The sequence below is a fragment of the Lentibacillus kimchii genome, from assembly GCF_042666895.1.
In the GTDB taxonomy this organism is placed as follows: Bacteria; Bacillota; Bacilli; order Bacillales; family Amphibacillaceae; genus Lentibacillus; species Lentibacillus kimchii.
In genome coordinates, this window is record NZ_JBHTGR010000010.1 from 115,344 (window position 1) to 167,204 (window position 51,861).

Here is a 51,861-nt window from a genome sequence, read left to right on the forward strand (position 1 = left end):
TATTACCGCGACCAGCGGCTTATGAGACAATTACAGCTGGGAATTGAGCAGGGCACCATGACAGGCAAACGGCGTGAGCGCATGGAAAAACTGCTCGAAAATCTGCATAAGTGGGTGCCGGACGATGTGGCGCCCGCTTATCTGCACGGAGATCTGTGGGGCGGTAACTGGCTCGCCGGTCCCGATGGCGAGCCGTATGTGATTGATCCGTCGTTTTTGTATGGTGATCGGCATTTTGAACTGGCTTTTACGGAAGTATTCGGCGGTTTTGGCCGTGATTTTTATCAGGCTTATCAGGAACGCTTCCCGCTGTCAGCTGATTATGACGCTATTAAACCAGTGTACCAGCTGTATTATTTGCTCGTTCATTTGAATATGTTTGGGGAAGTGTACGGGCGGTCTGTTGACAGGATTTTGCAGCGCTATATCGGTTGATGAGTGCCATGGCGCCAAGGAAATGTCCGAATGTGTCCTGCCTGAGAAGGCCTTTCCCTAAGTCAAGTCGTGTATGATAGACATGATGAGAGTGGTGTGATGGCGCATGAGCTTTTATGACGTGCTTGTTTTTATCCATGTGTTTTCAGCAATTTTAGGCATGGGGCCGGGTTTTATCCTGACCTATATTTTGACAAAGGCCCGGAACATGTCTGAACTGAGGCATGCTTACCTGATCCGGAGCCATCTGCATGGCTTTGTCATGGTCGGCGGGATCCTGCTTCTCGTGACCGGTCTGTGGATGGGAGCACTGAACCCTGCGTTGTACAGCCAGGGCTGGTATGTATTAAGTCTCGCCTTATTTCTAATCGCGCTTGCTATGGGGCCGCTGGTTTTAGCTCCAAGGTCCAGGCCGATCAAACGTCTGCTGCGGGAGCATCAGGGCGAGACAATTCCTGATGACTATTATCGCATGGCTAAAAAGCTTTTTTTCTGGGAGCATTTGGAGAACATTATTTTTCTGCTTGTCATTGCACTTATGATTCTGAAGCCTTTTTAAAGAAAAAGAGGCTCAACCGCCCGGAAACAGACATCTTCTCCGCGGGCGGTTATTGAGCCTCCTCATGCCGGTCTGTTGGCGTACTTTAATCTGCTTTTCCGAGATATTCTTCCAGTGTCAGTTCTTGTTCCATGATCGCTGTTGCTGCCTCTTCTCCGACATACCGCAAATGCCAGGGTTCATACTGGTATCCTGTAATGGCTTGTTTGCCTTTAGGATAGCGGATGATAAATCCATAATCGGCAGCGTTTTTTTTCAGCCACTTGCCTTCTGCGGTGTCACCAAAGTCTTCCACTAATTTAAAATTAACCTCAGAACTGGTAACATCCATTGTCAGCCCGGTCTGATGCTCGCTTTCGCCGGGTTTGGCACTGAATTGATTCGCAGCTTCTTCACCACTTTCACGGACATTGGAGGCGAAAATAGCATCCTGCCGGTCAAATGAGCGATAGCCGGACTGGGCAAACAGCTCAAGATCTTCTTCATTGGCTGCCTGAAACATGTCTTCCAGTGCTGTGGCGGCTGCTTGGCGCATTTGTTTCTTAGGCAGTGATTCGTCAAATGGGAACTGGACATCCGGCTCAACCAGATTCAATGGTTTAAAGCCATCCGGCAGAACGTGATCTTTGTTAACGAGTGCCAGGATTTCGTGCGGATTGCTGATGGCTGTGTCTTCGTCGCTGGGTTTATCAAGCTTTCGGCCTGGTTTAATCGCTTTGACATTATCCTTGTATGCCTGCATGGCTTCCTGGGTTCGGTCATTATACACGCCTGTGACATCCAGGTTGTCCTGCTGCATTTGATAGTCTGTCACGGCCCAGATCGTTAGCGCATCATAGGTTCCGCTTAATGCAATGTCATAGCCGATCCTCTGCAGTTTTTCCTGCAGGGCTTTCACTGACTTGCCTTCATCGTTTTTCTGCAGGTGCTTATCGGGCAGTTCCAGTGGCTGATCAGCTGCGCTTGTTTGTTCAGCCTGGGTTGTTTGCTTATTGTCGTCAGCTGTATCGTCACCGCCAGCACTGCAGCCTGTTGCAAGCAGCAGTGTCCCCAGTGCTGCTGAGGCGATTGTGAGGCGTTTGTTGCGCATGGTCTTCTCTCCCTGCTTTCTCCGTTTTATTTATCCATTGTAGCATAGCGGGCTATGACGTTGTTGGCATCCGCCGTCTGATTGACTTGGCCCGACCGGATGCATCTGCTGCCTGCACCTGCAGATATCTGTTCGAACTAAGGCTGTTTGCGCTCGTTTAACGTGCGGCGAACAGCCGGGAAATCTCTGTGATGACATTGGTTGCCTGCTCCATCGTTTCGACGGAGATGTATTCGAATTTCCCATGAAAATTCTCCCCGCCGGCAAAGATATTCGGTGTCGGCAGCCCTTTGTAGGAAAGCTGTGCCCCGTCTGTTCCGCCGCGTACAGGTCTGATAAGCGGGGTGACGTTCAGATTTTCCATAGCCTGGGATGCGATATCAACAATATCCTGCACAGGTACGATTTTTTCACGCATGTTGTAGTATTGATCATGCATGTCGATGTCAGCGGAACCATGGCCATATTTAGCATTGATTTCCTGGGTGAAATCGTTGAATGTTTCTTTTCGTGAGGCAAAATTGTCTTTATCAAAATCCCGGATAATATAGGAAACCGAAGCTTCTTCTACATCACCGCTTACGGACAGCAAATGGTAAAAGCCTTCATATTTCTCCGTGTATTCGGGTGCTTCGTATTCCGGAACTTTATTGATAAATTCGGCAGCCATTTTTCCGGCGTTCACGAGTTTATTTTTGCCTGTGCCGGGATGGACGCTGTTGCCGTGGAAGGTGATTGTGGCCGCTGCGGCGTTGAAGCTTTCATACTGCAGTTCGCCTAAAGGACCGCCATCCATCGTATAGGCATATGCAGCCGCAAACGTGTCCACATCAAATTTATGCGGGCCGCGTCCGATTTCCTCATCAGGTGTGAATGCCACGCGCACTTTGCCATGTTCGATTTCCGGATGGTCAATCAGATGCTGCATCGCTGTCATAATCTCGGTGACGCCGGCTTTGTCATCGGCTCCGAGCAATGTCGTGCCATCAGTCGTAATCAGCGTATCACCTTTGTAGGCTGGCAGTTCGGGGAAATCGTCAGTGGTGAGGACAATACCCTTTTCCTGATTGAGTGTCAGATCACCGCCATTATAATTGTCGACGATCTGCGGGTTGACGTCTTTGCCGGTGAAATCAGTCGCTGTATCCACATGCGCCAAAAAGCCGATGACCGGCACGTCTTTGTTCGTATTGGATGGGAGCGTCGCCATAACGTAACCGTTATCATCAATGGTGACGTCTGCCATGCCAATTTCCTTTAATTCATCCACCAGCATATGGGCCAGGTTCAGCTGTCCGGATGTGGATGGTGTGGTCGTGCTGGCCTCATCGGACTGTGTTTCGACTTTGGCGTAGCGGGTGAAGCGTTCGATTAATGTATCTTTCATGATATGTCAGCTCCTTTTTCAGTCTAACCTTTAGATTAGTCCTTCCAGTTTATCACGACTATACCAGAAAAATGAAGCGCAGGAAGGGCTGTTCATAAGCCTATCCATCAGGTAGAATGGAAGTAAGTATCTTCATGAGCGATCGTTACGAAAAAAACGCATCGGGAGGGGTTAACATGTCTGTTGTTGTAAGTACGGCGTGGCTGGCAGAACGCATGCAGCATTATCCGGATCAGACGGTTGTTGTGGATACACGTTTCCAGCTGCAGGATGAAGATGCTGGCCGGAAAGCCTACCTGGAAGGTCACATTCCGCAGGCTGTTTATTTGGATCTGAATAAAGATTTATCTGCAAAAGCAGCTAAGCATGGCGGCAGTCATCCACTGCCGGACATGGAAGCGTTCGCAGCAAAAATCGGTCATATCGGGATCGATCATGATACAACGGTTGTGGTGTATGGCCAGGGGAATGACATGTTCGCGGCAAGGCTCTGGTGGCTTCTGGATTATGCCGGGCATGGAGATGTGCATTTACTTAATGGCGGATTTGATGAATGGCTGAAGGAAGGCCGTCCTGTCACAACCGCCATACCAGCATTAAATGCTAAAACGTTCGAGCCTGTTATCCGGGAGAACGCTGCTGTGGGTATTGAGGACGTACAGCTGAAACTGGCGCATCAGTCAGCTGCATTAATTGACTCGCGTGCCAGGGAACGTTATCTTGGTCAGACTGAACCGATGTACCGCCGAGCGGGCCATATTCCTGGCGCGAAAAACTTCGTCTGGACTGACGTTTTGGATGACGAGGGCTATTGGAAAAACACTGATGAATTGGCGGAACACTTCGCTTCATTAAATCAGGACGAGGAGATCATTGTTTCCTGCGGCTCCGGCGTGTCGGCCTGTCCTAATGTGCTGGCCTTGCGCTCAGCCGGGTTTACCAATGTTAAATTATATCCAGGCAGTTTCAGTGACTGGATCTCCTATGATGCAAATGAAGTCGAGACAAAGGACGAGTGATAATGGAGACACAACGCTGCGCATGGGTGACAGATGACCCTATCTATATTGACTATCATGATCATGAATGGGGAAGACCGGTTCATGATGATCAGACATTATTTGAGATGCTGTCTTTGGAAGGCGCACAGGCAGGTTTGAGCTGGCTGACGATTTTAAAACGGCGGGAAAACTACCGGAAAGTATTTGCTGATTTTGACCCGGCAACAGTGGCTGCCTTTGATACGGACAGGGTGCACAAAATGATCCAGGATAAACGCATCATCCGGAACAGGCAAAAGATTGAGTCTGTGATTACAAATGCGCTTGCCGTGCTGATGATTCAGCGGCAATTCGGCAGTTTTTCTGCCTATATCTGGCAGTTTACCGGCGGTGAGCCGATTGTGAACAATTGGGAGACAGGAGCCGATGTTCCTTCTTCAACAGAGGCATCCGAGCAGATGAGCAAAGCCTTGAAAAAACGTGGTTTTAAATTTGTTGGACCGACCATCTGCTACGCCTTTATGCAAGCAACAGGCATGGTGAATGACCATACGCAAGACTGTTTTCTGAGCGGACAGGATCTCTGAACCGGAGAGCTATTGGCAGCCGATACACAACATTTTAAATGGACTGCCTTCTGTGATAGGCTTAACTTACCCTTAAAGAAAGGAAGCGTTTAAATGAACTATGTAACTTTAAATAACGGCCTTGAGATGCCGCAGCTCGGATTCGGTGTCTGGCAAGTGCCGGATGAAGAAGCAGAAACATCTGTAGCCAAAGCACTTGAAGTCGGCTACCGTTCCATTGATACAGCTAAAGTGTACGGCAATGAAGAAGGCGTTGGCCGGGCCATTGCTGCCAGCGGCGTCCCAAGGGAAGACCTCTTCATCACCACGAAACTGTGGAACAGCGATCAGGGCTATGACTCGACACTCGAGGCATTTGATGCAAGTCTTGAGCGTCTGGGACTTGATTATGTGGATCTTTATTTAATCCACTGGCCAATGCCAGAAGTGGACAACTATGTGGAAACGTACAAAGCGATGGAAAAACTGTATCATGACGGCCGTGTGAAGGCCATTGGCGTTTGCAACTTCAATATTGAGCACTTGCAGCGTCTCCTGGATGAATGTGAGGTTGTGCCAGTGCTGAACCAGGTCGAATGCCATCCATATCTGCAGCAGCAGGACGTTAAAGCATTCTGTGCCGAGCACAATATTTATGTGGAAGCATGGAGCCCGCTGATGAGTGGCGGCAATGCGCTGCAGGATGACGTTATCGGTGACCTTGCTAAAAAACATAACAAAACGATCGCGCAAGTTATTCTTCGCTGGCATTTGCAGACTGAAGCGATTGTGATTCCAAAATCCGTAACGCCAGCCCGCATTGAGGAAAATTTCGATGTGTTTGACTTTGAACTGACTGCGGAGGAAATGGAGCAAATGGCCAAACTCGATGACAACCAGCGGCAGGGACCTGAGCCCAATGATATGAACAAGCAATAGGTGCAGATGAGCCGGGACAAACGTATTTTTATCAATTAAAGCTGAATTAGAATTGATATTAAGTTATGTCCCGGCCTGTTTTTGTATGCAGCCTGTGTGAATTATTTTATTTTATTTCCAGCCGTTTACTGGTATGCTGGAGATGCAGGAAAGACAAGCATGTTAAACTATGATGTGTTAGGGTGAATAACCATGCCTCAAGGAATTAATCAGCGCAAAACGGAACATATCCGGCTCTGCTTAACTGACAATGTTGAAGGCGTTAATAAGTCAACAGGTCTGGAAGGCATCTCGTTTATACATAATGCTATGCCAGAGATAAACTTTGCCGATATTGATACGCGCACGCAGTTTCTGGATAAGCCGCTCAAGGCACCTTTCCTTGTCAGTTCGATGACTGGCGGATCGGAACTGGCCGCGACCATTAATCAAAACCTTGCCAAAGCAGCCGAGGAAAAAGGCTGGGCGATAGCACTCGGCTCAACAAGGGCTCTTTTGGAAAGTGATGCGCACCAGGAATCTTTTCTCATTCGGAAGTATGCGCCGAGTGTTCCGCTGATTGCTAACCTGGGTGTGGTGCAGTTGAATTATGGTTACGGCGCAAAGGAGTGTCAGCGGATTGTTGATTTGACGGGTGCCGATGCGATTGTGCTGCACTTTAACCCGCTGCAGGAAGCTATACAGGATGAAGGAAACTTAAACTTTGAAGATCTGCTGCCGAAGATCAAAGAGCTCTGCTCGTCGCTTGACGTTCCTGTAGGCGCAAAGGAAGTCGGTTTTGGCATCGATGGCACGGTCGCGGAAAAACTTTACGATGCAGGCATTTCCTATATCGATGTTGCTGGCGCTGGCGGCACATCCTGGAGCCAGGTGGAAAAACTCCGCTCAAATGATCCGCTGAAAAAAGCTGCCGCTGAAGCATTCAATGACTGGGGCATCCCAACGAAAGACTGCCTTGTATCCGTGAGGAGCAAGCTGCCGGACGCGCCGGTTGTCTCCAGCGGCGGGATGAAGACAGGTGTGGATGCTGCGAAGGCCCTGACGATTGGGTCTGACGTTATTGGCTTTGCCCGGCAATTGCTGGAGGCAGCAACCGAATCGGAACAGGATGTTATCAAGGCGATGGAGCAGATTGAACTTGAATTAAAAATGACGATGTTTGGCATTGGCGCCAAAACGCTTGATGACTTAAAAAATACGAAGCGCGTTTCCATTATGGGGCAATCGCTCCTGGAAGAATAATAATACAGCTGCCGACCTGAATCAGGAAGGCAGTTTTTTGTGGCAAGCGTCATGAAAGCCTGAATTCAATTTATGGAAAAAGCGATAACGCTTAATAAAATGAGGCTGGGGCCAGATACTATTCTCAGAAGGAGGGGGTTATAATGGATCAGGAAATGCACGAACCTGAAGACAGTCGATTTATTCCGATGACTTCTGTGGATAGTGGTTACGGGCGGGAGGCTGCCCCTGACGTGTATTATTATACGGATCAGATCGCCAACGTCTTATTTGTCGGTGACCCGGAGCAGGGTGAGTGGGTAATGATTGATGCTGGCCTTCCTGGGTCGGCTGACGAGATTCGCGCGGCTGCAGCGGATCGCTTTGGCGAAGACAGCCGTCCGTCTGCCATTATTTTAACGCATGGCCATTTTGACCACATCGGTGGATTAGTGGACTTGGTGAACACGTGGCAGGTGCCGGTTTATGCACATGAACTGGAAATGCCATATTTAACCGGTCAGAAGCGTTACCCTAAACCGGATATGAGCGTTGAAGGCGGTGTATTAGCGAAAATTTCCGGCATCTATCCGAATGAGCCCGTTGATTTGGCTGATGCGGTTCAGCCATTGCCAGAGGATCATACGGTACCCGAAATGGCGGGATGGGAATGGTTCCATACGCCTGGGCATTCACCCGGTCATGTTTCCTTGTACCGGGATGACGATTCACTGCTCATCTCAGGTGATGCCTTTATTACGGTACGGCAGGATTCATTTTATAATGTGCTGATGCAAAATACGGAAGTGAACGGACCGCCGCGCTATTTGACAACAGATTGGGAGGCTGCCAGACAATCGGTGGAAAAGCTGGAGACCCTGCAGCCTGATTGTGTGGTGCCCGGTCATGGCCGGGCGATGGAAGGCGCTGATCTGGCAGAGGGACTGCATGAGCTTGTGCGGACGTTTGATCAAACGGCCGTCCCTGATTATGGCCGTTTTGTAGACGACGCGGAACAGTAAATGTTGCGGGAGCCGGTGGCATATCGGTTCCTTTTATTTGCTGCGACACAAGCGGATTTGCTGCAACCGTTTTCAATAACGGTATTAACATTCTATGTGCAGATGTGCTAATATAAAAACAGAAGAGGGGTGTAGCTGATGAAAATAGACGTATGGTCAGATTTTGTATGCCCGTTTTGTTATATAGGCAAACGCCACTTGGACTTTGCTTTGGAACAATTTCCATACCGTGAAAATGTGGAAGTTGCATACAAAAGTTATGAACTGGAACCGAATGCTGAGCTGAACGCTGGCGATAATATACATGAGCGTTTGGCCGCAACCAAAGGAATGTCCTTCGAGCAGGCTAAGAGCATGAATGAACAGGTGGGTAAGCAGGCTGCTGAGGCAGGACTGACCTATCATTTTGACACGATGAAGCCTACCAACACCTTTGATGCTCACCGTGTCGCCAAATATGCTGCGGAAAAGGGCAAAGGCAAAGACATGACCGAACGATTGTTAAAAGCCTATTTCACAGAGTCTGAGCTTATCAGTGATTATAAAACGCTGATCAGGCTTGCGGGTGAGGCTGGACTGGACAAAGATGAGGTATCAGCCTTATTGGAAAAAGACGATTATGCCATTCATGTCCGGGCCGATGAAGAACAGGCAAGACAACTCGGTGCTGAGGGCGTTCCTTTCTTCGTTTTCAACGAAAAATATGCCGTCTCAGGCGCCCAGCCACAGAAGGTTTTCGCTGATGTGCTCGAACAAGTATGGGAAGAAGAACAGGAAAAACCGGGATTGCAATCATTAAATCCAAAAAAATCGAAAACAACTTACTGTACAGATGAAGGCTGTGAAATTGTGGAGGACGATTAAACAGTCAGTTCGGCGCCTTTGAAGGGGGTATTAACCCTTCAAGGGCTTTTTTAATGGCTTTTATAAAATGGTCTGCCTCCTTAAAAAAAGCCGGATTTTTTAACCAGATTGTATTGCAGTTCCCAAGGAATTTGATATAATAGGTTCGGAACGCATAATTGATAATGATTTTCATTCTTATTTAGAATGAATCAATTTTAATAGTCATTCTAATGTGTATTCGAGGGTTTTGTATGAAACGATGGCATCTGGTGGTCGTGGGGGTCCTGTTATCATTTACGTCTATTTTCATAGGTGTTTCGGATATTGCGCCGTGGGACATTTTCAATTTAACTGATGAGCAGATGAAAATGCTGACGGTGAGCCGTCTGCCGCGACTCATCAGCATTATTATTGCGGGTGCGGCTATGAGCATCTGCGGTTTGATTATGCAGCAGTTGACACGGAACAAATTTGTGTCACCCACAACCGCGGGCACCATGGATTCTGCGCGTCTCGGTGTGCTGGTGTCATTGCTTCTTTTCCCATCAGCAGGCATGCTGCAAAAAATGGCGATTGCTTTTGCATTTGCACTCGCGGGTACTTTTATTTTCATGAAAATTCTCGATCGCATTAAGTTTAAGAATACGATATTCATTCCGCTCGTCGGGCTGATGTTTGGGAATATTGTCGGTTCGATAACCACATTTTTTGGACTGAAATACAACCTGGTACAAAGTGTCTCATCCTGGCTGCATGGTGATTTTTCCATGGTCATTGAAGGCCGTTATGAACTTTTGTATATCAGTATCCCAGCCATCTTGCTGGCTTATTTATTTGCCAACCGTTTCACACTTGCAGGCATGGGTGAGGACTTTGCTCTGAGTCTTGGTCTGAATTATAAACGGGTTGTTAATCTGGGGCTTGTTATCGTCGCGTTTGTTTCATCGATCGTGATACTCACTGTAGGGACGCTGCCCTTTTTAGGTCTGGTTGTACCTAATATTGTCACGATCTTTCAGGGCGATCATCTCCGGAAAAGTATTTTTCCCACCGCGCTTATGGGAGCAGTATTTGTCCTGTTTTGCGATATAGTCGGACGGCTTATTATTTATCCTTATGAAATTTCAATCAGCCTGACAATCGGTGTTATCGGCAGTGGTATTTTCCTTTATTTGTTATTGGGGCGTAGAGCCAATGAAAGCTAAACTGACGACACTAGCAATTATAACCGCCGTATTTATTGCTCTATTTCTATTTATCGATATCGGCAGTCAGTGGGAGTATGTGCTGTCGAGACGGTTTAACAAAATTATTGCGATGGTTCTTACAGGCTGTTCAATCGCTGTATCAACGATCATTTTTCAAACTATCACGAATAACAAGATACTAACGCCCAATATTATCGGACTGGATTCGTTATACATGCTGATTCAGACCATTGTTGTGTTTGTCTTTGGTGCTGACACGCTGACCATGATGGACAGCAATTTCCATTTCACGCTGTCAGTTGGGCTGATGCTCTTGTTTTCCGCTTTGCTGTATAAGCTGCTGTTTAAACGCGAAGGGCAGAATATTTATTATCTATTGCTTGTCGGCCTGATTATGGGCACGTTATTTTCCAGCATCTCATCTTTCATGGAAATCCTGATTGATCCTGACGAATTTCTCGTTGTAAGAGACTCCATGTTTGCCAGTTTTAACAATGTCAACACACAGTTGCTCGCTATCTCTGCTGTGGGCGTTGTCCTGATTGGTCTTTATTTGCTGCGGTTTATTAAATACTTAGATGTGTTGTCACTCGGAAAGGATCAGGCAGTTAATTTAGGGGTGGATTATAATGCGATCGTCAAACGCCTTTTGCTGATTATTGCAGCCCTTGTATCGATTTCGACAGCTTTGGTTGGTCCGATTACATTTCTGGGGCTTTTGGTGGCTAATATTACGTATCACTTTATGGGGACATATCAGCATAAGTTTTTACTTATTGGATCGCTCTTCATCAGTGTTATTTCGCTTTTAGGTGCACAAATGTTTGTTGAACATATCCTTCACTTTGGAACAGCTGTCAGTGTTGTTATTAATCTTGTTGGCGGATTATATTTTCTTTATCTGCTGTTAAAGGAGAGTAAATAATGTTAGATGTTAAACACGTTACCAAACAGTACGGTCAGAAGAATGTGGTTGAGGACGTTTCGCTTACGGTGGAAAAGGGCAAAATCACCTCATTTATAGGCCCGAATGGTGCTGGGAAGAGTACCCTGTTATCGATGGTCAGCCGGCTAATCGATAAGGACAGCGGCGAGATTGTCATTGACGGTGAGGATATCAAGAAAAGCAAAAATAATGATCTGGCCAAAAAGATTTCTATTCTTAAGCAATCCAATCACGTTAACATCCGCATTACGATCAAGGACCTGGTCAGTTTTGGCCGCTTTCCTTATTCGCAGGGCCGCTTAACAGCAGAAGACTGGCGGCATATTAATGACGCACTGCATTATATGAGACTTGAAGACATGCAGGACAAATTTATTGATCAGCTTAGCGGCGGGCAGCTGCAGCGGGCTTATATCGCAATGGTCCTTGCACAGGACACCGAATATATTTTGCTGGATGAGCCGCTCAACAATCTGGATATGAATCATTCGGTTGAAATTATGAAGGCCTTGAGGACCATGGTGACCGAACTGCAGAAAACAGTTGTGATTGTGCTGCATGATATTAACTTTGCCTCCTGTTATTCGGATCATATTGTCGCCTTAAAAGATGGAAAGGTCGTTAAAGGCGGCGAGACAGACGACATCATTCAGCAGCCAGTGTTAAAAGAAGTGTTTGATATGGACATCCAAATCGAAATCATCAACAACAACCGGATTTGTCTGTATTACACATAATCGTTCCGCCATAGAAGATCGGGGTGCCTGTGTCAGTCTATGAGTCACCCCAGTCGTGGCAAGCGTTTATTTTTTAAATTTACATTGATAATGATTATCACTATCAGTATTTGTGCTAATCCTGGCATTTGACATTCCAGCAGGGGAAGGGGACTAAGAAATAGCCACTGGGTAAAGAATACGTCGGTGCGTCGCAGATTTTGTTGATTTATATAACTTTAAGGAGTGGTGACGATGCTTAAAAAGCTTTCAGCATTTTTATCTGTTTTTCTATTAATGATGGTTCTCGCAGCTTGCGGCAGTAACGCTGAGGACGCGTCTACCGGATCAGATAACGATGGGGATAATACTGATTCAGAAAAAGAAACGGTTACGATCAGCGATAAGCTGGATGAGACAGATGTTCCGAAAAACCCGGAGAACGTCGTTGTGTTTGACTATGGAGCTTTAGAGACGCTTGATAAACTGGATGTCCCCGTAAAAGGGATTGCTCAGGGAAGTTCCATGCCGGAGTACTTATCAAAGTATGAGGATTCTGACTACACCAATGTTGGTACGTTAATCGAACCTGATTTTGAAGCCATCAATGAAGCAGATCCTGAACTGATTATTATCTCTGGCCGACAGTCAGATGATTATGATGAACTGAGTAAAATCGCGCCGACAATCTATGTGGGCATTGACAATGACAACTATATGGAATCGTTTAAAGATAACGCCAGGAAACTGGGCAAAATCTTTGGAAAAGAAGACAAGGTCGACCAAAAACTTAGCGCTATTGAACAATCAATACAGGAACTTCAGGATAAAACAGCGGCTAATGATAAAGAAGGCTTGATTCTCTTATCAACAGGCGGAAAGATCAGTGCGTACGGCCCAGGGTCACGCTTCGGTCTCATTCACGACGTATTCGGTGTGACACCTTCCGATAAGAATATTGAAGCGTCAACGCACGGTCAGAAAGTCACTTTTGAATATGTGGCTGAGCAGGACCCGGATTATTTATTCGTGATTGACCGGGATAAAGCGATCGGCGGTGACACGACTGCCAGCAAGGTCCTTGATACCAAGCTTGTCAATGACACGACGGCAGCGAAAAATGATCATATTATTTACTTAGATCCGAACGTATGGTACCTTTCCGGCGGCGGCTTGCTTTCGATGCAGGAAATGATCGATGAGGTTGAAAACGGATTGGATTAAGATCAAATGGAAGCAGGGCAGCAGCTCTTGCTTCCATTTCTTTGGGCTCGTAACCTTTGTGCTGGTCCCAGGGTTAGTCGTTTTGGCATTTACTTACGGCACAATTGCGTAAATTAATGCTGCGGTTTGTTACAGAATCGTAATAGGCGACTATGAAAACTGTCTTGGCAGGATCCTTTCCGGAAAACGGCACATAAGTTGACATTTGCACAATCCCCCTTGAATATGTTTGAATGTAGGAACAATGAATGGAAATGAGGGTAGCCGTTTATGAAAAAGTTGATTATGTTATTGGCCGCTTTAAGTTTAGCTGTTGTACTGGCAGCATGCGGTGATGACGATGACTCTGCGGATAAAGATAAGGATAAAGATACGTCTGATAATAATCAGAGTGAACAAGCATCTAAGGACATGCCTAAACCGAACTTAGACGATGTTCCAGATGTTGTGGCAAAAGTCAACGGCGAGAAAATTAAGAAAGACGAATTTTCCAAGACGTATAAAGGCCAGTTTCAGCAAATGGCTATGCGGGCTAAGATAAGCGGCAAGGATCTGGACCAGGATAAGATGAAAAAGCAGACAGCTGAAGGTATGGTTGGCAATAAACTGCTGACTCAGGAAGCGGATAATCGTGATTATAACGTATCCGACGAAGAAGTTGATGATACACTGAAAGAACTGTCCAAACAGCAGCGGAAGGATTTTGAGTCGACCGATGACTTTGTAAAAGCCCTTGAAGATCAGGGAATGGACAAGGATAAGATTATGTCCCAGGTCAAGAAGCAGGTGCAATTAGATAAGCTGATTGATGAGGAATCAGGTGATCTTGAACCATCGAAAAAAGAAGTGAAGAACGCTTACGATCAATATAAGAAACAGCAAAAACAAATCAACAAGCAAAAAGGTGATGACAAGGAAAAAACAGATATAAAGTCATTCGATGAGAAGAAACCTGATCTTAAAAAACGGGTTGAACGGCAGAATAGACAAAAAGCAACTCAATCAATCGTTAAGGATCTTCGTGACGATGCTGATGTGACCGTTAATCTATAAGTCAGTGAAACCAGGCTAAATGAGAGCCTGGTTTTTTTATTCGCTCCAGTTTGGCTGCCGCAAACTGCGCGGATGGATTCCTCCATATGGCTTACAATTTCATTAAATGGTAAGACAGAACAAGCTGGTAAATGGTATACTGGTATATGGTACAGTAATGTATTGTATTGGTATAAGATTTAGTCAGTGAGGTCTGATCATGCAAGCGAAGTCTATCATCGGTATTGTAGCGGTTATCCTGTTGATCGGGGGTGCCGCGTTCGGATTGTATACGCTGAACAAGGCACAAGCATCAGGCAAAACAATAGAACATCCAACGGTGTTTGTTCATGGTTATAAGGGCACCTATTATTCGTTTGCCCACATGCTGCATCGATTTGACCAGACATATGATTGGGGGCAGACATCCCTGATTTATGAGGTCTCTCGAACAGGCGAACTGACGGTCCATGAACTGACGAATGGGCAGGTAAGGAAGCCTGTGTCGATTCAGGTTATTTTCCGTAATAATCGTGCCAGTGTGGAGAAGACAACTGGCTGGCTTGCCAAGGTTCTTGCCCAAATGAAAGAAACGTTTAACATGAATACCGTTAATTTAGTCAGCCATTCCATGGGGAGCCTCGTGGCAACGAATTATATTGAGCAGTATCATGATAAAGCCACATCCCCTGACATAGGGAAACTGATTGCTATCGGCGGTCCCTTTGGCGGCATTTACAACGATGCCTATTTTAAAACGAATCATGATCCGGCTGCCGACGATCTTAAACCTGGTTCACGTGCACTGAAGAAGCTGCAGATGAATAAGGATGCTATACCGGATCATTTAAAGATCTTAAGTATTGGCAGTGTGGGCGACCCGGTTGCTGTACCAGAAAGTGTTGCGATAATCCGGCGTATAACAGATGACAGGCAACTTGATTATCAAATGATTCATGACCCGAGTCTGGGTCACAGCGAGTTGCATGATGATTACCGGGTTGACCGGATGGTTCATAAATTTCTGGAGACATCCGATGAGACGGAATGAACAGCAAAGGATTGATGTTTGTGATCAATGATCGCCATACGTATGAACAGCTGGCAGCTATTACATCACCGGAAAATGTTTTAATGGATGAAGAGCTGTATCGGCATACGTATACACAGCTTGGCGGTAGAGCCGATTTTTATGTAACACCCGAAACATATGAACAAGTTCAAGCGATTGTGAAACTGGCTTTAAATGAAGCTATTCCCTTTACGATGCTGGGGAATGGTTCCAATTTGATTATAAAAGATGGCGGGATCCGCGGTATTATTTTAAATCTGGGGCGCTTAGCAGCCATTCATAAGGACGGGATGCATATTGTAGCCCAGAGCGGCGCACGGATTATTGATGTGTCACAGTTTGCTTTATCACATACTTTAACAGGGCTTGAGTTTGCCTGCGGGATTCCCGGATCTGTCGGTGGCGCCTTATTTATGAACGCTGGTGCCTATCATGGTGAAATTAAAGATGTGCTGAAAAGCGCGGTTGTAGTTGACCGGGAAGGGAATCTCCTGGTGCTGGATGCGGCTGATCTGGATTTGGCATACCGTTCGAGCAATATCCCGGCTAATGGCTACATTGTTCTTGAAGCGACATTTGTGATGCAGGCTGGTGAGTATCCGGCGATTAAAACGGTGATGGACGACTTAACACATAGACGGGAGTCCAAACAGCCTCTGGAATATCCATCGTGCGGAAGTGTGTTTAAGCGCCCGCCGGGTTACTTTGCCGGTAAGTTAATACAGGACAGCCATCTTCAGGGCCGGCAGATTGGCGGTGCTCAGGTATCCCTGAAGCATGCCGGCTTTATCATTAACCGCAACGGAGCATCTGCAACAGAGTACATTGATTTAATCCATTCGGTGCAGGCGACGGTTAAACAAACATTTGACGTAACGCTTGAACGCGAAGTAAAAATTATCGGGGAAGATCCCCTGACATAATTGAGATATGAGAAAAGCTGACCTGCCCTGTAAAGGACGGGTCAGCTTTTTTAACATGCATTCAGGACCGGAACCGGTGCAGGAAACTTTGCAGCCGTTCATTATTGGAGTTTTCGAGTACATCTGCAGGCGGTCCTTCTTCAACGATGACGCCGTTATCGAGAAAGAGAACACGGTCAGCGATATCACGGGCAAATTCCATTTCATGTGTCACCAGCACCATCGCCATTTCGCCTTCCTTGGCAATGTCACGAATGACTTCCAGAACCTCACCGACAAGTTCCGGGTCAAGCGCTGAGGTGACCTCGTCAAACAGCATGACGTCCGGACGCATGACCAGTGCCCGCGCCATGGCAACACGCTGTTTCTGTCCGCCTGATAGCTGGTTTGGATATTGATCCAGCTTATCACCGAGGCCGACTTTCTCCAGCATTTCGGTGGCCCACTGTTTAGCATCTTGCTTATCCGCTTTTAACACATGGATGGGTGCTGTCATACAATTATCCAGAATCGTCATGTGAGGAAAAAGATTGAAATGCTGAAAGACCATCCCGACATTTCCGCGGACCTGCCGTAAATGGTTTTCATTGGCCGGGACTATTTCACCGTTTTTTTCCATTTTCCATAAATTCTGGCCATCAATGATAATATCGCCCGATGTCGGCTCCTCAAGTGTCATCATCATGCGGATGATCGTTGTTTTCCCAGATCCGCTCGGGCCGATAACCGCTACTTTCTCAGCTGGTTCAATATCCAGATTGATGCCTGTCAGGACTTCCGTATCCCCAAACGATTTATAAACATCTTGATAACTTACAATCGGTTCTGTCATGACGATGCAGCTCCTTCTTTATCGTTGATCGTTTTACTGCCGGTTGGCTCATTTTTATCAAAACGCTGATTCATTTTCCGCTCCAGTTTATTAATCAAAAGGGCGGATGGGTAACTCAGAACAAGGAACAGGACGGCCACAATGGTCAGTGGCTCCAAATACCGGAAATGCTCGGCACCGTATGAGTTTGCCAGATTCAGAATACCGACAACACCGATCGTGGATGCCAGCGGAATTTCCTTGAACATGATAATGAAATAGTTCCCCAGCATCGGGATGGTTGGCGGTATGGCTTGCGGTAAAATGACTTTTAGCCATTTGTCCTTAGCAGAAAAGTTAAGGGCCCGGGAGGCTTCCCATTGGCCTTTATCAACGGCTTCAATACCGGAGCGATACACCTCGCCGATATAGGTGCTGAAATGAATACCGAGGCCGATAATAGCGCTTGCGAACGGATTTAGAGCAAATCCCACAACCGGCACCATTGGCCAGGCATAATAGATGAAAAATAGCTGGACAAGCGGTGGTGTTGAGCGAATAAATTCCATAATCCACTTAAAGAGCCAGTGTAAAGGCCGAATCCGGATAGCATTTAAAAAAGTCCAGACGAAGCCGAATATCAGGGCAAATAAATAGGTTGCAAGGGTCAGTCCCACTGTAATGCCAAGACCTTGTATGATCATCGGAAAAGCATCAAGGAATGTATCCCATTGCCAGTTGCCACTATTCATCAGCTAGTCACCCCTTTCTTCGATGCTTCCTCCATTTTTCGGGTCAGCCAGATTAATGGCAGTGCCATAATGAAGTAGAATACAAGCACTAGGAAATAAACCGTTGGTGCGTGTGACAGATCATTGCTCCTGAGAATGTCCCCGTAGTATAAGATATCTGTCATGCCGATCAGGGAGACAAGCGAGGTTGCCTTCAGCATCTGGATAAGATAATTACCAAACTCCGGAAGCATCATACGGAGAGCTTGTGGGAATATGACCAGACGCATACGCTGGAAGCTCGACATATTCAAAGCTGTTGCTGCCTCTGTCTGGCCTCCTGAAACGGATAAAATGGACCCGCGCACAATTTCAGACATATAGGCGCCATAGTTTAAACCGATCGCCAGAATACCGGCGAGGTAGTTACTGCCAAGGTCAATGCCAAATAAGATCGGCAGTGCATAAAAAAGCCAGAACAGCTGAACGATCAGTGACGTACCGCGAAATACTTCAACATAAAAGACCGTTATATATTTGATAATCGGATTTTTGGATAAGCGGCAAAAGCCAGCAATAAATGCCATCAAATAGCCAAGAATGATGGACCCGATCAATACTTGAACCGTTATTTTCACACCTTGCATAAGCGTCGGAAATATCTCAGCAATGGCAGTAATAACAATCACTCCTTCTTAGAATTCGGTTGATGATAATAAAATAGGGTCAGACCCCCTGAGAGGGAGTCCGACCCTATGGAGTCATCATGCCGAAATATGCTACTGAGTTATCAAGCTGAGATTAGTATTTTTCACCACTGCAGATCGCTTCAGTCGTTTTATCTTCTGGTGGAGCGTTCGTGTCGGGATTGTAGCCGTTCTTCTCCAGCAGATCAGCAACTGTTCCGTCATCAATCAGTTTTGCTAATTCTTCATTATAAGCTTCGCGAAGCTTTTCATTATCCGGATTAAAAGCAGCGGCGCCATAGCTTGGAACGCCTTCGATATCCGGCTGTTCAAAGTCTTCGACAAATTCAAGATTATCATTGTTGGCTGATTCAAGTGCCATTTTAACGGTCATTTCAGTACCGGTTGTTGCGTCGGCACGGCCGGATTCCACAGCGGAAAATGTAGCTGGGATATCTGCAACATCCTGAATCTGACCTTCTTCAACACCTTCTGTCTTCACATATTCAATTTCGGTTGCGCCGGACATAATGGTGACAGAAGCGCCTGTTTCAGCTATATCACTGTAACTGTGCAGGTCCTTAGGATTGCCTGCTGGGACAATCAGCCCTTCCCCATACGTCATTTCCGGTTCGCCAAAGTCGACGTTTTCACAACGTTTTGGGTTGATTGCCATCCCTGAGGTAATCACGTCAAATTTACCTGCGTTAAGCCCAGGGATTAATTGATCATAGTCTGATAGATGCCCTTCAACATCGTCCACACCCAGTTCTTTAAACACGGCTGTTGCAATATCAACGGCAGCGCCTTTCAATTCGCCGTCTTCTTCATAGCCATATGGTTTTTCGTTTGCAAATCCAACGGTAACGGTTCCTTTATCCTGAATTTTGGCAAGTCTTGAGTCACCGTCACTTCCGCTATCTCCGTCACCGCCGCTGGCATCACCGGAATCATCTGAACTGCAGGCTGCCAGGATGAGCATTAAAGCGGTAAAAATCAATACGGCTAAACGTTTTTTCATCGTTTGAATGACCTCCCATAATGTTTAAGTAAAGCAGATTCAGCATTATCTTTGCTGCTCGCTTAGTACTTTCTGTCTGCAGACATATTCCCTTTTTTGCAGGCCACCCCCCTCGAGTCAAAATGAAAATCGGGTCTTTATAGGCTATTCCGCACTGAAAACGTGTAATAAAAGTCAGTCAGGAAATGTCTGTAAATGGTCATATAATTATGTTAAATAAATTTTCAAAGCGGTTCAAGCCTGATTTTTTTTGATAATTAGGACTAAGCCGTTATTAGATTCGTTTGAGGGAATTGTCCTTATCTATACCGAATGTTGCTCGTAAATAGCTTATATTCCTTTTATATGCTTGAAATTTATGGTTATGATATAATATTCAATTAATTAGACTAGTTTAAAATCTGGTTCGCCAGCAGTTTTACATGGGATGTGATTCAAACTGGCCTGCTGACTATGGAGGAAGCAGATTCGTTAGAGGGACTTGGAATCGAAGTGGTCAGGTTGACTGTGTTATAATGATTGCGGAATCTGTGCCAGCAGATATCAAAATTTTTATTGGGATGGGGGCAGCACTAATGGAAATAATAATTTGGATTGTTATTGCTGCACTCTTTATGGCGAGTTTCGCTGGGATTCTGTTTCCGGCTATCCCATCGCCTTTAGCTGTCTGGGCCGGGTTTTTGCTTTATCATTTTGTTTTGAATGCTGATGAACTTGGCTGGCCGTTTTGGACAGCGATGGCAGTATTGACAGTTATTTTGCTTGGTGCAGACGTCTTGGCCAACAGTTATTTCGTGAATAGGTTTGGCGGCAGCAAGTGGGGTGAACGCGGTGCAGCTATTGCTGTGATAGTTGGATCGTTTGTGATTCCGCCGTTTGGCATTCTGCTTTTACCCTTTATAACGGTGTTCGTTATTGAATTGATGCAGGCTAAAACAATGCAGAACGCTCTCAGAGCAGCTGCTGGGTCATTGATCGGATTTTTCAGCGGAGCGGCTGCGAAAGCCGTCATTCAATTAGCGATGATTATATGGTTTTTGCTTACAATTATAATTTAAAGAAAGGGTGTTCTTAAATGAATCTTCCCAAACGCGTTGTAACCATTGCTGGATCGGCAGCCGGAGGAAGTGCTGGTATTCAGGCCGATCTGAAAACATTTCAGGAACTGGATGTCTATGGCATGAGTATTGTAACAGCGATTGTCTCGCATCATCCGGAAACAGATAAGAATGTGCACCCGCAGACGATTGAGGCGATCGAAGCGCAATTTTCAACAGCTGCGAAACAGGTCGGCATGGATGCACTCAAAACAGGCATGCTGTTTTCCAGAGACATTATTGATAAAGCAGCTGATTTGATCGCGGCATCAGATGTGCCGATTAAAGTGGTTGACCCGGTTATGGTCGGAAAACTTGATTCCAAGCTTTTGGCAGATGATGCAATTGATGTGTTAAAGAAACGGCTGGTGCCGATGGCGGATGTGATTACGCCCAATGTGCCAGAAGCCTCTTATCTATTGGACGGGCGCGAAATTGCAACCGTTGCCGATATGAAACAAGCTGCCATCGATTTGTATGATCTGGGGCCGCAGTATGTGCTTGTTAAAGGCGGCAGACTTGAAGGCGCGGCTGTGGACATTCTGTATGATGGCGAAACCCTGACAGCATTCGAAGCACCGCGGATTGCAACAGACAATACGAGCGGTGCTGGCTGTACGTACTCGGCCGCGATCACGGCTTATATGGCTCAAGGCTATGACATGCCGGAAGCCGTCCGTCTGGCCAAAACTTTTGTAACGACAGCAATTGAATATGGGTTTACCTACACCGATATGGTAGGTCCTACTTATCACGCGGCACAGCGTATGAAGGGGGAGACTCATTCCATTAAAGTGGATAAGCTCTAGTCAGATTGGTTCAGTTATAATGAGATGTGGTGTCTGTCCAGGCTGATCGGTTTATGTGGCGGATATATGAAAGTGTCATAATCTGTCTGTGTTAAAATAAGGTGTATCATAAAGCATTGCGCAGGCAGTTAACTAGTTTGAAAAGGATGTGCCATAAATGGGGAAACGCGCGTTGATTAATGTGGATTATACGGTTGATTTTGTAGCGGATCATGGGAAGTTGACAAGCGGTAAACCAGGACAGGCTATCGAGAATGCTATCGTATCCATCACCAACGATTTTATCGCTGCAGGCGACTTTGTCGTCTTTGCGATTGATGCACATGAAGAAGGGGACACCTATAACCCGGAAACGGCACTATTTCCGCCGCACAATATTATCGGAACAGAAGGCCAGGAACTGTATGGTTCCCTGGCATCGGTATATGCGGATAATCAGCATAAAAGCAATGTCTATTATTTCGATAAGTCGCGCTACAGTGCTTTTGCCGGTACAGATTTGGACATTAAGCTGCGTGAACGCGGAATTGATGAGATTCATATAGTTGGTGTCTGCACGGATATTTGTGTGCTGCACACAGCGATTGATGCCTATAATAAAGGCTATAACATTGTCGTCTATCAGGATGCTGTCGCGAGTTTTAATGCAGCCGGACATGACTGGGCGCTTGGCCATTTTCAGAATACACTGGGCGCGACCGTGTATTAAGGGAGGCTCCAGCCGCACGCGGAAAACAATATCTGTTTCTGGAGCGGTGTTTGAGCAGTCTTATTTCAGCCGTTGAGACCGCATGCCTTGACTTTAACGGCTAGGCCATATATATTTGAACACAATAGTTGAAACGCTGATAAGGATAAGTACCATTAAGAGATCTTTACAGAGAGGAAATGGCTGGTGCGAATTTCCAGGATCGAAAATGGGAACCTGCCTTTGAGTTCGCCATCGGGATGGCTTCGCCTGAAGATGTGCGCGGTTTATCACCGTTATGATATCAAGTGTGCAGCCGTTACGAACGTCTGTAAACAAGGGTGGTACCACCAGACCTCGGTCCCTTATTAAGGACGGAGGCTTTTTTATATTCAAGAGACCTGCGAACCGTTTCAAAGATGTTGTAGAACGAGCGTGCTTGCAGCCACTATCAATATGTTCAGGAGGGGTGACTTTTGTGAGTAAAGATAAACAATACGTTGAAAAAATAACAGCCATGGAGGACGACTTCGCCCAGTGGTATACAGATGTCGTCAAACAGGCGGAGCTGGTTGATTACGGGACTGTCCGCGGAACAATGATCATTAAACCGTACGGATTCGCGATCTGGGAGAATATTCGTGATGAGCTGGACAGACAGTTTAAAGAAACCGGTCATTCGAATGTTTATTTTCCATTGTTCATTCCAGAAAGTATGCTGCAAAAAGAGAAGGATCACATTGAAGGCTTCGCACCGGAAGTGGCCTGGGTCACACACGGCGGGGAAGAAGAATTGAGCGAACCGATTTGTGTCCGGCCGACATCTGAAGTGCTCTTCGGTGATTATTATGCCAAAAATGTTCATTCCTATCGTGATTTGCCGAAGCTGTATAACCAATGGAGCAACGTTGTACGCTGGGAAAAAACGACCCGGCCATTTTTGCGCTCATTGGAATTCCTATGGCAGGAAGGGCACACGGCTCATGCGACACGTGAGGATGCTGAAGCTGAGACGAGCCAGATGCTCGATATCTATACGGAACTTTGCGAAAATTATCTGGCGTTCCCTGTTGTGCGCGGCAAAAAGACAGAAAGTGAAAAATTTGCCGGCGCCAATTATACGCTAACGATTGAAAGTCTGATGCATGATGGTAAAGCGCTGCAATCCGGGACTTCGCACTATTTAGGCACCGGTTTTGCCGAGGCATTTGATATCCGTTTTCTGGATGAGAACAGTGAGGAACAGCCGGTTCATCAAACGTCATGGGGCATGTCCACCCGCATTATGGGCGCCTTGATTATGGTTCATGGTGACAACCGCGGGCTGAAGATACCGCCACGAATTGCACCGACACAGGTCATGATCGTGCCAGCCGCCCAGCACAAGCCCGGCGTTCTTGATAAGGCATATGATCTTCGTGATCAGCTGCAGCAGCTTGTTCGCGTCGATATTGATTCCAGCGATAAACAACCAGGCTGGAAGTTTAATGAATATGAAATGCAAGGCATCCCGGTTCGCCTGGAGATCGGACCAAAAGATATTGAAAAGGAACAAGTCGTGCTTGTCCGCCGTGATACCGGTGATAAGGAATTCGTGCCATTGGCTGAACTGGAGTCAAGGCTGCCGGCTCTGTTGGAAGACGTGCAGCAGAATCTGTATGATCAGGCCCTGAATCATTTACAAGAGACCACTACAACAGCGGTTAACATGGATGAATTTAAGCAGGCCCTGGAGACGTCTCCAGGCTTCATAAAAGCGATGTGGTGCGGTGATGAGGCATGTGAAGATAAGATTAAGGATGACACATCAGCTACGTCGCGCTGCATTCCGTTTGAGCAGGAGGCCATCTCTGACACGTGCATATGCTGTGGTCGTGAGGCGAAAGAAATGGTCTATTGGGCGAAGGCGTATTAATTGAGGACTGCTTGCAGTCAGATAAAATGTCTCAAATAGCAGCAATGAAACGAGCTGTCTCTTGATATAGGGGCAGCTCATTTTAGGATTGCAGTGCTTTTTCGATGTCCTGCTGGATTGTCTCTGGCTTTGTCTGCGGCGCATAACGCTTAAGAACCTGACCTTGCTGGTCGATCAGAAACTTGGTGAAGTTCCATTTAATTTGTCTGGTGACTATCCCTTTGGCATTATCTGTCAAGTAGGTGAACAGCGGATGCGCATTGGCACCTTTGACGTCAATTTTACTGAATATCGGAAAACGGACATTGTACTGACTTTGGCAAAAGGTGGCGATTTCCTCATCAGATCCTGGATCCTGACTGTTAAATTGGTTGCACGGGAAACCCAAAACAGCGAAGCCTCTATCTTTATACTGTTCGTACAGTTTCTGTAAACCATCCAATTGCGGTGTGAAGCCGCATTCGCTGGCTGTATTGACAATCAGAAGCACGTTTCCTTCATACGCGTCCAAAGGTTGTTCCTGCCCGTCGATCATTTGGGCTGAAAATTGATAGATACTCATGATATTCGCCTCCAGTCAACTCACCATACCAATTCCAAATATAAATGTCAAAAAATTTAATCATAATTAGGATCTTTTAATCGTTGTGCTATGTTAAACGAATCATACCCGGGAAAACAGGGTATAGCCGTTAATATCAAGGGGGTTTTCTCTATTGGCGTCACTCTTCTTTTTCTGGACAGGATGTGCTATGATGATATCAATTATTGTGGGCTTGGCTGATAAACGTAATGGAAAGGAAGTGTCTGTTATTGCGAAAATCACTTGTACTTAGTTTTATGTTGCTGTTGTTAGTCGCAAGTGCCTGTTCAAGTGGCGGAAGTCAGGAAGAGCATGAGAATAATGCAAGCAATGGGGATATCCGTCAAACGACAAGCTCTATCACAGAAATGCCCAGTTTTTTGGATGAAACGTCTGATGATCTGAAAAATCTTTATAAAGCCGTCGCACAGAACCAGGATTTGCTGGAATCCATTCCGTGCTATTGCGGGTGCGGTGAATTCGGCCATACAAGCAACTATGACTGCTTTATCAATCAAAATAATGCTGATGGATCACTTGTCTGGGATAATCATGCCATCAAATGCCAGACGTGTCTGGATATTGCGGTGGAATCCGTTATCGCATTCAGTGAGGGGACATCGGTCAAAGAAATCCGCAGCACGATTGATGAAAAATATCAGGACGGAAATTATCCGGAGCCGACACCAACGCCGGAAATATAGCACCAGGAAGCGGGCGCTTTCGATTTGGGAACGACTTGTTTTTATATATCGCAGGCTTGGTGACTGGAGCATCAGGTGTGAGCAGGTTCAACTATAAAATTGGCTGGCATGTGTCGTCCGGCTCAATGCCGTCGACATGCCAGCCAAAAGCTTGTCTCATCTATAGATCAGCTTAGAAATTAACATCTTGTCCATAGAATGCTGCTTCATAAAGTTTCTTCATTTCTTCCGTGGATGTTTCGCGCGGGTTGGTGCCCGTGCATGGGTCTTCGACAGCGTGTGCCGCCATTTCATCGACATGCGCTTTGAACATTTCCTCGGATACGCCGTAGTCTTTGAGCGTATGCGGAATATTCATTTGCGTGTTCATACTGTTGATCCATTCGATGAGTGCATCTGTCAATTCGCTGTCTGACGTGCCCTCAAGACCGATACGTTTGGCATAAGCGGCAAAACGGTCTTCCACGACAGCCCGGTTAAATTGAATAACATACGGCAGGTAGATGGCATTGGCACAGCCGTGTGGTATACCGAATGTCGGTCCGCTTTTGTGTGAAAGACTGTGAGCATTTCCGAGCACGGCGTTAGCGAAAGCCATTCCTGCCATTGCTTGTGCATAGTGTACTTGCTCACGTGCATCCATATCACCGTTATACGAATTCACCAGATTTTCTTCAAGGACTTCAGCCCCTTCGAGAGCCAGGGAGTCAGTAAAGATGGTGCGCGGCTTGGCGACGTATGCTTCGATTGTATGCGTGATGGCGTCCATGCCGGTATAGGCTGTTATATGCTTAGGCATGGATTCGACCATGACCGGATCAATAACAGCGATATCAGGTGTTAATTCGAAGTCCGCCAGTGGATACTTGAATCCTGTCTCTGATTCAATGATGACAGACAGGTTTGAGATCTCGGAGGCACTCCCGCTTGTCGTTGGAATACCGATAAATTTAGCCTTTCCTCGCAAGTTAGGCAGTTCAAATGGCTTGGTGGCATCCTCAAATGACAGGTCAGGATGCTCATAAAAGACCCACATGGTTTTGGCGGCGTCCATCGGAGAACCACCGCCGATGCCGATTATCCAATCAGGATTAAAGTCGTTCAGGATCTCGACACCTTTATTAATCATATCGGTTTCTGGTTCTGTTGTGATGCCATCAATAACGGTTGTTTCCATGCCGCCGTTAGTAAGCTTTTGTTTGATCTTGTCCAGGTTTCCGTTTTCTTTAACAGAATTTCCGCCAATAACGAGCGCGGCTTTTGAACCTTCCAGTGACGTAAGCACGTCAAGTGCATTTTCCCCAAAGTAAATATCGCGCGGAATTGTAAAGCGATTCATGCTGTATACCCCCAAATTACATTTTTTGAACAGCCGATAGGGACTGGCTGCCGTTACATAAGACAAATCTTATGTGTACATTGATTATTGTAAACCATACTGAAAACGTTATGTAAGTACGCACTTTGGGTTTACTTAGTGTGCTGCAGGATACTGTGAAGCCGCCAGGTTTGCAAATATATGGCAAAGCAGGATGATATCGTATCACGAAAATATGCTCTAAAATAGAAGGCATGGAGCTTAAATGGAGGCGCATATTATGGGACATGCCTGCAGAAAGACATATAATTGTGAGAAAGAATTGACCCTGGATGTCATAGGCGGCAAGTGGAAGATGCTGATTCTGTGGTATTTAGGAAAAGAAGGCACGAAACGTTTTGGAGAGCTTCGGTCATTGATTCCTGGCATCACGCAAAAGACACTCACAAACCAGCTCCGTGAACTTGAGGAAGATATGATTATCCACAGGGAAGTGTATCCGGTTGTCCCGCCGAAAGTGGAGTATTCATTGACGGAGCAGGGGTGCAGCTTAATGCCGATCCTCGAAGCAATGAATGCATGGGGGCGGCATTATATGGATACGGTTATGAAAATGAACGCTAATGCCGAAAAAATACCTGATAAGGAAACAAACTAAAGCCTGAGCTGTTCCAGACAGCCCAGGCTTTTTATGTGGAGTGAATAAAATATTCTTATCACCTGTCCGTATAAAAAACAAATCGGCATGATCAGAATGCCGATTTGTTCTGTAGATTAAGCTTCTTGTTTGGTCTGTTTTTCTTCTTCAATAACCGCGAGTCTGCGGCTAATCTCGTCCTGGGACAAATGGTGCTCCCGTACATACAGGTTTTCCTGGCTGATGCGGCACTCATGGGTGCAGCCGCGCATGTATTTATGCTCATTTTCCTCTGAGCAGATAATCTGTTTGTTGCACGGCGGGTTGGCGCAGTTGACATAACGTTCGCAAGGCTGGCCGTCAAAGTGGTCCCGACCGACAACAACATGCTCGTTCTGATTAATGGGCACCGAAATGCGTTCATCAAACACATAGCATCTGCCGTCCCAGAGGTCGCCCTGGACTTCCGGGTCTTTGCCGTAACTGACAATGCCGCCGTCAAGCTGTCCGACATTCTGGATGCCTTCTTCCATCAGCCAGCCGGTAAATTTCTCACAGCGGATGCCACCTGTGCAATAAGTGAGCACTTTTTTATCTTTCAGCTGCTCTTTATTGTTGCGGATCCAGTCGGGCAGTTCACGGAAAGCATTAATATCCGGCCGGATGGCACCGCGAAAGTGGCCGAGGTCATATTCATAATCATTCCGGGCATCCAGAATGACTGTTTCCTCTTCCTGCATCGCGTCATAAAATTCTTTCGGCGAGAGGAACTCAGCAGTTTCTTCCAGTGGACTGATATCCTCATCTTCATTCATTTTCATGCTGACGATTTCCTGACGATGCCGCACATGCATTTTTTTAAAGGCATGCCCGTCATGCGCATCAATCTTAAACGTCATGTCCGCAAAACGCGGATCCTGATGCATGGCTTCCATGTATTGTTCCGTCTGTTCGACTGTCCCGGATACGGTTCCGTTCAGTCCTTCATCCGCAACAAGAATGCGTCCTTTAAGCCCCAGTTCCTGACAGAAGGCCAAATGCTCCTCTGAAAAGGTTACAGGGTCGTCAATCGGGGTAAACTTGTAATAAAGCAGCACTTGATAAGTCTGGTCTGCTGTCATGTTAATACCACCTTCATTTTGTATTTGCAAGATACAAATGCAGTGGATAACTTATTATAATCTTGCAGAAGGGTATTTTATCATGATTCGATGGGATTTGCCAGTGGCGGCTATTTAAGAAACTAAAAACTTTCTTTGTGATGCTCCTTGCATTTTAGCTAAAATGGGCGTACAATGAAAAATAGCAAAGGAAATTGAAATTAGTAATACTTTACGATCTCTTTTGAACAAGTGGTGTAAGTATTTCGTTCAATGGATTTGCACATATTTGGATAAGGGAGGTCGTTTAGTATGATGACCGGTACAGTAAAATGGTTTAGCGCCGACAAAGGGTATGGCTTTATTGAACGCGAAGATGGTGACGATGTTTTCGTTCACTTCTCAGCGATTAATCAAGAAGGTTTCAAAACCCTTGAAGACGGAGAAACGGTTGAATTCGAAATCGTTGAAGGTGACCGCGGCCCACAAGCTGCAAACGTCACTCGTCGTCAATAAATAGTAATCCATAAAATGGTTTATCTCATCCGTGGGATAAACCATTTTTGTTTAAAGACATCACGATCGTCATAAAAAGGCGGCGTTCTGCAGCAATGACAGTCCTCTTGCAGGTGACGAGACTATGAAAGGTGTGCAAAACGTATGGACAAGCAAGATATCGAACAGCAGGTTATTGCCAATTTTCAGCAGGATGAAAAAATGATGATTCTCGTGTATGCACAGTGGTGCATTAACCGTGACCGTGATCCGGAAACTTTATATGAACGTGCATACCCTGGACAACTGGCCAATCAGGCTTTGCAGGATGCTCTGGAACTCACGGTCCCTAAACAGGAGTCCGAGACCATTGCTGATGCAACTGTGCTTAACATTCTGCAGCTGTTTGAGAATGATGATCTGGCGTTTGTTGTGCAGGAAGTCATCGATGCTGATAAACAAAAACGTACTGATTGATTGATGCAGAAACCGACTGTAAACTGGAAATGGGGAAGTGCTAACGAATGAATTGGCATGTTAAATCATTTCAGGAATTGACGAATGACGAATTATTCGCTCTGATGAAATTGCGGGTGAATATTTTCGTTGTAGAACAGGCGTGTGCGTATTCTGAGCTCGATGATTACGACCGCCAGGCGCTTCATTATTTTGCTGAAGACGATGGTGATATCGTCGCTAATGTCCGGCTCCTTCCACGCGATACGGCTTTTAAAGAGCCATCCATCGGAAGGGTTGTGGTTGCTCCGGAATACCGGGGTGGCGGTTATGGGCGCAGAATCATGCAAAAAGCAATGCACTATATCGCCGGTCAGTGGCATGAGCCAGTTATTAAATTAAGCGCTCAAACACATTTAAAGTCCTTTTACGGGGAACTTGATTTCCGGCAACTATCGGATGCTTATCTCGACAGCGGCATTTCCCATGTTGACATGATTTGGGAACAGAAATAAAGTATCAATCATCTGTATCGTCACATAGTATGATTAGTGATTCCTTTTATGAAAAATGCACACTTTTTTAGGAATGGAGACTGACATCTATGATGACGAGACAGCAGCAACAAGCGTTAAAAGATACCCTGACCAAACGGCAGGATACATTAATCAGGCAGGTGCAGGACCACTTTGGGACCTCGCTTGAACTGGCTAAAGAATCAATGGATGAACTATCCAATTATGATAATCATCCTGGTGATATGGGAACAGAAATGTTTGAACGGGGCAAAGATATAGCACTTAATGACCATGCGGAACAAGAACTGCAGGACATCAATGCAGCTTTGCATGCCATTGAAGATGGCACTTATGGCATTTGCCGGGAATGTGGTGTGGATATTCCATTTGAGCGCCTCGAGGCTATGCCGACAGCTGATCACTGCTATGAACATGCCGACCAGGCAAATAACCTGGAAAAGGATGACCGGCCTGTTGAGGAGGATGTGTTCAGTCCTAATCTTAATCCTGGAGGCGTTTCCGGGATAAATCAAACTGGCTATGATGCTGAAGATGCGTGGCAGGATGTAAGCCAGTATGGTACATCGGAGACGGCATCTGACTTCTACGGTGACCAGGAAGATTATGATGCCATGTATGTTAACAGTGATGAACGCGTCGGCAGTGTAACAGATGAAGAAAGTTTTTTGGCCGCTGATCAGGAAGGCCATTTCACAGGTGTAACCCCGAATCATCAGGACTACGAAGACGCGGGGCGGACAGACAGTTATAATCATTACTGATTCAAATCTAAAGGGCCGCCCATACCATTGGCGCCCCTATAGGGAGATGATGACCGTGGAGGAGAATCGCGGCTGTGTTAAATGCGGCAGCAGGGATGCTGAACAGAAAGACGTCGCCATGACGGGGACAGGCCTCTCCAAAATGTTTGATGTGCAGAGCAACCAGTTCGTTGTGGTTTCATGCAAAAACTGCGGATACTCTGAATTTTACAACAAACAGAGTACAACTGCTGGCAATATATTTGACTTTTTCTTCGGTGCTTAAAAAAGCGCCCTGTGCTGTTGGTCTTGCAAAAGGACTGCAGCGCAGGGCGTTTTTTTATCTGTTAGTTAGCCGTTGAAGAAGGAATTCGTGATACTGCTCAAAACGGAGGCCAGAAATGATTGGACAAACAGGCTGAATACCAGCATAACGATGATAAAGAGTCCGATCAGGACGTAAATCCGGTCGAATCCATCCGGGGCATGTTCCATAAAGATAAAGGCTGGTGCTATCAGCAGAAATCCCAGCAGACTGATCAGGACCAGAATTCCAGCAAATATGGGAATGCCAATTAAAAACAGAATAAGACTTATAATAAATAAAAGGCCGAACGGGACTAAATAAGCACCGTATTTGGCGATGACAACGGAAAAAGTCGACCGCTGAACGGCCAGTCGGGCACCAGCAAAGGTGAGGCCGGCAATTAAAAATTCCAGCAGGAGAATCGTTATAAAAGGCAATAGAAACCCGTCTATGAATAACATAGGCCCATAAAACCCTGTTGGTATGGTATTGAGTACAGCTAAATAACTGAAGGCCAGCAGCAGGGCAAACAGAACCATGGTGATGATGCCGGATATCATATCTGACTGGTTCGCTCGTCTGGCTTCGCTCGGTTTTTGAATGAGTGTCGCCAGGAAATGCCCGAAATCACCGCTTGTCCGTTTGATCTTTTCCCCAAACGCTTCAGACGGGGAAGGTGGACTGCTGGTCGCCTCCTCAGGTGACGTTTTGTATTCTTCAGCTTTATTTACGTGTTCGGTGCTTTCCTCAGGCTGCGTGAGGCTGGTGCCGCAATTTGTACAGAACTGACCATTTGTAACATATTGACCGCACGAGGGACAATGCATATCGTCACCTCCATTTCTTGTAACATTTATCAGGATACAGGTTCACTGCCAGTATACGTGCTGATCACCATCTTATCCAGTTTAACATGTTTATAAAAATGAAGAGGCTGGGACAAAAATGCGAACCACTTGCGTGACTGAACCGCTCCGGAGAAAGACGTCGCTTTCCGCGGGCGGCTGGTGAGCCTCCGAAGCGCCGGCGCGCTCCGGGGTCTCACCTATCCTTTGCTCCCGCAGGAGTCTCCGTCTTTTCCTCCGCTGAATCGGAGCATTGTTCGACGCTTGAGTTAGTCGCTTTCGTTTTGTCCCAGCCTCTTTGTCATAGCTGGATACGCATTGGACTGCTGCTCATTATGGTAGCTGCCGCCGCTTTTGCGGCTGTTGTTGCTGTTGCTGCTGTTGCTGCGCCTGTTGCTGTGTCTGCTCTCGTTCAGCAAGCTTGAGTGACACTTTTTGCGCTTCACCATTACGGTAAATTTGCAGTTTTGCAGTATCGCCGACATCTGCTTTGTTATATAAATACTTTCGTAAGTCCAATAAGTTTTTAATCTTATTGCCATTGATTTTCGTAATCACATCGAACTGCTTCAAGCCCGCGCTATCAGCTGGAGAACCAGAATCAACTTTCGCTACGACCATGCCGTCTTTAGCTTTTTTGGGTACTTGAATCTTATCACGATAGCGTGGCGGCACCTGATTAATGGATGCTGTGCTGACACCAATGAATGGCCGGGAGATGCTGCCCTCTTTTTCAAGCTGTTCTATCATTGGTTTCGCACTGTCAATTGGAATCGCAAAGCCAATTCCTTCTACAGTGGTTTTAGCGATTTTCATCGAGTTGATGCCGATAACCTTGCCATCTTTGTTGACCAGGGCACCGCCGCTGTTGCCTGGGTTGATAGCAGCATCTGTCTGAATGACTTGCGTAACCCAGTCGGGCTGGCCGTTTCCGCTTGTATCCATGCTGACTGAACGATTAAGACCGCTGACGATCCCTTTCGTTAACGTGTTCGCAAATTCCATTCCGAGCGGGTTGCCGATGGCTACAACAGTGTCCCCGACTTTCATGTCATCGGATGATCCGAGGTTGGCAACGGTATCGATTTTCGACCCGTCAACTTTCAGAACAGCCAAATCACTTAAGTTGTCGGCGCCCAGAACCTTGGCATCAAGCTGTTCTTCATTGTTGAGGGTGATGTCCACTTCCTGAGCGCCTTCGACAACGTGATTGTTTGTGACAACATAGGCATTGCCATCTTCTTTTTTATAGATGATGCCTGAGCCTGTTCCAGATTTTTTGCTGGGTTCCCAAACACTTGTCTGCTGCTTGCGGGTAACGCCAACGACCGCATCGGCTGCCTCATCCATGTTTTTGGCTGTAGCAGCACCGTCAGAGGTAATGGTTTTGGCCACTTTTGCTGATTCAGAGGCCTGGCTGCTGTTTGTGCTGGTGGAGGCTGCCTGATTGTTGCCGCCGGTTGGTATAATATTTGTTGCAAACAGTACAGCGATAATGACCGCTGATACGATGCCGCCTAAGATGCCGCTGAGCAGATTGTTGCTGGATTTGCGCTGTTTTGGCTTGTTGGGCTGGCTGTTTTGGGCATTTTGTCTGGCATTTTGTGTAATACCTGTGTTTTCAGGGTCCGCCCGCCGGCTTGATTCATTTGACTCGTCTGATTCGTTCGATTCGTATTCTGGTGGATCCTGCTGGCCGTCGTTCTCATAATGATTTGTTTGGTCGTTGTCATTATATTTGTTATCCATGACTAGCTCACCTCGTTACGTTATGATGATTTCAAGTGTTATTATAACCATAACATTTGGTTGTTTTTTGGTATAATTACGGCAAAAATGTGTAAATAATCAGCTTTGGTGATCTATTCCCGTTTTTTAGCCGAATCAATCCTAAATTTATAAAATGTTGGAGGAACCGCCTATGACTCATCATATTGGTGTGGTAGAAGATGATGCAAACATTCAGGATATCGTCAAAGCCTATTTAGAAAAAGAAGGTTTCACAATTACGGCAATGGACTCTGCGGAAGACGCATGGGAGCTGTGGGAAACCCGGCAGCCGGATATGTGGGTTCTGGATATTATGCTGCCAGGGATGGATGGCTATGAATTTTGTAAAAAAATAAGGCAGGAAAGTGATGTGCCGATTATTATCATCTCAGCCAAAGATGAGGAAATTGATAAAATCCTTGGTCTTGAGCTGGGCGGTGATGATTACTTAACGAAACCGTTCAGTCCGCGGGAATTGGTTGCACGTGTTAAACGTGTCCTGAAGCGTACCAGTCACGAGGAATCAGGTCACACACCTGACGACCGGCTCAAGTCAGGTGATTTACTGATCCATGAATCCGACCGCCGGATTTTTTGGCAGGGCGAGGAAAAGGATATCACCACCAAGGAATTCGATATGCTGCTGCTGCTGGCCCGGCATCCTAATCGGGCCTATCCGCGGGAAGAATTGCTCACGAATATTTGGGGCGAGGATTATTTTGGCAGTGACCGTGCTGTTGATGATCTGGTGAAACGCATCCGGAAAAAGCTTCATGGCATCCCACTGGAGACGGTATGGGGTTACGGCTACCGGCTGCGTCAAGATGAGGAGTCGCTATGAAACTGCAGTCACAGCTGAATTGGGCCTTTACGATTCTGCTTCTTGTTATTCTGACTGTGGCAGGCTATGTCATTTATTCCATGATTTTAGGAACGCTGATTGATAACGAACGGTCGGAACTGGACCAAAAAGGTCAGTTGCTCGTGCAGGTGCTGAACAACCAGCACTCATCGCAGGAAGGCATTGACGATTTCAGTCAGTTTTTACAAGAGCAGGATCTGCAGCTGTTTCTCTATGACCGTCAGAAAAATGGTGTGATCATGTCCACGATGCCGGATCAGTATGTGAAAAGTTTTTTAGCCCATGATTATTTTGCCAATAACCAGGAAGATTTATGGGAAGCAGGCAATAAAAAATTTGTTACCTCCCGTATTTTGCTGTCACCGGAGCGGACATCCATGGAGCTGATTTTGCTGACGCCTCTAACGGATCTGCAGGCTGTTCAGCAGGATTTCTTCAGACGTTTGCTTATTGTGTTTCTTATTGGTACTATCGCGGCTGTTCTGCTTAGTTATCTGTTAACCAGAAAACTGGTGACGCCGCTTACGCAACTGAAAAAACAGCTCAAAAAGATTGAAAAACGGCAGTTTGATGACGTCCAGCGTGTAAGAGCCACCGGTGAAATTAAAGAGGTGGAACAGAGCGTTTATGACATGGCCACAGAACTTGAACGTTATATGAAATCACAGCAGGCTTTTTTCCAGAATGCGAGCCATGAGCTGAAAACACCGCTGATGACGATTCAGGGATATGCGGAAGGTATTCGTGATGGCGTCTTTGACGAAGAGGCAAAAGAAAAGGGACTGGAACTGATGGTAACAGAAGTCGGCCGGCTTAAAACAATTATTAATGAAATGATTCTGCTGGCTAAACTGGACAGTGACCAGGCGACGTATCAGCCTGAGAAGATCCGGGCGGCTGATATTATTGACCAGGTGACCGATCGTGCTTTACCGTTGATGAATGAACAGAATGTTGAGCTGACGCACCACGTTAATGATGACAGCGTCTTTTTGGCTGATTCGGAAAAACTGCTGCAGGCGCTGTTAAATGTTACATTTAATGCGATCCGGCATGCTCATTCGCAGGTTTCCATCACGGTTGAAACTCAGATGATTAGTATTGCTGATGATGGGGAAGGTATACCTGAGGATTTTATGCCGCATATATTTCATCGCTTTGTGAAAGGGAAAAGCGGTGAAACAGGCCTTGGCCTGGCAATTGCACGGGCGGTTGTCGAGCAGTCCGGCGGCGATATAACGGTAGAAAATGCCCAGCTGGGTGGCGCCAGATTTATGATTACTTTGCCTAAGTCTGAATCTATGCTATAATGGGATAGTTTGAATTAGCTATTATGAGGAGCGTTGTCTTATGGAACTACGAGATGATTTACGTAACATCGCTATTATCGCGCACGTTGACCATGGTAAGACAACACTTGTTGACCAGATGCTGAAGTATTCGGGAACATTTCAGCAGCATGAACAAGTGGATGACCGCGCCATGGACACGGACGATCTTGAGCGGGAACGCGGGATTACGATTCTGTCGAAGAACACGGCAATTAAATATGGTGATACAACCATTAATATCCTGGATACACCGGGTCACGCGGACTTCGGTGGTGAAGTGGAACGGATTATGAAAATGGTGGATGGTGTTCTGCTAGTGGTTGATGCCTATGAAGGCAGCATGCCGCAGACACGTTTTGTGCTTAAAAAAGCACTGGAACAGAATTTGACACCGATCGTTGCTCTGAATAAAATCGATCGTCCTAATGCGCGTCCGGACGAAGTAATTGATGAGGTTCTGGACTTGTTTATCGAATTGGGAGCTGATGAACAGCAGCTGGAATTCCCTGTTGTTTATGCATCCGCCATAAACGGGACATCCAGCACAGAGTCAGATCTGGATAAGCAGGAAGAGACGATGGAGCCGGTTTTCTCTGCTGTTATGAATCATATTCCTGCACCGGTCAATACGCAGGATGAGCCTTTGCAGTTTCAGGTAACTTTGCTTGATTATAACGATTATATTGGCCGTATCGGCATTGGCCGTGTTGTACGCGGAACAATCAGTGTGGGCGATCAGGTTGTCGTCCTGAAAAAAGACGGTTCTGAGAAACGGTTCCGCATCAGCAAGCTGTTCGGGTTCATTGGCCTGAAGCGTATCGAAATTCAGCAGGCAAAAGCCGGTGACATTGTGGCTATTTCCGGTATCGATGACATTAATGTCGGTGAGACGATCTGTCCGCCAGAGCATCCGGAGGCTTTGCCAATTCTGCATATTGATGAGCCAACTCTGCAAATGACCTTTGTCACGAACAACAGTCCGTTTGTCGGCAGGGAAGGCACATATGTCACCTCCCGGCAGATTGAAGAGCGTCTGTATAAGCAGTTGGAGACGGATGTCAGTCTGGATGTGCAGCCAACGGAGACGCCGGATGCCTGGACTGTCTCAGGCCGCGGTGAACTGCACCTGTCGATTTTAATTGAAAATATGCGCCGTGAAGGCTATGAACTGCAGCTTTCCAAGCCACAGGTGATCATCAAGGAAATTGACGGGGTTAAATGTGAACCGATGGAGCACGTTCAAGTTGATGTGCCCGAAGATTATACCGGTCCTGTCATGGAATCCCTGGGCGAACGTAAAGGTGAAATGCTCGATATGGTTAACCAGGGCAATGGCCAGGTGCGCATTGAATTTAAGGTGCCATCCCGTGGTCTGATTGGCTATCCAACTGAGTTCATGACGCTGACACGCGGCTATGGTATTATTAACCATACGTTCGACTCGTTCCAGCCGCTTGTCAAAGGCTATACCGGCGGCCGCCGTGAGGGCGTGCTTGTCTCTCAGGAAGATGGCAAAGCAACAACTTACAGCATCATGCAGCTGGAAGGTCGCGGCGTGATTTTCGTTGAGCCAGGCACAGATATCTACGGTGGTATGATCGTTGGCGAGCATAGCCGGGAAAATGATTTAACAGTTAACATCACGAAAGCAAAACATTTAACGAACGTGCGCGAATCGTCCAAGGACCAGACGGCAAAAATCAAGAAAACGCGTGACATGTCACTCGAAGAAGCAATTGAATACATTGCCGAAGACGAGTATTGCGAGGTCACACCTGAATCAATCCGCCTGCGTAAGAAAGTCCTGGATGGTAACGTACGTCAGAAACAGAACAAAAAATCGCAATCAAGCTGATTGTGCAAGCTATCAACTGGCAATGGCGGGTATGCTGTTGCCAGTTTTTTTACGATAAAGGCAGGGTTCGTTTATGATAAAGCGATTAAAACGGCTCCGCTTCTTATTCACGTTTCATAAATCCATTCCCTTTCTGGTTGATTTTTTCCGCACAAACCATATCAAAAAAACAACAAAGCTGTTATATGCTGTGCTGATAATTGGCTATAGCGTCATGCCGTTTGACTTGATTCCGGATTTTCTTTTTCCTGTTGGGGCTGTTGATGATATAACTGTTGCCGTTTTTTTGCTGCAGCGAATGGTTAAGACAGCACCGGATGACTTGAAGAAAAAACATCAGTTTGACTGAGGGGCTGTCTGGTCACTGGCGAACGACTGCTTATAAAAATGATGGGATTTACAGACATCATTTGATATGATAAGTCTATGATGATTAGCAGAGTCGCTGATGGGGGAGATTTTTAAGGATGGAATGGAAGAATATTTACCGCGGTATGCTGATGGGTGCAAGCGATACGATTCCGGGTGTCAGTGGTGGCACGATTGCTGTTGTGCTTGGCATTTATGACCAGCTGATTGCCGCTATTAATGGTTTTTTGAGTAAAGACTGGAAAAAGCAGCTTGGTTTTTTAATCCCGCTGGGTCTTGGAATCGCAGCAGCCATCTTTTCGTTGAGTCATATTATCACGTGGCTGTTTAAAACGTATCCAGGACCGATCCAATTTTTCTTTTTAGGGCTTATCTTAGGCGTGTTGCCTTTTCTGTTTAATAAAGCAGAGGCTAAAACGCCATTTCAGATACAGCATTATTTGCTGCTTATCGCAAGCGTTGTGTTCGTCGGGTTATTAGGCTTTCTGGACCCCACTAGGGGAGATATTATAGAAAACCTGTCGTCGGCAGCTTATATCAGACTGTTTTTTTCTGGGGTTGTTGCCAGCAGTGCGCTTGTTTTGCCAGGCATCAGCGGCTCACTGATGTTTATGATCCTGGGTACATTTGCGACCGTCATGGGTGCTGTCAGTCAACTGCAGCTTGATGTTTTAGCTGTGACAGGTGCAGGCATTGTGATTGGGATCGTCCTGATGACCAAGATTGTCAGCTACTTTTTAAACAACTTTTATACAGGTATGTTTGCGGTTGTGATTGGCATGGTGATCGGTTCTGTCTTTGTCGTGTTTCCAGGCTGGCCGGCCGGAGCGGCATCTGTGATAACCAGTATTATAACGTTTGCAGTCGGGCTGGCAGCTGCTGCTTTGCTGGGACGGCTCGAATATAAAGCCTGAACAAACTGGAAGACATGGGGACGAGAAATCGTTACAATGAGAGCAGAATCATTTAAGGGGGAGTGACATATGAAACACATTGATACGGAAGCACAATTTAATGAGATCATTCAGTCTGAGAAGCCGGTTATCATCAAATTTTTCGCAGACTGGTGCCCGGATTGTAAACGCATGAACATGTTCATCGGGGATGTGATGGAGGACTTCGATAGCTATGAATGGTATGAAATCAATACCGATGAAGTCGAAGGCATTGGCGAAAAATACGATGTGATGGGTATTCCGAGCATCCTGGTTTTCCAAAAGGGCGAGAAGATAGGCCATCAGCACAGTGCCGATACCAAAACACCCGAGTCTGTCAGCAGCTTTTTGGAGCAGCAGCTGGCCTAGCACGGGGCAGTTAAACAAACGTTTGATCAATGCTTGTCAGAGAGCGTATCCCGTCCGGGAACGCTCTCTTTTAGCCTATGTAATGATATAACGCACATCTTTTGAATGCTGTAAGTCTGCATTTTCCAGGTGGGCTATATGATCATTGAATGTTATCTGATAAATCGCTGAAAATGTGTTAAGGTCTGTTACCGGAACCGCGAGTTTGCGGATCGTCTTATTATTAATGAGTCCCGAATCCTCGGGTGTGTTGCTTCCGTCACTCCATTCAATCAAGAAAGGCAGTATCTCCATCTCCGCTTCGGGGAACAGCATTTGCCATTCCAGCAGGCTGCCATCAGGTCTGCTGCGGCTGCCGGGAATAGGACCGGTGTATGGCATCCCCGCCTGTTTAAGATTTTCCACAGCGTCGTCCATATCCTGCGTCCTAAGGGCATACTGAATCGGCCCTTCCTGCCCCTCTGCTAACCTTTGGAACAGTAAATGGACTAATGGGTTGTCAGCTCTCGCTGCAGTTGCTTCGTCGAAAATACCGAGCCATTCAATATAGCAGTCATTGCGGAAAAAAGCGAGATAGTTGTACGTTCCCCAGCTTGTATGTTTTCCGCCTTCCGTAATCGTAACACCGTGGTCCTGTGCAAACCTTTCTGCTGCTTTCTCTGGATTTTTGGCAGCGATGACAATGTGGTCAATTGCAAGCATGAAATCTCCCTCCTAACGTTATTTTAAGCCTAAACAGCCATTATGGGAAGCGTTAACCTAAGCTGCTGACTGTTAAATGTGTTTATTCGAATAGATGATTCACAGGATACGTTTAAATTGACAAGCTGGCGGGTATGAAAGTATTGGTTACATTCATACTAAAGGACCAGAGGTGAATGAGCAATGCAACAGCAGGAAGTGGTTGTTTATATCAGCAGCAACAGCCCGCGGTGCAGCAAACTGGTCGATGACTTATCCGAGGCGGCTATTGTCTATCAGGCGAAAAATGTTACCGACCATCCTGAATATCTGGACCAGCTGCATGAACAGGGCGTGTTCGGGACGCCTGTTACGTATGTCGATGATGATCCCGTATTAGGAATGCAGATTAATAAAATTAAGCATAAATTAGGTATCGCAGATCATTATCAGTCACACCGGCATTTTGACGGCAATTAATGATCGGCACACATTTTATTCGTTTGCATACATTAAATATGAAAGTGTGTGATGCATGCCGGATAAATCTGCTTCATTTGTTACTGCCATTTCATCCTAAATTATCCTCTCTGAATACTTTCTGCGAACGCTCTCCGTCCGGTTATTTGCCGGGCTGATGATAATTGAAACAGGCCACATAGCGGTTATGATCTGTTCGCGCATAAAGGCATTGCAAATCGAGAAAATAAAGGTATAGCGGTGTTAAGGAGACGAACGATGATGATCGGATGTTTAATCGTACATGGCTATACAGGGAGTCCGTATGAGGTGGCTCCTTTGGCTGATTACTTACGGGAACACACGGACTGGCAGGTGGATGTTCCCACACTGCCGGGGCACGGGCTTGAACTGACATTGAAGTATGTCACATATCAGCATTGGCTGGCAGCAGCTGAAAATGCTTTGAAACAGCTGGAGGAAAAAGCTGACACGATTTATCTGATCGGGTTCTCCATGGGTGGCATGATTGCAGCCTACCTGGCTTCAAAACATATGGTTGCCAAATTGGTCCTGCTGGCACCATCAGGTAAATATTTAGCGTTCCGAAAGGTTATGAAGGATCTTAGAGGCATTGCGGCCGACGGCTTCAAGGGGAATATTGAGCAAAACAGGCTTTATCTGTATTCGAAGTATAAATGGGGAACGGTCCCCCTGAAAGCCAACATTGAATTTCTGAAACTTGTCAGGTTTACCCGCCAATTTTTAGGTAAGGTAATGTCACCTGTCTTAATCGCACATGGACAGCAGGATATCATCGTTCCCTACCAAACAGGCTACTACATGGATAAGAAAATTGCCTCAGAGCAAAAGAAAATCGTGCTGTTTGATCAATCCGGCCATATGCTCTGTCTAGGTGATGATTGTGCCATCCTGAACCGAATGGTGTACAGATTTCTGAATGGCTAAAAAAGGAGGAAGCTCACGACAGCTTCCTCCTTTTTTGCTGTCTCAGTCTTTAAAAAAGGAAATGACTAAGCCGCCTTCACCTGCGTGTGTGGCAATGACGGGGCTCATTTCTGCCAGATGCGTGTCGCTGAAAGGATACGTCTGTTTTATTCGTTCCAGTACACTTTTAGCCCGTTCCTCCGTGCGGTAATGTGACATAGTCAGCATTTTGCCTTCAGCATGCTTCATAGACTCGCCAATCTGTTCGATAAACCGGCGAATGGCTTTTTTGTCACCACGTACTTTCTCCGATACCGCAATCGCACCATTGGCATCACTCTTCATCAGTGCTTTGATGCTGAGTGTTTTGGCAATGGTTCCTTTGACACGGCTGAGACGCCCGCCAAGGATCAGATTTTCCAGTGTTTTCAGCACGAACAGGGTATTGGTTTGTTCAACACGTTCATGTAGATGCAGCCTTAGCTGGTCATACGAATAATGTTCTTCTAGTTTCGTACCGGCTTCACGCAGCAGCAATGCGATGCCGCAGGATGCCGTTTTGGTATTGATGACCTCGATTTGCCTGTCCGGTTCTTCTTCCAAAAGCATCTGTTTAGCGTGGACAGCATTGTCGTAAGTGGTGCTCAGACCTCGGGACAGACTGAGCATTATAATCGGGTCAGCCGGATCTGTTTGTTTGAATGCCTGGTAATAATCGTGCGGGCTCGCTGCGGATGACTGCGGCACTTTGTCCGATTCAGCCATCGTTTGATTAAATGTTTTCCCATTAATCAGCGCGTCGGATTTGTATTCCTCAGTCCCGAAATGCAAATATAACGGGACGGTGCGAATGGCCAGTTCATGGCTGAGCCGTTCAGGAATATCCGCCCCGCCATCAGTCATTAATTGAATAGGCATAGTCTCCCCCAATCCTGGTCAGTTGTGTTCTTATTATATCAGGTTTGGAGATGATGGGAAGCAAAAATGTCCCAAATTGCTGAAAAAGATGGCCATTTGGGGAAGGATGCTTGTCTCAGTTCCGTTCGGATAATGTGACCTTGCGTTTTTTGGTTGTGCTCATGATGAATAAAAATAAACCGAACAGAACGATGGAACCGCCGAGCCACTGCGACCAGGTAATCGTCTCACCCAAGACGAAATAGGCAAGAATGGATGCACCCACCGGCTCGAAGACAATCCCCATCGAGATCGTGGACGTGCTCAGCCACTTCAAGGCCCAGTTAAACAGACTGTGACCAAGGAAGGTCGGAAAGATGGCCAGACCCAAAAACACAAGCCAGTGATCGGCAGGGTAACCGAAAAAGGCGTTGCCGGCAAACAGATTATATATAATCAGCGTCAGCGAACTGATGCCGTACACAATAAATGTATATGTCATCAGTGACAGATGTTTTCTGGCTTGCTGACCCATGAGGAAGTAACCCGTAATCAAAACAGCCCCTAAGAGCGCGAGTATGTCACCAAACAAAGCAATGCCGCTTACCTGAAAATCGCCCCAGCTGATAATGACGCTTCCCAGTAAAGCAATGATCATACTGATGATAGCCCCATAGGAAAACCGTTCTTTAAAAAACAGATAGGTTCCTAAAAAGGCAAATATCGGCTGCAATGTCACGAGGACGACAGAGCTGGCAACAGATGTATAGTCCAGTGACTCGAACCAGAAAATAAAGTGAAACGCCAGGAAGATGCCGGCAAGAGCTGACAGCAGCCAGTCCAATTTACGAATCAGCTGAAATTCGTGCCGGCTTTTTAGCAGGACGAAAGGTGCCATGATGATGACTGCTAAAAGCAGACGGTGATTGGCAATGATGGCAGAAGGCGCCTGATCAGCAAGTTTAACGAGCACCGCAGATGTCGACACCGATGCCACACCAATAACCACCGCGACATATGGATTAATCGGAGGGATACGCATAATGAGCCTCCTTTAGACTTGTTCAATGACGAATCCTGTTTATTTTACCATGTTAAACATAAAAAATCATATGAAAGAGTGGATATTATTGCAATAACTGTGTTATGATTAACTGACGGCTTTACATGGATGAGTTTTCGTGCAAAGTTTTTCCATAAACGGAAAAGCTTTTTTTACAAACACTAACGTCTAATGATGGTTGACCTTATGAACACTTCCGTTGTACGCGGGATGATGCGAGGCGAACAGCTGGGATTTGCCAGCACTGATCAACCATCAAACCGTACATTTGAATTAAAGGAGTAGAGTTATAAGGTGACCACATTTAAAGAACTTAATATATCACAGCCTATTATGAAATCTTTGGAGAAAATGGGTTTTGAAGAATCAACGTCAATTCAGGCTGAGACCATCCCCCTTGCTATGCAGGGTCAGGATGTTATCGGCCAGGCACAGACAGGAACAGGGAAGACGGCCGCTTTCGGCATTCCGATGATCGAAAAAATTGACCCGTCTCAGCGAAAAATTCAGGGACTTATTATCGCGCCAACACGTGAGCTGGCTGTTCAGGTAGCAGAAGAGATCAATCGTCTGGGACAAGCAAAAGGTGTCCGGTCGATGTCGGTCTATGGCGGCCAGCCAATGGGACGGCAAATCCGCGCTCTGAAAGATGGTCCAAGCATTGTTGTTGCAACACCCGGCCGGCTGCTTGACCATATACGGCGCAATACGATCCGTACGGCCGATATTAAGACGACCGTTCTGGACGAAGCGGATGAAATGCTCGATATGGGCTTCATCGAAGACATTCGTGATATTCTGAAAAACATACCGGATACACGGCAGACCCTGCTATTTTCAGCAACGATGCCAAAGGAAATCCGTGATATCGCGACAAACTTGATGAATGACCCGACAGAGGTCAAGATGAAAGAGAAAAAAATGACCGTTGAAAACATTGATCAGTACTTCATCGAAATTCCTGAAAAACAGAAATTTGATACGCTGACCAATCATTTGGATTATTATTCGCCCCAGCTTGCCATCGTTTTCTGCCGCACCAAAAAGCGGGTTGACGAAATTGCCGATGGCTTGCAGACAAGAGGTTTCCGCGCGGAAGGGATTCATGGCGACCTCACGCAGGGCAAACGGATGAATGTACTGAATAAATTTAAAAACAGCCGTGTCGACGTACTGGTGGCGACGGATGTCGCGGCCCGCGGACTGGATATTTCCGGTGTGACGCATGTCTACAACTTTGATATCCCGCAGGATCCGGAAGGCTATGTTCATCGTATCGGACGTACCGGCAGAGCAGGCCGTACTGGTGAAGCGGTATCGTTTATAACACCGCGGGAAATGGCACATTTGAATGTCATTGAAAAAGTGACCAAAAGTAAAATTCAGCGGATGGCACCGCCGACGAATCAGGAAGCAAAACGCGGTCAGCAGCAGGCAGCAGCTGATAAGATGCGGAAGAATATTGAAAAACAGCCGCTGGAAGATTATTATGAGACCGCCAGCGAATTGCTGCAGGACTATGATTCGAAAACAGTTGTGGCAGCTGCCCTTAAAATGATGACGAAAGAACGCCGCAATATACCGGTCAACATATCGTCTATTCAGCCCATCAGTGTCAAAAAAGGACAGCAGGGCAAAAATAAAAAAGGCGGACCACCCAATAAGAAATACTACGGGAAACGCGGACAGAGCGGACGTAACCAGGGAGGCCGCAACCAGGGCGGACGCAACAATCGCAAAGGCAATTATCAAAAACGCCCAAGCAGCAAATCACATTATTAAGTAAAAAGCTCCTTCTTTACAGTAAGTAGTTCACTTACTGTGGAGAAAAGGCGAAATAACAATGCAATTAGTATACAAAATAACACCCGTTTTAGTATGACTTTAAAACGAAAAAAATCGCTCATATCAATTGAGCGATTTTTATAATATATTTGCTTTGTTGTTGTTACACAAACGCGCCCCTTTGCTTAACTTTGAGTATGGCTTCTATTTATTAATTGTTTTACGCATTCGACTAAGGCTAAAAGAGAAAAAATAGCCATAACTATGCCATAAATGTAAGCGTCATTTGAAAAGTTTAAGAATGCTACAAGAGCGCATAAAACAGACGAAATAATTAACGCTATTTGATTCAAGTTATCACCCCTTTAAATAATTCGACAATATGGCCCGATTCAGGCACAGTGTTTCTTCAACAGCTGCGCCCGTTTGTTTAATACAATACTTTACTCGGTTTTATCCATAAGTCATTAATTTTCTAGCTGTATTTATTATTCACCATATCTTTAATCTTAGGGAATTTAAAAAGCAAAATAAGCGTTAACAACGTGACCACAGATAGAGAGCCTAAAAAGTTATGTTTGAAATTAATCATATCGAACCACATTTGGCTCGCCCAAAACAATACAACTAACATCACTAAATAAGGAAAAAACATCATAAAATAAAATCCTGTTCCTTTTCCAAGTTTGAAAAGTGATTTCCATTTATCTCCATTCATTTTAAAGACCTTTCCTACTGCGAAGAAAGACAATAACAATACGCCGATGTAGAACACAGAGCCTATGATATCCAACATAATAAACGAAACAATAAACAGAAGTAAACTCAATGTCATCACCTTCACTTTTATTAAATAATATGGCACCGATTCATGCATAGCGCTTATTCAACAACTGCGCCCAATTAATGAACAAGCAATCAAGAACTAATCTTGATATATTTTTTGTGCTTCATATTTAAATCCTTGATACTTATAATTTTGTTTTTTGTACATTTCCTTTGGGGTATCTTCTCCGTCGGCTACTAATATGACAATCCTTTCCGGAAATGAATCCATTACAAATTTTTGTAACCGGCTTCCTATTCCTTTGTTCCGAAATGATTCGTCAACCGTAAGATTATCAATTTCTACCGTTTCATCAGAGATAATAACATCTACATAGCCTGCTGGGGATTCTTTATAAAAAGCTAAAACTTGCTGAATGTCTTGACCTTCAAACTGACGTTTTATAAGGTTAGCCTTCTGATCTGCAAATTCCCTTCCAAACTCCAAATCATTCCTATATTGTAGGTCAAGATTTACTGCCAAATTTTTATTTGTCACTTTTTCAATATCTATATCTGGATTGTTTTCGACCGAAGGAAATTGTTTAGGCTGAATAGCATACAGTTCTTGAAAACCTATTTCATAGCCCATATCAGTTAGATATATATTTAATTCTTCTGACGGTTTTATATTCACGGGAAAATAAAATTTTAAATGCCTTTGACCTCTTTTAAAATGATACTCCCTCAAGTATATTTCGACCCTTTTAAATTCAGTTAATGACGGTAAAACTTTAAATTCAATGAAATTGCTATCGTAACTGATTAACATATCAGGATAATGAAAATGTCTATAAAGGGCATTCTCAGTCGCTATGTTTCCTAGTGTATAAATGTTTTCAAATGTTATTTGTTGCATCTGTAATCTCCCTTATTTAGGTTACACACCCCTATTTACTATCTAACAAGTTATTCAACAATATGGCCCGTTTGTTACAATAAAGGCAACTCTAATTAAGTCATTTCAATATTTATGTTATTTTCCTTGATTTTAACATATGAACACAATGAATAATTACAGAATACAGATAAAATTTATACAATTTAAAAAGTAATAGATAGTTCGCATACGAATTTACACCGTAATTCACAGTTATTTTAGCATAGTAAATAGATGACAAAATAACTCGATAACAATATATTTAGCATACCAATTGATATGTTAGTTGGTATGCTAAATATATTGTTATTTTAGATTTTCCCCACGGTAAGTGAACTACTTATCTTTACAGGAGCTTTTTTTTAATGTGACCAGCCAATCGACGTGGAAGCCTGATGAGGCGGAGCGCAGCATCTATGGGCCAGGGCACACCTCACTTACAGCAGCGATCTCTCACCGGATGTATTGTTCAGGAAGTTTGGCTTATTTTTCCGCGAATTGTATTAAAATAACTGATAATTTGGTAATATGAATTCGTGTAGCAGTAAGCGGATGTATTTTAATAGTAATGGAGTGATGCTATGCGACAGCCACCGATGAACCGGATTGCGCCGGATGCCATTAAGGCGTGGCGAATAACGGCGGTGATAGGTGAAGCTATTCTCTGGCTCATCACGATCGCTCTTTTCGTTCTGGCCAATATATATAATTTTTCTTATTGGTTCGGGGGAGCGGTTGCTATACTGAGTGGTGTCACCACCCTTGTTACAGTATTTTTGCTGCCGGTATTGCGCTGGCGGCGGTGGCGCTATGAGGTGTTTGACCAGGAAATCTATATCCAGCACGGTATTTTGATTGTCTCACAAACCATAGTCCCGATGATCCGTGTCCAGCACGTTGATACCAAACAGGGACCGATCCTGAAAAAGTATGATCTGGCCAGTCTGGAGATTTCCACAGCGGCTACGACGCATGAAATTCCAGCGCTGCTTGAAGAGAACGCCTCGGATTTACGGGACAGGATATCAGCACTTGCAAGGGTGGATGAAGATGATGTCTGAAGCAAAACGACTACACCCGGTATCGATTTTATTTGATTTAATTTTCTCTGTACGTCAATTTATCCTGCCAATTATTATAGGTTTTTTCTCATTCCGGAACGATTCACTGGTTTATTATCTGCTGGCTCTGGCCGGCTTGCTGCTGTTGTATTTTGTTATTGCTATTATCGTTTGGTACCGCTTTACCTATCGGGTAGTGGATGATGAATTGCGGATTGAACACGGTGTTTTCGTTCGGAAAAAACGTCATATTTCCAAAAATCGAATTCAATCAATTGACTTGACTTCAGGTATTATCCACAGAATTTTCCATTTAACCAAAGTGGAAATCGAAACAGCTGGAACCGGCATGGAAGCAGAAGCATCGCTCAGTGCCGTCAAACGGGCAGAAGGTGAAGCCCTGAGACGGGAGTTGAAGTCGGGTGATACCGGAGCGGCAGTGAATGATGAGCTGGATAACGAGACATCTGAACAGCCGGAGCGGCCGCACAGCGCCATCAGTCCGAAACGTCTGTTTATCGCTGCGACAACCTCCGGAAGTGTTGGCGTCATCATAGTTTTTGCATTGACCGGTTTTTCCCAGTTTGAACAGTTTATCCCTGAGGAGACTTTTAAGAGCACGTTTAACTGGGCTATTGGGCTGGGTTTGGTTATTATCATTACCTTGGCTGTTTTGTTTCTGTTATTGCTATGGCTCTTGGGCATCGCGGGGACGATTATTAAATATGGCAAATTCACCATTACCCGGAATGAACAGGAATTATTTATTACGCGCGGTCTGCTTGAGAAAAAGCAAATTACCATTCCTTTGAGACGCATTCAGGCTATCGGTATTCAGGAAACTATCATCCGGCAGCCGCTCGGCTATGTCACGGTTTTCGCGGAAATTGCCGGTGGATCCATGGATAGGGGTGAGGACTTTTCGTCCATTTTGTTTCCGATTATGAAAGAGGAAGAGGTCAATGACTTCTTGGCAGTCTTCTTGCCGGAGTATGCCGGTGTTGACTATGATTTAAGACCGCTGCCAAAGCGTGCCCGGAAGTTTTATATGCTGCGTGCTTCCTGGCCGTTTTTGTTGCTAATCGCGGCCGTCGGCTGGCTGTTTCTCAAATTTATCTGGATACCAGTCGTTCTGCTCGTTATCGGCGGCATTGGTTTAGGCTGGCTGCGTCACCGGGATGGCGGTTTTAAGGTGACAGGAAAGCGTGTGACGATTCGGTATCGCGGCCTTTTGAGCCGGAATACGGTCTTAATGTATCATAAGCGGATTCAGGCCTATGAAAAGAAACAGCACAAACTGCAAAAATGGCAAAACTTGGCCACTGCTAATTTTTCCATTATCGGAACCATGGGAGCTGGCACGCATTTCACCGTGAAGGATTTGGCTGTGTCGGATACCCATGTGCTGTCGGACTGGTATTCCCGGCAGCGGACACGTACAGACAACTAGAAAAGAGGCTGGAACAAAAAACGTATTCAATATCAAACAAAGCTCGAACAACCAGATTAAACCGGCAGAGCCAGTCAACCGCTCCGGAAATAGCCATCGTTTTCCGCGGGCGGCTGGCGATCCTCCCACTCTTTTAGTTGGTGTAATACTTATTTGGATATCGAAAAAGCTTATCTAATAATAACAATGGCTATCCTAAAGAACATTTACACAGCGCAATGAATAAAGGTGAGGATTTTATGTATATCATTCCAATTCTTTTGTTTATCGCAATATCATCTATATTTATTTTAGTGATCTTTATTGCTACTAAAATTATTACGACAGATAAAATACCAAGAAGCTATTATACGCCTTTGGAAGCAATATACGGACAGGGTAAAGAATTCCACGAAGAAGTGCAGCAGGAGGAACAGGAAGAAGAGGACGAAAAAGGTGACGATAAAAACAAAAATGCTGAATATCGTAAATGACTTAAAGCACTTAGCAAAAACATAAAAATAGGGAAACTAACCAGAACTGTTCCAGAAACGGGTGCAATTCTAAAAATTATGCCGTTATCGGGCCATATTGTTACAGGGAGGATTAAACTTGGGACCAATACACTTTTACTTGGAAGTATTAGAGGCAATTGCCTTGGGAGTGTTCACTCTTGGTTCAGGTATCTATCTTAAAGAATTAAATACCAATAAGAAACAAAGAAAACTTTCAACTTTCGAATACACAATGTACATACTTATTGGAGCAGCATTTCTGGTTATTATAATTAAATATTTAACTGATCCCATTCTTGAATAATATCTGTATTGAAATCGTATTCAACTATCGGGGCGCTTTCGCTGAATAAATTCTGTGCCCGTTGTGGCTTTACAGGGATATTCTGTTTAACAAAAGTATCCCCATTAACAGAAAAGAGGGTGACAATTTTATCTTCAAATTTGCTTTTATTATTTTGATACTTATTGTTTGCGGTGTAATCATTGCTAGATTAAGTGGATTTATAGTGCGTACTATAAGAAATTTTTTTAAATAAATACTACGACCGGGCGCGATTGCGGCATAGCGGTGTTCCAGAATTGGGCCAGATTGTGTAGTAAGGTTGAAATAATGAGAGGGGGAAACGCCGCTGTGAAATACTTATTGTACGGTATAATTATTGTTGTATTAATATTTTTTATATTGGAGTTATCAGGATATAATCCTTTTTATGTTATCACAGCTTTTGAATGGATAACGCGTTACATATTCCCTTGGATAGCCTTATATTGGTTTATTCAATTTGTAAGAAATCAAAAAAATAATTGAGTTTAAGTGTTCCAGAAACGGGTGCGATTCTAAAAATTATGCTGTTATGGGGCCAGATTGCAGAAGAGTTATTAACTAGGGGGAGCTTATGTTTAAGATATTTATATCTATCTTATCACCAATTATTGTAATCATTTCTGCCTATCAACTCATTACAGATAACTTTGAACTTCAGTCGCTTGTGATGTTGTTGTTAAGCTTACTGATGCTAGTATTGGGGCTCGAACAATTTCGTATTAATAAAAAATTACTTGGTTGGTTGCTTATAGCTGTTTTTTTATTTATTTTATTCGTATCAATACAGGGGTTTGTATTAAATTAGCGGGAGCATGGTATATATGAGTAGTGATTCAATCATCCGAATGTGGGAGAACTTTAGAAAGAACAACTCGAATGCACCGGAAAGTTATGAAGCGTGGGCATTTGGTGATTCTAAGGAAATGGCAGATGAGCTTGCAGAATTAGTTGTTAATGGTGTAAAAACAGCGACAGCCTCCAATTATTCAATGTATGATGAAAATGAGCCATTACCGTACGTTGGTCTTCACAATATTATTCTTGATGGGGATGGGAATGCCGTAGCAGTTGTCGAAAATACTTCTGTTGAAATTATTCCCTTTGATGAAGTTACTGTAGAGCACGCCTATTTAGAGGGTGAAGGTGATCGTACGTTGAAGTATTGGCGTGATGCACACGAAGACTTTTTCAAGAAAGAATTTGAAGAAACTGATCAAGAATTTCATCATAAAATACCAGTTGTGTGTGAAAGATTCAAATTAAAATATAGGGAATAAATTGCGTTAAGTCTTCTACGGAACAAGAACAAGTGTATTATGAAATGTTAGGAGTACTTGAAAAAGTCTAAATGTAATTCCTGTGTAGAGAAATTAAACCAGGTGAATTTATGTCAGTATTAGTGAAATCTCCAACAAAAGGTCACGTAGGAAGAACATATGCGATTATTAAAAAGTGGGTTAAAACAACTGATGGGGCTATTTACTGCAAGGACTGTTTCGAAAATAAATATGAGTCATAGTTTAACAAACTGGCGCATATCCGGAATAATAAATGAAAACAAGCCATTAAAAACACATTTACTTTGAATCCTGGAATGACTTGCCTCTATTAATAAGGGCGCAATAGTAAAAGAGTAAATGAGAAGGAAGGAAAATAAATGAATTTAGTAATTTTAATTTTAATCTTCGCTGGTATTTTTGCCGTATTTGATGCAATAAGAAAAGTTAAGGGGGCGTCAATAATTTTGTGTAAATGACCCTATCCCTTTTGAATTTAGTTAGCCAGTGTTTTAGTCGTTTAAACTTGTTCCTCCAGCGATTCAAACATCTG

Annotated in this window: 56 protein-coding genes and 1 other annotated feature (1 of these 57 cut by a window edge); of the genes, 41 read left to right on the forward strand and 15 right to left on the reverse strand. The window is 45.2% G+C overall.

Going from position 1 to position 51,861, the window contains the following annotated elements; all coding sequences use genetic code 11:
- Together ACFQU8_RS06330 and ACFQU8_RS06335 are read left to right on the forward strand one after the other, a co-directional pair.
- Window positions 1–435, forward strand: the end of a protein-coding gene (locus ACFQU8_RS06330; protein ID WP_382358351.1) for a fructosamine kinase family protein. It extends 639 nt beyond the left edge of the window; the window shows 435 of its 1,074 coding nt (coding positions 640–1,074); the start codon falls outside the window, past its left edge; it ends in the stop codon at window positions 433–435.
- Between the two features lie 106 nt (window positions 436–541).
- Complete coding sequence (locus tag ACFQU8_RS06335) at window positions 542–994, forward strand: DUF2269 domain-containing protein (RefSeq protein ID WP_382358352.1); 453 nt, start codon at window positions 542–544, stop codon at window positions 992–994.
- Between the two features lie 85 nt (window positions 995–1,079).
- On the opposite strand, the gene ACFQU8_RS06340 is transcribed toward ACFQU8_RS06335, so the two are convergent.
- On the reverse strand, window positions 1,080–2,084 hold the full coding sequence (locus tag ACFQU8_RS06340) for a D-alanyl-D-alanine carboxypeptidase family protein (protein WP_382358353.1): 1,005 nt from the start codon (window positions 2,082–2,084) through the stop codon (window positions 1,080–1,082).
- A gap of 157 nt (window positions 2,085–2,241) precedes the next feature.
- Window positions 2,242–3,471 carry a peptidase T gene (gene pepT, locus ACFQU8_RS06345; RefSeq protein ID WP_382358354.1) on the reverse strand — a complete coding sequence of 410 codons (1,230 nt, stop codon included), beginning with the start codon at window positions 3,469–3,471 and terminating at the stop codon, window positions 2,242–2,244.
- A gap of 176 nt (window positions 3,472–3,647) precedes the next feature.
- Between pepT and ACFQU8_RS06350 the strand changes: the two genes are divergently transcribed.
- From ACFQU8_RS06350 to murB, 13 genes are all read left to right on the forward strand, one after another.
- Window positions 3,648–4,490: a sulfurtransferase gene (locus ACFQU8_RS06350; protein WP_382358355.1), complete on the forward strand. Its 843-nt coding sequence runs from the start codon at window positions 3,648–3,650 to the stop codon at window positions 4,488–4,490.
- A gap of 2 nt (window positions 4,491–4,492) precedes the next feature.
- Window positions 4,493–5,059: a DNA-3-methyladenine glycosylase I gene (locus ACFQU8_RS06355; protein ID WP_382358356.1), complete on the forward strand. Its 567-nt coding sequence runs from the start codon at window positions 4,493–4,495 to the stop codon at window positions 5,057–5,059.
- A 93-nt stretch (window positions 5,060–5,152) separates the two neighbouring features.
- Window positions 5,153–5,977 carry an aldo/keto reductase gene (locus ACFQU8_RS06360; protein WP_382358357.1) on the forward strand — a complete coding sequence of 275 codons (825 nt, stop codon included), beginning with the start codon at window positions 5,153–5,155 and terminating at the stop codon, window positions 5,975–5,977.
- A gap of 192 nt (window positions 5,978–6,169) precedes the next feature.
- The gene (fni, locus tag ACFQU8_RS06365; RefSeq protein ID WP_382358358.1) at window positions 6,170–7,219 is read left to right on the forward strand and encodes a type 2 isopentenyl-diphosphate Delta-isomerase; all 1,050 of its coding nucleotides are present in this window, start codon (window positions 6,170–6,172) and stop codon (window positions 7,217–7,219) included.
- A 143-nt stretch (window positions 7,220–7,362) separates the two neighbouring features.
- Window positions 7,363–8,220: an MBL fold metallo-hydrolase gene (locus ACFQU8_RS06370; protein WP_382358359.1), complete on the forward strand. Its 858-nt coding sequence runs from the start codon at window positions 7,363–7,365 to the stop codon at window positions 8,218–8,220.
- A 138-nt stretch (window positions 8,221–8,358) separates the two neighbouring features.
- Window positions 8,359–9,084: a DsbA family oxidoreductase gene (locus ACFQU8_RS06375; protein ID WP_382358360.1), complete on the forward strand. Its 726-nt coding sequence runs from the start codon at window positions 8,359–8,361 to the stop codon at window positions 9,082–9,084.
- A gap of 233 nt (window positions 9,085–9,317) precedes the next feature.
- Window positions 9,318–10,271, forward strand: coding sequence for an ABC transporter permease (locus ACFQU8_RS06380; protein ID WP_382358361.1), 954 nt, complete (start codon window positions 9,318–9,320; stop codon window positions 10,269–10,271).
- The gene (locus tag ACFQU8_RS06385; protein ID WP_382358362.1) at window positions 10,261–11,199 is read left to right on the forward strand and encodes an iron chelate uptake ABC transporter family permease subunit; all 939 of its coding nucleotides are present in this window, start codon (window positions 10,261–10,263) and stop codon (window positions 11,197–11,199) included. The genes ACFQU8_RS06380 and ACFQU8_RS06385 overlap by 11 nt, the downstream gene beginning before the upstream one ends.
- On the forward strand, window positions 11,199–11,957 hold the full coding sequence (locus ACFQU8_RS06390; RefSeq protein ID WP_382358363.1) for an iron ABC transporter ATP-binding protein: 759 nt from the start codon (window positions 11,199–11,201) through the stop codon (window positions 11,955–11,957). The genes ACFQU8_RS06385 and ACFQU8_RS06390 overlap by 1 nt, the downstream gene beginning before the upstream one ends.
- Before the next feature lie 234 nt (window positions 11,958–12,191).
- Window positions 12,192–13,160: a siderophore ABC transporter substrate-binding protein gene (locus ACFQU8_RS06395; RefSeq protein WP_382358364.1), complete on the forward strand. Its 969-nt coding sequence runs from the start codon at window positions 12,192–12,194 to the stop codon at window positions 13,158–13,160.
- Between the two features lie 270 nt (window positions 13,161–13,430).
- On the forward strand, window positions 13,431–14,213 hold the full coding sequence (locus ACFQU8_RS06400; protein ID WP_382358365.1) for a SurA N-terminal domain-containing protein: 783 nt from the start codon (window positions 13,431–13,433) through the stop codon (window positions 14,211–14,213).
- 199 nt (window positions 14,214–14,412) lie between these two features.
- Complete coding sequence (locus ACFQU8_RS06405) at window positions 14,413–15,243, forward strand: alpha/beta hydrolase (RefSeq protein ID WP_382358366.1); 831 nt, start codon at window positions 14,413–14,415, stop codon at window positions 15,241–15,243.
- Window positions 15,240–16,187, forward strand: a complete 948-nt coding sequence (gene murB / locus ACFQU8_RS06410; RefSeq protein ID WP_382358367.1) for a UDP-N-acetylmuramate dehydrogenase — start codon at window positions 15,240–15,242, stop codon at window positions 16,185–16,187. Before ACFQU8_RS06405 ends, murB begins: the two co-directional genes overlap by 4 nt.
- Before the next feature lie 61 nt (window positions 16,188–16,248).
- Here murB and ehuA read toward each other — a convergent pair whose 3' ends face one another.
- From ehuA to ehuB, 4 genes are all read right to left on the reverse strand, one after another.
- Window positions 16,249–17,019: an ectoine/hydroxyectoine ABC transporter ATP-binding protein EhuA gene (ehuA, locus tag ACFQU8_RS06415; protein WP_382358368.1), complete on the reverse strand. Its 771-nt coding sequence runs from the start codon at window positions 17,017–17,019 to the stop codon at window positions 16,249–16,251.
- A complete protein-coding gene (ehuD, locus tag ACFQU8_RS06420) occupies window positions 17,016–17,750 on the reverse strand; it encodes an ectoine/hydroxyectoine ABC transporter permease subunit EhuD (protein ID WP_382358369.1) in 735 nt (244 codons plus the stop codon). Before ehuD ends, ehuA begins: the two co-directional genes overlap by 4 nt.
- A complete protein-coding gene (gene ehuC, locus ACFQU8_RS06425) occupies window positions 17,750–18,409 on the reverse strand; it encodes an ectoine/hydroxyectoine ABC transporter permease subunit EhuC (protein ID WP_382358408.1) in 660 nt (219 codons plus the stop codon). Before ehuC ends, ehuD begins: the two co-directional genes overlap by 1 nt.
- A gap of 121 nt (window positions 18,410–18,530) precedes the next feature.
- Window positions 18,531–19,436: an ectoine/hydroxyectoine ABC transporter substrate-binding protein EhuB gene (gene ehuB / locus ACFQU8_RS06430; RefSeq protein ID WP_382358370.1), complete on the reverse strand. Its 906-nt coding sequence runs from the start codon at window positions 19,434–19,436 to the stop codon at window positions 18,531–18,533.
- A 575-nt stretch (window positions 19,437–20,011) separates the two neighbouring features.
- Between ehuB and ACFQU8_RS06435 the strand changes: the two genes are divergently transcribed.
- The 4 genes from ACFQU8_RS06435 to proS all read left to right on the forward strand — a co-directional run bounded on the left by ACFQU8_RS06435 (window position 20,012) and on the right by proS (window position 23,945).
- Entirely contained in the window at window positions 20,012–20,494 is a 483-nt protein-coding gene (locus tag ACFQU8_RS06435) for a DUF456 domain-containing protein (RefSeq protein ID WP_382358371.1), read from the forward strand.
- A gap of 17 nt (window positions 20,495–20,511) precedes the next feature.
- Window positions 20,512–21,342, forward strand: a complete 831-nt coding sequence (gene thiD, locus ACFQU8_RS06440; RefSeq protein WP_382358372.1) for a bifunctional hydroxymethylpyrimidine kinase/phosphomethylpyrimidine kinase — start codon at window positions 20,512–20,514, stop codon at window positions 21,340–21,342.
- Window positions 21,343–21,499: 157 nt separating this feature from the next.
- Window positions 21,500–22,051, forward strand: coding sequence for a cysteine hydrolase family protein (locus ACFQU8_RS06445; RefSeq protein ID WP_382358373.1), 552 nt, complete (start codon window positions 21,500–21,502; stop codon window positions 22,049–22,051).
- Between the two features lie 127 nt (window positions 22,052–22,178).
- Window positions 22,179–22,399 (forward strand) — a binding site (T-box leader).
- Between the two features lie 148 nt (window positions 22,400–22,547).
- The gene (gene proS, locus ACFQU8_RS06450; protein WP_382358409.1) at window positions 22,548–23,945 is read left to right on the forward strand and encodes a proline--tRNA ligase; all 1,398 of its coding nucleotides are present in this window, start codon (window positions 22,548–22,550) and stop codon (window positions 23,943–23,945) included.
- 82 nt (window positions 23,946–24,027) lie between these two features.
- Here proS and ACFQU8_RS06455 read toward each other — a convergent pair whose 3' ends face one another.
- Window positions 24,028–24,507 (reverse strand): glutathione peroxidase, encoded by a 480-nt coding sequence (locus ACFQU8_RS06455; protein WP_382358374.1) that lies wholly within the window; start codon window positions 24,505–24,507, stop codon window positions 24,028–24,030.
- A 251-nt stretch (window positions 24,508–24,758) separates the two neighbouring features.
- Between ACFQU8_RS06455 and ACFQU8_RS06460 the strand changes: the two genes are divergently transcribed.
- Complete coding sequence (locus ACFQU8_RS06460) at window positions 24,759–25,232, forward strand: PCYCGC motif-containing (lipo)protein (RefSeq protein WP_382358375.1); 474 nt, start codon at window positions 24,759–24,761, stop codon at window positions 25,230–25,232.
- A gap of 172 nt (window positions 25,233–25,404) precedes the next feature.
- Here ACFQU8_RS06460 and ACFQU8_RS06465 read toward each other — a convergent pair whose 3' ends face one another.
- Window positions 25,405–26,571, reverse strand: coding sequence for an iron-containing alcohol dehydrogenase (locus tag ACFQU8_RS06465; protein WP_382358376.1), 1,167 nt, complete (start codon window positions 26,569–26,571; stop codon window positions 25,405–25,407).
- 259 nt (window positions 26,572–26,830) lie between these two features.
- Between ACFQU8_RS06465 and ACFQU8_RS06470 the strand changes: the two genes are divergently transcribed.
- Entirely contained in the window at window positions 26,831–27,208 is a 378-nt protein-coding gene (locus ACFQU8_RS06470) for a winged helix-turn-helix transcriptional regulator (RefSeq protein WP_382358377.1), read from the forward strand.
- Window positions 27,209–27,324: 116 nt separating this feature from the next.
- Here ACFQU8_RS06470 and trhO read toward each other — a convergent pair whose 3' ends face one another.
- Window positions 27,325–28,308, reverse strand: a complete 984-nt coding sequence (gene trhO, locus ACFQU8_RS06475) for an oxygen-dependent tRNA uridine(34) hydroxylase TrhO (RefSeq protein ID WP_382358378.1) — start codon at window positions 28,306–28,308, stop codon at window positions 27,325–27,327.
- A 294-nt stretch (window positions 28,309–28,602) separates the two neighbouring features.
- Between trhO and ACFQU8_RS06480 the strand changes: the two genes are divergently transcribed.
- The 5 genes from ACFQU8_RS06480 (at window position 28,603) to ACFQU8_RS06500 (ending at window position 30,803) form a co-directional block, all read left to right on the forward strand.
- The gene (locus ACFQU8_RS06480; RefSeq protein ID WP_382358410.1) at window positions 28,603–28,803 is read left to right on the forward strand and encodes a cold shock domain-containing protein; all 201 of its coding nucleotides are present in this window, start codon (window positions 28,603–28,605) and stop codon (window positions 28,801–28,803) included.
- A gap of 144 nt (window positions 28,804–28,947) precedes the next feature.
- A complete protein-coding gene (locus tag ACFQU8_RS06485) occupies window positions 28,948–29,259 on the forward strand; it encodes a hypothetical protein (protein ID WP_382358379.1) in 312 nt (103 codons plus the stop codon).
- Between the two features lie 47 nt (window positions 29,260–29,306).
- Window positions 29,307–29,753, forward strand: a complete 447-nt coding sequence (locus ACFQU8_RS06490) for a GNAT family N-acetyltransferase (RefSeq protein WP_382358380.1) — start codon at window positions 29,307–29,309, stop codon at window positions 29,751–29,753.
- A gap of 89 nt (window positions 29,754–29,842) precedes the next feature.
- On the forward strand, window positions 29,843–30,538 hold the full coding sequence (locus tag ACFQU8_RS06495; protein ID WP_382358381.1) for a TraR/DksA C4-type zinc finger protein: 696 nt from the start codon (window positions 29,843–29,845) through the stop codon (window positions 30,536–30,538).
- A 55-nt stretch (window positions 30,539–30,593) separates the two neighbouring features.
- Window positions 30,594–30,803: a zinc ribbon domain-containing protein gene (locus ACFQU8_RS06500; RefSeq protein WP_382358382.1), complete on the forward strand. Its 210-nt coding sequence runs from the start codon at window positions 30,594–30,596 to the stop codon at window positions 30,801–30,803.
- Window positions 30,804–30,868: 65 nt separating this feature from the next.
- Here the strand turns inward: ACFQU8_RS06500 and ACFQU8_RS06505 are convergent, their stop codons facing one another.
- Both ACFQU8_RS06505 and ACFQU8_RS06510 read right to left on the reverse strand, forming a co-directional pair.
- Window positions 30,869–31,651 (reverse strand): hypothetical protein, encoded by a 783-nt coding sequence (locus ACFQU8_RS06505; RefSeq protein ID WP_382358383.1) that lies wholly within the window; start codon window positions 31,649–31,651, stop codon window positions 30,869–30,871.
- A 351-nt stretch (window positions 31,652–32,002) separates the two neighbouring features.
- Window positions 32,003–33,418 carry a S1C family serine protease gene (locus ACFQU8_RS06510; protein ID WP_382358384.1) on the reverse strand — a complete coding sequence of 472 codons (1,416 nt, stop codon included), beginning with the start codon at window positions 33,416–33,418 and terminating at the stop codon, window positions 32,003–32,005.
- 172 nt (window positions 33,419–33,590) lie between these two features.
- On the opposite strand from ACFQU8_RS06510, the gene ACFQU8_RS06515 reads away from it, so the two are divergent.
- From ACFQU8_RS06515 to ACFQU8_RS06540, 6 genes are all read left to right on the forward strand, one after another.
- Complete coding sequence (locus ACFQU8_RS06515) at window positions 33,591–34,280, forward strand: response regulator transcription factor (protein WP_382358385.1); 690 nt, start codon at window positions 33,591–33,593, stop codon at window positions 34,278–34,280.
- A complete protein-coding gene (locus ACFQU8_RS06520) occupies window positions 34,277–35,611 on the forward strand; it encodes a sensor histidine kinase (protein ID WP_382358386.1) in 1,335 nt (444 codons plus the stop codon). Before ACFQU8_RS06515 ends, ACFQU8_RS06520 begins: the two co-directional genes overlap by 4 nt.
- A gap of 40 nt (window positions 35,612–35,651) precedes the next feature.
- Window positions 35,652–37,487 (forward strand): translational GTPase TypA, encoded by a 1,836-nt coding sequence (gene typA / locus ACFQU8_RS06525; RefSeq protein ID WP_382358387.1) that lies wholly within the window; start codon window positions 35,652–35,654, stop codon window positions 37,485–37,487.
- 73 nt (window positions 37,488–37,560) lie between these two features.
- Entirely contained in the window at window positions 37,561–37,836 is a 276-nt protein-coding gene (locus ACFQU8_RS06530) for a YkvA family protein (protein ID WP_382358388.1), read from the forward strand.
- Between the two features lie 118 nt (window positions 37,837–37,954).
- On the forward strand, window positions 37,955–38,770 hold the full coding sequence (locus ACFQU8_RS06535; protein WP_382358389.1) for a DUF368 domain-containing protein: 816 nt from the start codon (window positions 37,955–37,957) through the stop codon (window positions 38,768–38,770).
- A gap of 69 nt (window positions 38,771–38,839) precedes the next feature.
- Window positions 38,840–39,160, forward strand: a complete 321-nt coding sequence (locus ACFQU8_RS06540) for a thioredoxin family protein (RefSeq protein WP_382358390.1) — start codon at window positions 38,840–38,842, stop codon at window positions 39,158–39,160.
- A gap of 75 nt (window positions 39,161–39,235) precedes the next feature.
- Here the strand turns inward: ACFQU8_RS06540 and ACFQU8_RS06545 are convergent, their stop codons facing one another.
- Window positions 39,236–39,862, reverse strand: coding sequence for a VOC family protein (locus tag ACFQU8_RS06545; RefSeq protein WP_382358391.1), 627 nt, complete (start codon window positions 39,860–39,862; stop codon window positions 39,236–39,238).
- Window positions 39,863–40,045: 183 nt separating this feature from the next.
- Here ACFQU8_RS06545 and ACFQU8_RS06550 point away from each other — a divergent pair, with 183 nt between their 5' ends.
- Window positions 40,046–40,321: a glutaredoxin family protein gene (locus ACFQU8_RS06550; RefSeq protein ID WP_382358392.1), complete on the forward strand. Its 276-nt coding sequence runs from the start codon at window positions 40,046–40,048 to the stop codon at window positions 40,319–40,321.
- Window positions 40,322–40,579: 258 nt separating this feature from the next.
- Window positions 40,580–41,269 (forward strand): alpha/beta hydrolase, encoded by a 690-nt coding sequence (locus tag ACFQU8_RS06555; protein ID WP_382358393.1) that lies wholly within the window; start codon window positions 40,580–40,582, stop codon window positions 41,267–41,269.
- Between the two features lie 42 nt (window positions 41,270–41,311).
- Here ACFQU8_RS06555 and ACFQU8_RS06560 read toward each other — a convergent pair whose 3' ends face one another.
- Together ACFQU8_RS06560 and ACFQU8_RS06565 are read right to left on the reverse strand one after the other, a co-directional pair.
- Window positions 41,312–42,166 (reverse strand): DegV family protein, encoded by an 855-nt coding sequence (locus ACFQU8_RS06560; protein WP_382358394.1) that lies wholly within the window; start codon window positions 42,164–42,166, stop codon window positions 41,312–41,314.
- Window positions 42,167–42,281: 115 nt separating this feature from the next.
- A complete protein-coding gene (locus ACFQU8_RS06565; RefSeq protein WP_382358395.1) occupies window positions 42,282–43,187 on the reverse strand; it encodes a DMT family transporter in 906 nt (301 codons plus the stop codon).
- A gap of 315 nt (window positions 43,188–43,502) precedes the next feature.
- Between ACFQU8_RS06565 and ACFQU8_RS06570 the strand changes: the two genes are divergently transcribed.
- Window positions 43,503–44,990, forward strand: a complete 1,488-nt coding sequence (locus ACFQU8_RS06570) for a DEAD/DEAH box helicase (protein ID WP_382358396.1) — start codon at window positions 43,503–43,505, stop codon at window positions 44,988–44,990.
- A 928-nt stretch (window positions 44,991–45,918) separates the two neighbouring features.
- On the opposite strand, the gene ACFQU8_RS06575 is transcribed toward ACFQU8_RS06570, so the two are convergent.
- Window positions 45,919–46,677, reverse strand: a complete 759-nt coding sequence (locus tag ACFQU8_RS06575) for a GNAT family N-acetyltransferase (RefSeq protein WP_382358397.1) — start codon at window positions 46,675–46,677, stop codon at window positions 45,919–45,921.
- Window positions 46,678–47,279: 602 nt separating this feature from the next.
- Between ACFQU8_RS06575 and ACFQU8_RS06580 the strand changes: the two genes are divergently transcribed.
- The 6 genes from ACFQU8_RS06580 to ACFQU8_RS06605 all read left to right on the forward strand — a co-directional run bounded on the left by ACFQU8_RS06580 (window position 47,280) and on the right by ACFQU8_RS06605 (window position 51,308).
- Window positions 47,280–47,759, forward strand: a complete 480-nt coding sequence (locus tag ACFQU8_RS06580; RefSeq protein ID WP_382358398.1) for a PH domain-containing protein — start codon at window positions 47,280–47,282, stop codon at window positions 47,757–47,759.
- Window positions 47,752–49,209, forward strand: a complete 1,458-nt coding sequence (locus ACFQU8_RS06585) for a PH domain-containing protein (protein ID WP_382358399.1) — start codon at window positions 47,752–47,754, stop codon at window positions 49,207–49,209. Before ACFQU8_RS06580 ends, ACFQU8_RS06585 begins: the two co-directional genes overlap by 8 nt.
- Before the next feature lie 218 nt (window positions 49,210–49,427).
- Window positions 49,428–49,682: a DUF3951 domain-containing protein gene (locus ACFQU8_RS06590; protein WP_382358400.1), complete on the forward strand. Its 255-nt coding sequence runs from the start codon at window positions 49,428–49,430 to the stop codon at window positions 49,680–49,682.
- 118 nt (window positions 49,683–49,800) lie between these two features.
- On the forward strand, window positions 49,801–50,007 hold the full coding sequence (locus ACFQU8_RS06595) for a hypothetical protein (protein WP_382358401.1): 207 nt from the start codon (window positions 49,801–49,803) through the stop codon (window positions 50,005–50,007).
- Between the two features lie 691 nt (window positions 50,008–50,698).
- A complete protein-coding gene (locus ACFQU8_RS06600) occupies window positions 50,699–50,836 on the forward strand; it encodes a DUF3953 domain-containing protein (RefSeq protein WP_382358411.1) in 138 nt (45 codons plus the stop codon).
- Between the two features lie 16 nt (window positions 50,837–50,852).
- Window positions 50,853–51,308, forward strand: a complete 456-nt coding sequence (locus ACFQU8_RS06605) for an ASCH domain-containing protein (protein ID WP_382358402.1) — start codon at window positions 50,853–50,855, stop codon at window positions 51,306–51,308.
- Window positions 51,309–51,861 lie beyond the last annotated feature (553 nt).

Coding starts and splice junctions, on each gene's coding strand:
- pepT (WP_382358354.1), bottom strand. CDS start 3,471: ATGAAAGATACATTAATCGAACGCTTCACCCGCTACGCCAAAGTCGAA.
- ACFQU8_RS06565 (WP_382358395.1), bottom strand. CDS start 43,187: ATGCGTATCCCTCCGATTAATCCATATGTCGCGGTGGTTATTGGTGTG.
- ACFQU8_RS06585 (WP_382358399.1), top strand. CDS start 47,752: ATGTCTGAAGCAAAACGACTACACCCGGTATCGATTTTATTTGATTTA.
- ACFQU8_RS06390 (WP_382358363.1), top strand. CDS start 11,199: ATGTTAGATGTTAAACACGTTACCAAACAGTACGGTCAGAAGAATGTG.
- trhO (WP_382358378.1), bottom strand. CDS start 28,308: ATGACAGCAGACCAGACTTATCAAGTGCTGCTTTATTACAAGTTTACC.
- ACFQU8_RS06395 (WP_382358364.1), top strand. CDS start 12,192: ATGCTTAAAAAGCTTTCAGCATTTTTATCTGTTTTTCTATTAATGATG.
- ehuD (WP_382358369.1), bottom strand. CDS start 17,750: ATGAATAGTGGCAACTGGCAATGGGATACATTCCTTGATGCTTTTCCG.
- ACFQU8_RS06510 (WP_382358384.1), bottom strand. CDS start 33,418: ATGGATAACAAATATAATGACAACGACCAAACAAATCATTATGAGAAC.
- ACFQU8_RS06605 (WP_382358402.1), top strand. CDS start 50,853: ATGAGTAGTGATTCAATCATCCGAATGTGGGAGAACTTTAGAAAGAAC.
- ACFQU8_RS06560 (WP_382358394.1), bottom strand. CDS start 42,166: ATGCCTATTCAATTAATGACTGATGGCGGGGCGGATATTCCTGAACGG.
- ACFQU8_RS06550 (WP_382358392.1), top strand. CDS start 40,046: ATGCAACAGCAGGAAGTGGTTGTTTATATCAGCAGCAACAGCCCGCGG.
- ACFQU8_RS06545 (WP_382358391.1), bottom strand. CDS start 39,862: ATGCTTGCAATTGACCACATTGTCATCGCTGCCAAAAATCCAGAGAAA.
- ACFQU8_RS06455 (WP_382358374.1), bottom strand. CDS start 24,507: ATGAGTATCTATCAATTTTCAGCCCAAATGATCGACGGGCAGGAACAA.
- thiD (WP_382358372.1), top strand. CDS start 20,512: ATGAATCTTCCCAAACGCGTTGTAACCATTGCTGGATCGGCAGCCGGA.
- ACFQU8_RS06380 (WP_382358361.1), top strand. CDS start 9,318: ATGAAACGATGGCATCTGGTGGTCGTGGGGGTCCTGTTATCATTTACG.
- ACFQU8_RS06470 (WP_382358377.1), top strand. CDS start 26,831: ATGGGACATGCCTGCAGAAAGACATATAATTGTGAGAAAGAATTGACC.
- ACFQU8_RS06540 (WP_382358390.1), top strand. CDS start 38,840: ATGAAACACATTGATACGGAAGCACAATTTAATGAGATCATTCAGTCT.
- ACFQU8_RS06405 (WP_382358366.1), top strand. CDS start 14,413: ATGCAAGCGAAGTCTATCATCGGTATTGTAGCGGTTATCCTGTTGATC.
- ACFQU8_RS06480 (WP_382358410.1), top strand. CDS start 28,603: ATGACCGGTACAGTAAAATGGTTTAGCGCCGACAAAGGGTATGGCTTT.
- ACFQU8_RS06600 (WP_382358411.1), top strand. CDS start 50,699: ATGTTGTTGTTAAGCTTACTGATGCTAGTATTGGGGCTCGAACAATTT.
- ACFQU8_RS06465 (WP_382358376.1), bottom strand. CDS start 26,571: ATGAATCGCTTTACAATTCCGCGCGATATTTACTTTGGGGAAAATGCA.
- ACFQU8_RS06375 (WP_382358360.1), top strand. CDS start 8,359: ATGAAAATAGACGTATGGTCAGATTTTGTATGCCCGTTTTGTTATATA.
- ACFQU8_RS06535 (WP_382358389.1), top strand. CDS start 37,955: ATGGAATGGAAGAATATTTACCGCGGTATGCTGATGGGTGCAAGCGAT.
- ACFQU8_RS06520 (WP_382358386.1), top strand. CDS start 34,277: ATGAAACTGCAGTCACAGCTGAATTGGGCCTTTACGATTCTGCTTCTT.
- ACFQU8_RS06335 (WP_382358352.1), top strand. CDS start 542: ATGAGCTTTTATGACGTGCTTGTTTTTATCCATGTGTTTTCAGCAATT.
- proS (WP_382358409.1), top strand. CDS start 22,548: ATGGAGGACGACTTCGCCCAGTGGTATACAGATGTCGTCAAACAGGCG.
- ACFQU8_RS06495 (WP_382358381.1), top strand. CDS start 29,843: ATGATGACGAGACAGCAGCAACAAGCGTTAAAAGATACCCTGACCAAA.
- ACFQU8_RS06400 (WP_382358365.1), top strand. CDS start 13,431: ATGAAAAAGTTGATTATGTTATTGGCCGCTTTAAGTTTAGCTGTTGTA.
- ACFQU8_RS06590 (WP_382358400.1), top strand. CDS start 49,428: ATGAATAAAGGTGAGGATTTTATGTATATCATTCCAATTCTTTTGTTT.
- ACFQU8_RS06360 (WP_382358357.1), top strand. CDS start 5,153: ATGAACTATGTAACTTTAAATAACGGCCTTGAGATGCCGCAGCTCGGA.
- ACFQU8_RS06530 (WP_382358388.1), top strand. CDS start 37,561: ATGATAAAGCGATTAAAACGGCTCCGCTTCTTATTCACGTTTCATAAA.
- ACFQU8_RS06370 (WP_382358359.1), top strand. CDS start 7,363: ATGGATCAGGAAATGCACGAACCTGAAGACAGTCGATTTATTCCGATG.
- ACFQU8_RS06435 (WP_382358371.1), top strand. CDS start 20,012: ATGGAAATAATAATTTGGATTGTTATTGCTGCACTCTTTATGGCGAGT.
- ACFQU8_RS06355 (WP_382358356.1), top strand. CDS start 4,493: ATGGAGACACAACGCTGCGCATGGGTGACAGATGACCCTATCTATATT.
- ACFQU8_RS06580 (WP_382358398.1), top strand. CDS start 47,280: ATGCGACAGCCACCGATGAACCGGATTGCGCCGGATGCCATTAAGGCG.
- ehuB (WP_382358370.1), bottom strand. CDS start 19,436: ATGAAAAAACGTTTAGCCGTATTGATTTTTACCGCTTTAATGCTCATC.
- ACFQU8_RS06515 (WP_382358385.1), top strand. CDS start 33,591: ATGACTCATCATATTGGTGTGGTAGAAGATGATGCAAACATTCAGGAT.
- ehuA (WP_382358368.1), bottom strand. CDS start 17,019: ATGACAGAACCGATTGTAAGTTATCAAGATGTTTATAAATCGTTTGGG.
- typA (WP_382358387.1), top strand. CDS start 35,652: ATGGAACTACGAGATGATTTACGTAACATCGCTATTATCGCGCACGTT.
- ACFQU8_RS06490 (WP_382358380.1), top strand. CDS start 29,307: ATGAATTGGCATGTTAAATCATTTCAGGAATTGACGAATGACGAATTA.
- ACFQU8_RS06575 (WP_382358397.1), bottom strand. CDS start 46,677: ATGCAACAAATAACATTTGAAAACATTTATACACTAGGAAACATAGCG.
- ACFQU8_RS06505 (WP_382358383.1), bottom strand. CDS start 31,651: ATGCATTGTCCCTCGTGCGGTCAATATGTTACAAATGGTCAGTTCTGT.
- ACFQU8_RS06385 (WP_382358362.1), top strand. CDS start 10,261: ATGAAAGCTAAACTGACGACACTAGCAATTATAACCGCCGTATTTATT.
- fni (WP_382358358.1), top strand. CDS start 6,170: ATGCCTCAAGGAATTAATCAGCGCAAAACGGAACATATCCGGCTCTGC.
- ACFQU8_RS06340 (WP_382358353.1), bottom strand. CDS start 2,084: ATGCGCAACAAACGCCTCACAATCGCCTCAGCAGCACTGGGGACACTG.
- ACFQU8_RS06555 (WP_382358393.1), top strand. CDS start 40,580: ATGATGATCGGATGTTTAATCGTACATGGCTATACAGGGAGTCCGTAT.
- murB (WP_382358367.1), top strand. CDS start 15,240: ATGAACAGCAAAGGATTGATGTTTGTGATCAATGATCGCCATACGTAT.
- ACFQU8_RS06445 (WP_382358373.1), top strand. CDS start 21,500: ATGGGGAAACGCGCGTTGATTAATGTGGATTATACGGTTGATTTTGTA.
- ACFQU8_RS06485 (WP_382358379.1), top strand. CDS start 28,948: ATGGACAAGCAAGATATCGAACAGCAGGTTATTGCCAATTTTCAGCAG.
- ACFQU8_RS06350 (WP_382358355.1), top strand. CDS start 3,648: ATGTCTGTTGTTGTAAGTACGGCGTGGCTGGCAGAACGCATGCAGCAT.